Here is a 56785-nt window from a genome sequence, read left to right as displayed (position 1 = left end):
GCGCTGAGAATCAGCAGCGCCAGCACGGTGATGGTCCGGTCGGAGAGGCGGTACTGCCGGATGGCGCCCCACGCCCCGATGATGACGCCGATGATGGAGCCCAGGATCGACCCGATGGCCACCAGCCGCAGGCTGGTCCACACGCGTCGTCCCAGTTCTTCTGAAACCGGTTGCCCGGTAACGGTTTTCCCGAAATCCCCCTGCGCGGCGCCGGCTACCCAGTGGGCGTAGCGCGGCAGCAGCGGTTTGTCGAGACCCAGGTCGTGGGCCTTGGCGTCGATGACGGATTGCGGCGGCCGCGGGTTGCGCTGCAGCAGGTTGTCCAGGGGGTGGAAGGTCACCGACGTCAGCGCGAAGGTCAGGAACGTCGCCAGCGTCAACAGGATCGCGTAGTTGAACAGTCGGCGGATCAGGAACCGCGTCATGGGCTGCTCGCTGGAATCCGCATCTGGACAGGTTAGGAGATCCCGGCGCACTAGCGCGGGATTGCCGCCCGATAGCTGCGGCCGCCCTGTTCCTGAGCTGGTGACCCGACCAGTTCTGATTCGGTGGAATACCTGACGGTCGGGGCGCCTTGAAAAGCATGTCCGGCTGCGTGCCCCAATGGTGTGGCGAAATCGCGGCGGATCGCGTCTAGGTGGGAGACCCGCGGTGAGTCAAACGAGGAATTCTGAAGTCAGCAAGAAGTGGGCCATCGGCGTTATCGCCGGGAGCATGGTCGTCGGTGTCACGACCGTGGTGCTTGTTGGAGCGCAGGCGCGGTCCGTGCAATCGACGTCGGCCAACGGCACCTCGGTCAGTTCAGTCGTCAGCGCCACGACAGTCGGGCCGATCATCAGCGCCGCGCCGGCTATTACCGGACCCGCTCCGCTGTACCCGGGGCAGGACCCGGGCTGATGAAGTCTGGGCGGTGGAGATGCCTCCGCCGCAGCCAGACTCGATCGCCGCGGCGATACGGGCGAACTCCCAGAAGCGATTCAGTGCGTTGCCAGATTGGCGGCGTTGACTCGAAATATATGACCGGCCGCGCCCCGACGGCGCGGCGATAGCGCACTGGTCCCACGTACACGGGAGGCAAACCATGAGTCGACCAGAGACTTCCGGCATCACCTTGAAATGGGCGATCGGCATCATCGGCGGCAGCGCCGCGGTGGGTGCGGTTGCGGTATGTGCGGGGGTGCTGGCGGGCCCGTCCGAGACGACGAGCGCCGGCAGCACGCTCATTACGACGAGTACGACCGCACCGGTCACCTTCGCGGCACCGTCGATCACCGGCAAGGCGCCGCTGTACGCCGGGCAATCGCCGGACACCAACCCGCAGGGTTAGGCAGCTTTCATAGCTCGCGCATAGATTCGCCACAGTCGCGGCCCACACCGATGCGAATAATGGAGCTGTGACAGGTCCCAGCAGCACCGCTCGTGACAGTGAAGCCCCGCGCGTCGTCATGCACCGAGCCGACGGCAAGCCGATCAACGTTCTCGTGGTCGACGACGAACCCGTCCTCGCAGAGCTCGTCTCGATGGCACTGCGCTACGAGGGCTGGGACATCGCGACAGCCGGCGACGGCGCGACCGCGATCGCACTGGCCAAGGACAACCCACCCGACGTCGTGGTGCTGGACGTCATGCTGCCCGACATGAGCGGGCTCGACGTGTTGCGCAAGCTACGCGAGCAGATCCCGGGGTTGCCCCTGCTGTTGCTGACCGCCAAGGACTCGGTCGAGGATCGCATCGCCGGCCTCACCGCCGGCGGCGACGATTACGTCACCAAACCGTTCAGCATCGAGGAAGTGGTGCTGCGGCTGCGCGCGCTGCTGCGGCGCACCGGTGTGGCGAACGAGGCCGGGGACGCGCAGATCGTCGTCGGCGACCTGGTGCTCGACGAGGACAGCCACGAGGTCACGCGTGCCGGCGAACAGATCACGTTGACCGCCACTGAGTTCGAGCTGCTGCGGTACATGATGCGCAACTCCAAGCGGGTGCTGAGCAAGGCCCAGATTCTCGACCGGGTGTGGAGCTACGACTTCGGCGGCCGCTCCAACATCGTGGAGTTGTACGTGTCGTACCTGCGCAAGAAGATCGACAGCGGCCGCGAGCCCATGATCCACACCCTGCGTGGCGCCGGATATGTCCTCCGACCTGCCCGCTGAGGCCGGCACGCGGATCTGGCAGCCGCGCACCTGGTCGCTGCGGGTCCGGCTGCTGGTCACCCAGGTGCTGCTGCTGGCGTTGGTCATCGTCGGCGTCGGCGCGGCGACCGAGTTTGCGCTGCAGCGCTTTCTGCTGCACCAGCTGGACGACCAGGTGCTGGAGGCGGGCCGGCGCTCGGCCGCCATCTTCGAGCTGCCCCCGCCGCCCATGGCGCCGCCCTTGACCGGTGGGGTGCCCCGGCCGTCCATGGACCCACATTTCCGGATGCGCTTCGACCCCGAGGCCGGCCCCGGTCCCGGCTTCCTCAACGCGCCCGGACAGGCCGTCGGCACCATCGGTGCAGTGGTGTTCCGCGGCCAGGTCGACGCCGGCGTCATCACTTCCGAGGGCAGTCGTACCTCGGTAACGAGCGCGGCCACAGCACAATTGGCGCAGGTGCCACCGGATCGCAAGATTCGCACCATGGACATCGACGGGGTGGGGACGTACCGCGTCATCGGCCTGCATCCCCGGCATGGCGGCCCGCAGACCATCGTCACCGGCCTGCCGACCCGGCACGTCGACAACACCCTGCTGTGGGTACTCGGCATGTTCTGCGCGGTGGGTGCTCTTGCGCTGATCGGGGCGACGGTGGTCGGGGTGTGGATCATCCGCCGCCAACTCGCCCCGCTGTCAAGGGTTTCGGCCGCCGCGCGTGACGTGGCGAACCGGGAACTGGACCGCGGCGAGGTCCAGTTGCCGTCGGAGATCGTGCACGTCGATCCGGTCGCCGCGCACACCGAGGTCGGCCAGCTGGGCTCGGCGCTCAACCGCATGCTGGACCGGATCGCCGGCGCGCTCGCGGCCCGCCACGCCAGCGAGACCCGGGTGCGTCAGTTCGTGGCCGACGCCAGTCATGAACTCCGCACGCCGCTGGCCGCGATCCGCGGCTATACCGAACTGGCACAGCGCAAGAGTGAGCAGCTGCCCGACGATGTGGCCCACGCGATGAACCGTGTCGAATCCGAGACGGCCCGCATGACCCGGCTCGTCGAGGACATGCTGCTGCTGGCCCGGCTCGACGCCGGCCGGCCGCTGGAGATGGAGAACGTCGACCTGTCCCAACTGGTCGTCGACGCGGTGAGTGACGCACACGTCGCGGGTCCCGGTCACCACTGGTCGCTGGATCTGCCCGAAGAACCGGTCACGATCGAGGGGGATCCGGCGCGGTTGCACCAGGTGCTGGTGAACCTGTTGGCTAATGCCCGCACGCACACGCCCGCGGGTACGTCGGTGACCATCGCGCTGTCCGCCGGCGCGGACGCCACCGTGATCAGCGTGGCCGATGACGGCCCGGGCATTCCAAAGACGTTGCAGCCCGAGGTGTTCGAGCGGTTCGCCCGGGGTGACTCGTCGCGGTCCCGGCAGGCCGGCAGCACCGGGCTGGGACTGGCCATCGTCGCGGCCGTGGTCAAGGCGCACGGCGGCACCATCAGCGTCGACAGCCGCCCCGGAGCGACGGTGTTCACGGTGCGCCTGCCCGCGGGCCCGGCCGCTCCCGCCTCACAGCCACCACACAGCGTCGCCTCGACGTCCGCCTAACCAACGCGCCCACAATCAGACTGGTGACTTCCGCACCACGCCGCCCATTCGGCGAGCGCCTTCAGCTCGGGCTCCTGCTCGCGGGCACCGCTGTGCTGTACCTGTGGAACCTCTCGGTGAGCGGTTGGGCCAACAGCTTCTATTCAGCTGCGGCGCAGGCCGGTGCCAGCGACTGGACCGCAATGCTGTTCGGCGCCAGCGACTCCGGCAATGCCATCACCGTCGACAAGACCCCCGGTGCGCTGTGGGTGATGGACCTGTCGGTCCGGCTGTTCGGGCTCAGCTCCTGGAGCATTCTGGTGCCGCAGGCCCTGATGGGTGTGGCGGCGGTGGCGGTGCTGTATGCCGCGGTGCGCCGCGCCGCCGGGCCTGCCGCCGCGCTGCTGGCCGGTGCGGTGTTCGCGCTGACGCCGGTGGCCGCCTTGATGTTCCGGTTCAACAACCCCGACGCGCTGCTGGTCCTGCTCCTCGTGGTCGGTGCCTACTGTGTGCAGCGCGCGTGCGAGAAGGACGCGGGGCGTTGGTGGTTGGTCGCCGCCGGGGTGGCCGCCGGATTCGGGTTCCTGGCCAAGATGCTGCAGGCGTTCCTGGTGTTGCCGGCCTTCGCGGCCGCGTACCTGGTGGCCGGGCCGTCGTCGGTGCGGACCCGGCTGTGGCGGCTGCTGGGCGCCACCGCGGCGATGGTCGTCTCCGGCGGCTGGTACCTCGCGCTCGTCGAACTGTGGCCGGCCTCGTCGCGCCCCTACGTCGGTGGATCGCAACATGATTCGATCATCGAACTCGCCCTGGGCTACAACGGCGTGGGCCGGCTGAACGGGAACGAACCCGGGGGCCTCGGCAACCCGAACTTCGACGCCGGGTGGGACCGGTTGCTGGGCGCGAGCATGGGAACCTACGCGGGCTGGCTGCTGCCCGCGGCACTCATCGGTCTGGTCGCGGGTCTGGTGCTCACGCGCCGGCTGCCCCGGACCGATGCGACGCGGGCGGCGCTCATCATCTGGGGCGGGTGGTTGGTATTCACGGCCGTGGTGTTCAGCTTCGCCAACGGGATCGTGCACCAGTACTACACGGTCGCGCTGGCGCCGGCCATCGGGGCGTGCGTGGGTATCGGATCGGTTCTGTTGTGGCGCAAGCGCGCCGCCAGGCCGGCCCGGCTGACCATGGCGGGCGCCGTGGTGCTCACGGCCGCGGTGGCCGCGATGCTGCTGGGCCGCGCCGATGTGACCTGGCTGCGGACGTCGGTGCTGATTGTCGGCGCCGTCGCGGCACCGCTGTTGCTCGTGCCGCCGCGATTCGGAACCACGCGCCTGGCGGTCGCGGCGGCGGTCCTGGTCTGCCTGGCCGCGCCGACCGCGTATTCGATTGCCACCGCGAGTGTTTCGCATACCGGGGCGATGCCGTCGGTGAGCGGGCCCGGCGGCCGCAGTGCCGGCTGGGGGCCACCGCCCGGACACGGCAAGGCCCGGGGCGCTGCCGGCGGCCCCGGCCGTGCGATGGGCACGCCGCCGCAAGGCTTTCGGCCCGGCGGCGGACTCTTCGAATCGCCCGTGCCGGGAGCGGCCCTGACGACTTTGCTCGGCACCGACGCCGCGAACTACCGCTGGGCGGCCGCCGTCGTCGGCTCCGCCAATGCTGCCGGTTACCAGCTGGCCGCCCGGGTCCCGGTGATGGCGATCGGTGGCTTCAACGGCACCGATCCCGCGCCCACGCTCGCACAGTTCCAGCAGTACGTCGCCGCCGGCCGAATCCATTACTTCGTCGAAGGCGACGTCAAGATGGGCTGGGGGCCCCGCGGTCAGGACGACGACAAGCAGGAATCGCGACAGATCGCCAACTGGGTCAGCGAGCATTTCACCGCCACGACTGTCGACAACACCGTCGTCTACGACCTGACCCAGCCGCGCTGACCCTGCGGTGCGGGCGCGCGGCTCTCGTACTCGTGCGCCCAGGTCGCGGAGTCAACGGCAGTTCCAAACACATAGCTTCCGCATAGCTTCAGCCCATGGCCGGCTAAAGCTGCGGCCCAAAAATCAATGTCATGACGAACCTGGTCGAGAGCTCCGAGTTGGCAGCCGAGCAACGCTTCACGACGCGCCCCAATGCCGCCCTCGCCGCACGCGCTGCCGGCGTCCCGGTGCTGGACATCGTGGTCCCCGTCTACAACGAGCAGGTCGCACTGCCCGGCTCGATCCGCCGGTTGCACCGTCACCTGGAAGAGCACGTGCCCTACCCGGTGCAGATCACCATCGCCGACAACGCCAGCATCGACGACACCCCGCGGGTCGCCGCTGAGCTGGCCGCCGAGCTCGACAACGTCCGCGTCGTCCGGCTCGAGCTCAAGGGCCGCGGTCGGGCGCTGCACGAGGTGTGGTCGCACTCGCAGTCTCCGGTGCTCGTCTACATGGACGTCGACCTCTCCACCGACCTGGCCGCCCTCGGCCCGCTGGTGGCCCCGCTGATCTCGGGCCACTCGGACCTGGCGATCGGGACCCGGCTGGCCCGGTCGTCGCGCGTCGTGCGGGGACCGAAGCGGGAGTTCATCTCCCGCTGCTACAACCTGATCCTGCGCGGCGCGCTGTCGGCCAAGTTCTCCGACGCCCAGTGCGGCTTCAAGGCCATCCGGGCCGACGTGGCCCAGGCGCTGCTGCCGCTCGTCGAGGACACCGGCTGGTTCTTCGACACCGAGCTGCTGGTGCTCGCCGAACGCACGGGCCTGCGTATCCACGAGGTCCCCGTCGACTGGGTCGACGACCCCGACAGCCGGGTGGACATCATCGCCACCGCGGCCGCCGACCTCAGGGGCGTCGGCCGGCTGCTGCGCGGATTCGCCAACGGCAGCATCCCGGTGAATACCATTGCCGCCCAGTTGGGTTCGTCGACCATGGCGGCCGCGCCCCGCTCGCTGCTGCGGCAGGTCGTCCGGTTCGGGACCATCGGCGTCGCCTCGACCCTGGCCTACCTGCTGCTGTTCATGATGATGCACGCCGCGCTGGGCGCGCAGACGGCCAACCTGATCGCCCTGCTGCTCACCGCGATCGTCAACACCGCCGCCAACCGGCGCTTCACGTTCGGTGTCCGGGGCGGGGGAGCGGCGAGCGCGACACGTCACCAGTTCGAGGGACTGATCGTCTTCGGTATCGCCCTGGCGATCACCAGCGGTGCCCTGGCAGGACTGCACGTGTTCGCGCCGCACGCCCACCATCTCCTCGAATTGAGCGTGCTGGTGGCTGCCAACCTGGTCGCGACCGCCGTGCGATTCGTGCTGCTGCGCGGTTGGGTCTTCCACCCGCGGCGGTCAAATTAACGGTTCCACCCACGATGCACGAATTGACCGGCCTACCAACTGCTTCAGAGGAGAACCGCCCGTGATCGCCACTGCGCCTGCCAAGGCTCACCTGCCGAAGGCTCGCCGTCGCCCGGCGGTCTGGGCCCGCCCCGTGTGGGAACGGTCCGCGCTACTGACGCTCCTGGCCGCGACCGCGGTGCTGTACCTCTGGGCGCTCGGCTCGTCGGGTTGGGCCAACTCGTACTACGCCGCGGCGGCCCAGGCCGGTACCCAGAATTGGGAAGCGCTGCTGTTCGGCTCGTTCGACGCCGGCAACGCGATCACGGTCGACAAGCCGCCGGCCGCCCTGTGGCTGATGGGCCTGTCGGGCCGGCTGTTCGGATTCAGTGCATTCACCATGCTGCTGCCGCAGGCCCTCATGGGTGTGGCGTCGGTCGGCACGCTCTACGCGACAGTCCGTCGCACCAGCGGTGCGGCCGCCGGACTACTGGCCGGTCTGGTGCTGGCGGTGACTCCCGTTGCGGCGCTGATGTTCCGGTTCAACAACCCCGACGCACTGCTCGTGCTGCTGCTGATCACCGCGGCCTACTGCACGGTGCGGGCCATCCAGTCCACGGAATTCCCGGTGTCCGCCCGGTGGATGACGCTGACCGGGGTCATCGTCGGCTTCGCGTTCCTGACCAAGATGCTGCAGGCCTTCCTGCCGGTGCCGGGACTGGCGTTGGCGTTCCTGGTCGCCGCGCCGTTCAGTATCGGGCGCCGGATCAGCGCGCTGCTGATGTCCGGTGTGGCGCTGGTGGTTTCGGCCGGGTGGTACATCGCGCTGGTCAGTCTGTGGCCTGCCGACGCCCGTCCGTACATCGCCGGGTCCACCGACAACAGCCTGCTGCAGCTGGCATTGGGCTACAACGGCATCGAGCGGATCACCGGCGGTGACCGTCCCAGCGGTGGCCCCGGCGGCGGCATGCGGGACAACCTGTTCTTCGGCGGGCACGCCGGCATCACCCGACTGTTCGGCCCGTCGATGGGCGTCGAGATCTCGTGGCTGCTGCCGGTGGCGCTGCTCGGACTGGTGCTGCTGCTGTGGGCCGGCTTCCGCGCACCACGTACCGACCTCGGCCGCGCCGGTGTATTGCTCTGGGGTGGTTGGCTTCTGGTGACCGGCGTGGTGTTCAGCTTCATGGACGGCACGGTGCACCCGTACTACAACGTCGCGCTCGCGCCCGCGGTGGCCGCGCTGGCGGGTATGACGGCCGCGCACCTGTGGCAGCGCCGGGACAGATTGGCGGCCCGCCTGCTGCTCGCGTCGCTCCTCGTCGTCACGGCCGGCTGGGCGTTCGCGCTGCTCTCCCGTACCCCGGACTGGATGCCCGCCCTGCGCTGGTGCATCGCGGTGGTGGCGGTCCTCGTGGCGGTGGCCATCGTGGTCGTGGGGGCGCGCTCGGGACGACTCACCGCGGTCATCGCCGGTATCGCGATCGCCGCGGCCCTCGCCGGGTCGGCGTCGTTCACGCTGTACAACGTCGCGGCGGCCCACAGCAGCGGCCCCGGCTCGATGTCCGGCCCGCCGCGGCCCGGCGGCGACGCGTGGCCGGGTGGCGGACCAGGTGGCCCCGGTCGCGAGGGGCCCAACGCCGAACTCGAGAACCTCATCCGCGGCGCCGACAACCGCTGGGCGGCAGCGACCGTCGGGTCCTTCCAGGCCGGCGACCTCGAATTGAGCACCGGCAAGTCGTTGATGGCGATCGGCGGATTCTCCGGCGGCGACAACGCGCCGACCCTGGCGCAGTTCCGCCAGTACGTGGAGGACGGCCAGATCCACTACTTCATCGTCGGCGATCACAAGCGCGGTCCCGGACCCGGCGGCGGCCGCGAACGGGGGAGTGCCGCGGAGATCACCGCGTGGGTGACGGGGCATTTCGCCAAGCTCGACGTCGGGGGCGCGACCGTCTACGACCTGGAAGCACCGCACTGATTGTTGCCCGCCTCTATGCCTCGGATCGCAGCCACATGCTGACTGCGATCCGAGGCGTAACGTCGCCTGAACCAGGCGTCTGCGCTCAGCCGATCTTGTAGGTACCGACCGCCTTGGCCACCGGATCGCCGCCCGGGGTCACGATCTCGACTTCGCAGTGCACCAAGGACTTTCCGCGGTGGAGCACGCGCCCGACACCGATCAGGTCGGTCGACCGGGCCGGCGCCAGGTACTGGACCGACATCGAGATCGTCACCCCGCGCAGCGATTCCGGTGACTGTTCGGAGGACCACGCCGCCGCCATGACCGTGACGTCGGCCAGTGCGGCGATGGCGCCGCCGTGCACCATGTCGGCCAGCGTGGTGTTGGTCGGGTCCCACGGCATCCGTAACCGAACCTCGGGGGCGTCGAGCGTCTCGGCGACGATGCCCAGTTTGGCGACCAGTGGTGACTGCGGAATGAACTGCGCCATGACCTCGGCGCCGGTACTCGGGCTCATGACATCGAAGTCTGCGCGCGGCGGGTAGTCGGTTCAATTACCTGGCAGGTAGTGATGGTTGCGTGGCGCAAAGCCAGGGCGGCAGCGTCGCCTCACGCCACACAGCTATCCGGGCTACATTGCGGCCGTGGCCCCCGACCAAAGTCCACCGTTCCCAAAGGCATTGGCTTTCTTGGTGGCCGGCGCATATTTCATGGAGGTCCTCGACGGCACCATCATCACGCCGGCCATTCCCCTGGTGGCGACATCGCTCGGGGTCCAGCCCATTGACGTGAATACTGCGATCTCGGCCTACCTGGTCACGGTGGCGGTACTGATTCCGGTGACGGGCTGGCTGGCCGATCGCTACGGCATTCGGCGCGTGTTCATTTCGGCAATCGTGGTGTTCACTGTGGCCTCGATCGGCTGTGCGCTCAGTGGCTCCTTGCCGGTGCTGATAGCGATGCGGATCGTGCAGGGGGTGGGTGGCGCCATGATGGTGCCGGTCGGCAGGCTCGCGGTCTTGCGGGACAGTGACAAGTCTCATCTGATGCGCGCCATTGCCGTGCTGACCTGGCCCGCGATGGCGGCACCCGTGCTGGCCCCGGTGCTTGGCGGGGCGATCGTGACGCTCGGTTCCTGGCGCTGGATTTTCGTTGTCAACATCCCGATCGGCGTACTCGGAGTGCTGTTGTCGCTCAAGCTGGTTCGGGGCGGCCCGGTAACGTCGAGCCGCCCATTGGACTGGCCGGGCATGCTGGCGCTCAGTGGCGGCATCGGTGCCGCGCTCGTGGCGCTCGAGCACATCCGGGTGGCGGGCACGGACTGGTCTCTCGTCGGTGGGTGTGGCGCCGCGGCCGTCGTGCTGCTGGTCGCGGCCGTGTGGCATCTGTTGCGCACCGATTCGCCTCTGGTGGACCTCCCGGTGCTACGAACGCGGACCCTACGGATCACGGTCAGCGCCGGCTCTCTCTACCGGCTGGTGATCGTCGCGGTGCCGTTCCTGCTGACGCTGCAGTTCCAGCTGGAATTCGGCTGGAACCCGTTGATGGCCGGTGCGATGGTGGCGGCCTTGTTCGTCGGCAATCTCACGATCAAGCCGGCAACGACCCCACTGATGCGGCGTTTCGGGATTCGCACGGTGCTGCTCGTCAACGGTGTCGTGTCGGTGGCCTGCTTCGGGTTGCTGGCGACGCTGCGGCCCTCATTTCCGCTACCGGCGATCGCGGTGATCCTCTACGTCAGCGGTGCGTTGCGGTCCGTCGGCTTCACTGCCTACAACAACCTGGCGTTCTCCGACGTCGACGGCGACGACCTGACGCACGCCAACACGCTCAACGCCTCTGTGCAGGAACTCGCCGCGGGCCTCGGCGTTGCGGTGGGAGCGCTGTTGCTCAGCCGGACCGGGTCGTACCCGGCGACGTTCCTGGTCCTCGGAGTCGCGATGGCGCTGACGATCGTCGAGACCCAGCAGCTGCCGCGATCCGCCGGAGCGCACGTCAGTGGCGGCGGGAAATCGCTGACCGCCGCCGAGCGTTGCACCAGCTGATCCGGGAGATTGCAACCGTTGACACCGCAAGTCCTGGCACGTAAATTCTGACCATGGTTCTTAACTTGACCAGTTCTACCAACTTTACGGGGAAATGATGACCGTGACTCCCGACGCCGCGGAGGCGTCCAAGGTGGACCAGCGGGCCGCCAAATATGAATTGAGCCATCTGCGCGCGCTGGAGGCCGAGGCCATCCACATCATCCGCGAGGTCGCTGCGGAGTTCGAGCGGCCGGTGCTGCTGTTCTCCGGCGGCAAGGACTCGATCGTGATGCTCCACCTGGCCATCAAGGCGTTCGCACCGGGCCGGCTGCCGTTCCCCGTCATGCACGTCGACACGGGCCACAACTTCGAAGAGGTCATCGCCACCCGCGACCTCCTGGTGGAAAAGCACAACCTGCGCCTGGTCGTCGCCAGCGTGCAGGAGGACATCGACGCCGGCCGCGTCGTCGACAACGGCCCGTCGCGCAACCCGCTGCAGACCGTCTCGCTGCTGCGCGGCATCCGCGAGAACAAGTTCGACGCCGCCTTCGGTGGCGCCCGCCGCGACGAGGAGAAGGCGCGCGCCAAGGAGCGCGTCTTCAGCTTCCGCGACGAGTTCGGCCAGTGGGACCCCAAGAACCAGCGCCCCGAGCTGTGGAACCTGTACAACGGCCGGCACCGCAAGGGCGAGCACATCCGCGTCTTTCCGCTGTCGAACTGGACCGAGTACGACATCTGGGCCTACATCGGCGCCGAGGAGATCGCGCTGCCGAGCATCTACTACGCGCACGACCGCCAGGTCTTCGAGCGTGACGGCATGCTGCTGGCGGTCCACGAATACCTGAAGCCGAACGACGACGAGCCGGTCATCACCAAGAAGGTGCGGTTCCGCACCGTCGGCGACGTCACCTGCACCGGCTGCGTCGAGTCGGAGGCTTCGACTGTCGAAGAAGTCATCGCCGAGACCGCGTTGTCCCGATTGACCGAGCGCGGCGCGACCCGCGCAGATGACCGGATTTCCGAAGCCGGCATGGAAGACCGTAAGCGGGAAGGCTACTTCTGATATGGCAACGTTGCTTCGTATCGCCACTGCTGGCTCCGTCGATGACGGTAAGTCCACGCTGATCGGTCGGTTGCTCTTTGACAGCAAGGCCGTCATGGAGGACCAGCTGGCCGCCGTCGAGCGCACCTCCAAGGAACGCGGCCACGGCTACACCGACCTCGCGCTGGTCACCGACGGCCTGCGCGCCGAGCGCGAACAGGGCATCACCATCGATGTCGCGTACCGCTACTTCGCCACGGCCAAGCGGAAATTCATCATCGCCGACACCCCGGGGCACATCCAGTACACCCGGAACATGGTCACCGGCACCTCGACGGCGCAGCTGGCCATCGTGCTGGTCGACGCCCGCCATGGGCTGCTGGAGCAGTCACGCCGGCACGCGTTCCTGGCATCGCTGCTCGGCATTCAGCACATCGTGCTGGCGGTCAACAAGATGGACCTGATCGATTGGGACCGTGAGCGTTTCGAGAAGATTCGCGACGATTTCCATGAGTTCGTTGCCCGCCTGGACATCCAGGATGTCACCACCATCCCGCTGTCGGCACTGGCCGGCGACAATGTGGTGACCAAGTCGGACAAGACGCCGTGGTACGACGGTCCGTCGCTGCTGAGCCACCTCGAAGAGGTGTACATCGCCGGTGACCGCAACCTCATGGACGTCCGCTTCCCGGTGCAGTACGTCATCCGGCCACAGACCCACGAGCATGCCGACCACCGCAGCTACGCGGGCACCATCGCCAGTGGCGTCATGCGCCCCGGTGACGAAATCGTCGTTCTCCCAGCGGGAAAGACCAGCACCATCACCGCGATCGACGGACCCACCGGTCCGATCGAGGAGGCTTTCGCGCCCATGGCGGTGTCGGTCAGCCTGGCCGACGACATCGACATCTCGCGTGGCGACATGATCGCCCGGGTGCACAATCAGCCGCACACGACGCAGGAGTTCGACGCCACCGTGTGCTGGATGTCCGACGACGCGGCGCTCGAGCCGGGCCGGGACTACATCATCAAGCACACCACCCGCACCACGCGGGTCCGGGTGACGGATCTGGACTACCGGCTGGACGTCAACACCCTGCACCGTGACAAGAGTGCAACGGCGTTGAAGCTCAACGAACTTGGGCGCGTCACGCTGCGCACGCAGCAGCCGCTGCTGCTCGACGAGTACTCGCGCAACTCGGTGACGGGCTCGTTCATCCTGATCGACCCGGACACCAACGGCACCGTCGCCGCGGGCATGGTGCGCGACACCACGCCGGCGGCGAACCGCTCGGCCAGCCCGAACGCGGTGCGGCACACGAACCTCGTGACCACCGAGGACCGGTTGTCGAAGGGCAGCACGGTGTGGTTCACCGGCCTGTCCGGCTCGGGCAAGTCGTCGGTGGCCATGCTGGTGGAGCGCAAGCTGATCGAATTGGGCCGTCCCGCATACGTTCTCGACGGTGACAACCTGCGCCACGGGCTGAACTCCGACCTGGGCTTCTCCATGGCCGACCGCTCGGAGAACCTGCGTCGCCTCGCCCACATCGCCACACTGATGGCTGATTCCGGTCAGATTGTGCTGGTGCCCGCGATCAGCCCGCTGGAAGAGCACCGTGAGCTGGCGCGAAAGGTCCACATCGACCAGGGCTTCGAGTTCTTCGAGGTGTTCATGGACACCCCGCTGGCGGACTGCGAGGCCCGCGATCCCAAGGGTCTGTACGCCAAGGCCCGTGCCGGTGAGATCACGCACTTCACCGGTATCGACAGCCCATACCAGCGGCCGAAGAACCCCGACCTGAAGCTGTCGCCGGAGGATTTGGACGCCCAGGCGCAGCGCGTCGTCGACATGTTGGTGGCGCCGCGATGATCGATCACGAAGTCGCCGAGCGGCTGGCCACTCGCGCGGGTGATCTGCTGCTCGACGTGCGGGCCGAGTTCGCGACCGCCGATGCGTCCGAGCGGAAAGCCGCGGGGGACAGGCGCTCCCACGAGTTCCTGATGACGGAGCTCGCGCGGCTGCGTCCCAATGATGCGGTGCTGTCCGAGGAAGCGACGGAGGAGGAGCGCGCCAACAACGCTCGCCTGACCTCCGACCGGGTGTGGATCATCGACCCGCTCGACGGCACCCGCGAGTTCTCCGAGCTCGACCGTGACGACTGGGCCGTGCACGTGGCGTTGTGGGAATCCGGCGAACTGGTCGCCGGCGCCGTGGCGCTGCCCGCGCAGAACACCACGTTGCACACGCCGGAGGTCGCCGCGCCCCGCGCGGTCGACGGACCGCCGCGCATCGTGGTGTCCCGCACCCGCCCGCCGGCCGTCGCCCTGGCGGTGCGTGATGCCCTCGACGGAGTTCTGGTCGAAATGGGTTCGGCCGGAGCCAAAGTCGCGGCCGTGATCCAGGGCCGGGCCGACATCTACGTCCACGCCGGTGGTCAGTTCGAGTGGGACTCCGCCGCGCCGGTGGCGGTGGCCCGTGCCGCCGGGCTGCACACCTCGCGCATCGACGGCTCGCCGCTGGTCTACAACCGCGAGGACCCGAAGCTACCCGACCTGGTGGTGTGCCGGCCGGAACTCGCCGAACGGGTACTGGCGATCACCGCGACGCAGTAGCCTCCGCGAGCTTTCGCGAAAGCAACGAAATGGCTGTGGGAACTCAGGGCGGTTTCTAGCGGTTTCCGCAGCCATTTCGTTTCTCTCGGACGTTCTCGCGTTGATCGTGCGCCCTGAGGGGGCGGGAAAGTCCCTGAGTGCAATCGAAGTGGTGATCTGCTGATGGCTATTGCACTCACGGATCTCTGGCTGCTCGAAAAAGTACCTGGCTTCAGCAGTGACGGCCGAAAGTGCGGGGTGATTGAAGCCATGGATTTGCGCGGCGTTGAGTGTGAACTGAGGTCGTAGTAGTTCGAGTGGGGCGTATCCGTAGGTTCGCACTCAACGCGAGAACTGAGCTCCTATGCCGACGCGGTAACCGGCCGCGGCGCATCCGATTTGGCCGGTGCCGCGGTGCGTACCGCGACGAGGCACCCGATGGCAATCGCGAAGCAGGCGACCGTGTACCACAGGCTGCCGATCGGATCCCCATGTGCGGTAACGCCGTTGACCGCCCCGAAGTACGCCGGCAGCGCGCTGAGCCAGAGCACCGCCATGACCAGTAAGTAAGCGACGGCGTAGCCGAGCAACCACGACGGGCTCGCGTAGCGTGGTTCGGTCGGGCTGGCCACGGTGCCGCGCAGCCGGCGCCACTGGGAGACCAGTGCCCAAACCGCCACCGCACACACCGCCACCAACTCGGCCGCATAGGCGATGCCACCTGCGGTGCTGCTGCCGGTCACGCCGCCGATCACGGTTGCGGGCAGCGGCAGGATCGCGGTGCCCAGCGACGCCAGCACCCCGGCAACCACAGTGCGCCAGAGGATTTCGAAACTGGTGAAGCGGCGCCCACGATCAGCGTGCCGGCCCACGAAGAACTGCACGCACAACGCCAGCGACATCGGCCACAGCGCGGCGAAGACCACCACGCTGGGCAGCGGTACGGAGTCGAACATCGGCTGGTTCATCGGGTTGTGCACCGACCATTCCCACCACCGCAATTGTGGACCCAGGTGGTCGAAGATCTCGTAGAACGCGTGGTGGACGAAGCCCACGCACACGGCGCCGACCAGGGTGCCGTAGCGCCGGAAAACTCCTAGGCTGCGGACGATTTCGAATGCAACGGTCGCCATCATCGGGTAGATCGCCACGATGTACAGCGGGAGCCGTCCCCACAGGAAGTCCACCGTGAACACGTTGTGCGCGAACATCGTGTCGACGCGGTCGGCGATGCCGAAGGCCGCCGGGAAGTACAGCGGCGGCTCGATGATCAGCAGGTAGGCCACCGCGCCGAACCACAGTGCGATGTTGGTGGCGTCACCGTGGCGGCGCAGCCGCATGATCGCGTAGACGAGCGTCAACACCGCGCCGGTGATCACCGTCAACTCGAGGACCGGCAGGGTCCAGTTCTCCAGCTGCAGGGGATTACGGACCTCGACCAGGCCCCCGGCGGTAGTGCAGGAAAAACCAAGGCGCCCGGCAAGATCTGCGAACGTCGGGGAACACAGGTCAGACATGGGCGCTCTGCTTTCCGGCGGTGTACCAATGGGTGACGTCGTAGCCGGCGTCGTAGCGTTCGAACCATTCGGTCGCCAGCGCGGGCAGCTTCTCGTGTTCGGGGTTGTGGCCCGGTATCTGGCTGCGCACGATGCCCGACAGCGCCACCAACTGCTCGCGCACCGGCAGATCGTGGAACGCGCTCGTGAACGGTCCGAAGTCGGGGATCCGGCCCAGCTTCTTCAGGATCGAGTTCTTCCGGCGCTCGAGCGCGAACGCCGACAGTGCGTCGACCTTGCGGACCTCCAGCGGCAGATGCTTATTGAACCCGTCGCACGCCATCCGCACGCAGTCCATCACGTGCTTGAAGATCGACGGCGCCACCCGCATGCGATACCACGGATCGTCGACCAGGCCGTTGTAGATGATGAGGGCCGAGCTCCGGTGCTCGACCTCTTCGACGAAGTGCCACAAGAACAGTGACGCGACGCGATCGTCGCCCGGTGCGAACAACGTGTCGTCATGGTCGAGCATCAACTTGAAGACCGGCGTGAACGTCGCCTCCAGATCGGCGGTGTAGGCCAGCCGATATTTGAGGGGCTTGTTGGCGACGAGATCGTCGAACGCCGCGATCACCTCATCGAGGGTCTCTTTGAGCTCCGGATGGGCCTTGATGAGGCCGCGCGCATGTGCCCGGTGGGCCATCGAGTGCTGGCCCTCCTGCCGGACGAAGGCATCGGCCTCTTCGGCGATCACCGGGTCGGTCAGCAGCGGCTTGGCCTCGGCCATGGTGCTGACGATCATCTTCTCGAATGCGATTGCCAAGAAGGACACGGCATTTGCCATTGCGGAGAAAGCGGGGTTGGTCTCGTTCCAGAGGAACGGCACGGGGTGGTCCGCGAAAGCGAACCGCATCTTGCGGACCTGGAGGTTGGTCACTGGGCACCTCGATCAGTAATCATACAAACTAAGTCGTCTGTGTATGGTTACAGTGTTGGCGAACATCCGTCAATGCCCGGGGCGATGTCGGCCGTGTACCGTCCGGCGAATGGCACGCAAACGTCGCGGTTGGGGCGGGGAGCCGCCGGCCGATGACGACGAGGCGACCCGGCGCATCGTTGCCGCGGCAGTCGAGCTGCTGTCCACCACGGGCGCGGCCATCACCATTGCCGATGTCGCCGAGTCGCTCGGCGTCATCCGGCAGACGGTGTACCGGTACTTCCCGACGGCCGACGACCTGATGCGGGCGGCGGCCATCGCCTCGGTCGACGGATTTCTGGACCAGCTCAGCGAGCACGTGCGTGGGATTCACGATCCGGCCGACGCCATGACCGAAGGCGTCCTCTACACGCTCGACGCGGTGACCCGGACGCCGCACCTGGGCATCCTGATGTCGGCGCCGTACGTCAGCGCGCACAGCAGTGACATGGCCTCTGCCGAGGCGCAGGACTTCGGCATGCAGATGATCACCCGATTCGACGTCGACTGGGCCGGCTACGGCTACGACGACGCGGCGCTGCGCGAGCTGGTCGAATTCACGCTGCGCATCATGCTGTCCTACTTTCTGGCGCCGGCCGGGGACGGTCGAACTCCTGACGAGTTGCGGTCTTTCCTCCGGCGTTGGTTGGGCGCGGCGATCCTGGGCCAGCCGTCCGCCGGGGCGCGCTGAGCGATCGGTGGCGGTCTTCGCCGGTCAGGGCTAGTTTGTGTTCGTATGCACACACATCTGTCCACTCGCCGTTTGATGGCCGCTGCCGGCGGCGCCGCTCTCGTTGCGATGGGCGCCCTCACCGCGGGTTGTAGCAACAACGGCGGGCAGTCGCCGTCGACGACCACCACCACAACCACGACGACGACCACGTCGGCGTCGGTGGCGCCGACGGAGAAGAGCATCAGCCCCACCGGCGGCAACCTGTTCAGCCCGGGCGTCACCGCGCCGGGGGCGCCGAGCGTGGCACCCGGTATGCATCCTGGCATCAACGGCAACAACTGACCGTCGATGAAAATCGGCTCCGGGAAACATCTTTGAGCCACTAGGCTCATAGGATGACTCGCCCCACTCTGCGTGAATTGTCCAGCCTCCCTGTCGAACCGGTTCGCCTGGCCGACTCGGCCCTGGTGCTGATCGACTGTCAGAACACCTACACGCACGGGGTGATGGAACTCGAGGGCGTGCAGGCCGCGCTCGATGAGACCGCCACGCTGCTCGACCGTGCCCGCACAGCCGGCATCCCCGTCATCCACATCCAGCACGACGACGGGCCGGGCTCGCTGTACGACATCCGTGCCGACATCGGTGCCATCGCCGAGCAGGTGGCGCCCCGTGGCGACGAGCCGGTGATCGTCAAGCAATTCCCGAACTCGTTCGTGCAGACCGATCTCGACGAGCGGCTCAAGGCCCTCGGCGCGTCGAACCTGGTGCTCGCCGGGTTCATGACGCACATGTGCGTGAACTCCACCGCGCGCGGCGCGTTCAGCCTCGGGTACGCGCCGACGGTCGTCGCGGCTGCGACCGCGACGCGCGCCTTGGCCGGTCCCGATGGTCAGGCGGTGCCGGCTGCGGCATTGCAGGCGGCGAGCCTCGCCGGGTTGGCCGATCTGATCGCGGTGGTGGCTCCCGACGCCGCAGCTATTCCGGACTAATCCGGCCTGGAATGGCATGATTGGCTGATGCGGATGTCAGCCAAGGCGGAGTACGCCGTCCGCGCCATGGTCGAGCTGGCCGCCGCCGACGCCGGTGCACTGGTCAAGACCGACGACCTGGCCAAGGCGCAGGGCATCCCGCCGCAGTTCCTGGTCGACATCCTGACCAACCTGCGCACCGACCGTCTGGTGCGCAGCCATCGCGGCCGCGACGGTGGTTACGAGTTGGCCCGGCCGGCCGCGGACATCAGCATCGCGGATGTGCTGCGCTGCATCGACGGTCCGTTGGCCAGCGTGCGCGACATTGGCCTCGGCGACCTGCCGTACTCGGGGCCGACGGCCGCGCTCACTGATGTATGGCGCGCCCTGCGCGCCAGCATGCGTTCGGTACTCGAACAGACCAGCCTGGCCGACGTCGCCACGGGCAAACTGCCTGACCACGTCAGCGAGCTGGCAGGGGACTACCGCACGCAGGAAGCTCGCCGCGGGCATTCCTAATTGCCGCGAGCGGCCGTGTTTGTACGCCAACACGCCGCAATTGGCGTGCACTTTGCGCACCTTCGCGGGCGCCGAGCGCGCCACGCCGGACTGAGTTCTCCTCGGGCAAGTTTCTGACGGTCGTCGATCTACGCGCGACGGCCTGATAGCGTCGGACGCAGCGCTGGTCCCAACAAGCTTTCGTCCCGTAGAGCAGGCGCGGAGGCCGTTGCCTGAATCGCCGGCGGCATGACCGATTGTGCGGCTCCGCACATCTGACGCACTCCCCGCACTTTCCTCTTCAGGGCTGAAAATCATGCCCAATACCGATGCGGAACTGCTCAGGACTTGAAATCGCAAGCAACACAGAATTTTTCGACATCCACGCCAACAGAATCGAGCTGACAATGACGACATGGTCGATACCGCAAATCACTACCGGGTCCGAACGCCGGTTGCTGGAGAGTGCGCTAGACCGCAACCGCGCTGAACTGGTCAACACCGTGCGCGGACTGCCGGAAGTTGATGCCCGGCGCCGCCTCGTTGTGTCAGTGACCACCCCGATCGGGCTGCTCAAGCACGCGGCGGTCGCCGAGCGAATCTGGTTCCAGCACATCCTCGGCAGAGTGCCCGAGGGCGAATGCGGCGGAGGTACGACGGCGGGTGACACCAGCTTCATTGTCGATGGCGATGAGGCAGTGGCCGACGTGATCGCCGAATTCGAAAGTGCCAGTGAACGTTCCCGCGCAATCGCCGCCCAATTCGATCTCGACGAGATCAGAACCCACCCCCGCCTCGGCGAGGTCAACCTGCGATTCATCTACTTGCTCGCGATCGAGGACTTCGCGCGCCACGCGGGTCACGGCGACATCTTTCGCGAGCAGATCGAACGTTCTCGCGTCGTTGAGGAGTGACGCTGTCGCTGTCGCGCAATCGCGCCGCTCGTTGGCGGACCGGGTACTCAGCCGCCGGAGCCGTACGGCCGGGTGATGATCTCCAGGTAATGCCCGCTGGGGTCCTGGAAGTAGACGCTTCGGCCACCGTCGTTGTGGTTGATCTCGCCGGGATGCTGCCCGCGCGGATCGGCCCAATGTTGCAGCCCGCGTTCACGAATCCGGTCGTAGATGGCGGTGAACTCCTCCTCGGAGACCAGGAACGCGTAATGCTGCGGGACGGCCTCCGTGCCCTCCGGCATCTGGGCGTAATCCAGGCTGACGCCGTGGTTCAGTTCAACGGCGAGAAAGTGCCCGAATTCTTTCGCGGGCGGGAGACCGAAGAGCTCGGTGAAGAAGGTGGCCGCGGCCGAGCGGTCGGTCGAGTGGACGATGGTGTGGTTGAAGGTGATGGCCATATCCCTCTGTTCTACCCGTTCGTGTGCGCCGCGTCACTGCCGGTGTGAGCGCTCCCGCCTGTCATGATTGAGATATGGCGTTCGACCTGCGTGAGCTGGCTGTTCCGGTGATCGTCGCGCCGATGGCCGGTGGGCCGTCGACGCCTGAGCTGGCGGCGGCCGGTACGACCGCCGGGGGCCTGGGATTCGTGGCCGCCGGCTACCTGACGGCCCAGGCGCTCGCCGACCGCATCACCGCCGCGCGCGCACTGACCGCCGGCCCGCTCGGCGTGAATCTCTTTGCCTCGCAGCCCAGTACCGTCCAGCCAAGCGAGATCGAGCGCTACGCCGCCGAACTCGTCGGCGAAGCCACCCGCTACGGGGCCGTGCTCGGCGACCCGACGTTCAACGACGACGACTGGGCGGCCAAGCTCGATGTCGTCACCGACCTGCGGCCCGACGTCGTGTCCTTCACCTTCGGCGGGCCCACTGTCGAAGAATGCGCACGGTTGCGGCAGGCCGGCATCACGACGGTCGCGACGGTCACCACCGTGAACGAGGCCCGGCTCGCTGTGTCGTCCGGGGTCGACGCCCTCGCCGTGCAGGGCCCCGGTGCCGGCGGCCACCGCGGCACCTACGACCCGCTGGCCGCGCCCGCCACCCAGCCGCTCGCCGAGCTACTGGCCGACGTGCTCGCCGCCACGGAACTGCCCGTCGTCGCCGCCGGCGGCCTGATGACCGCCGATGACGTCGCCGCCGTGCTGGCCGCCGGTGCGGTGGCCGCACAACTGGGCACGGCGTTCCTGCTCGCCGACGAGTCGGGCTCCAGCCCGGTGCACCGCGCCGCGCTCGTCGACCCGCGGTTCACCGAAACCGTTGTCACCAAGGCATTCTCGGGACGCTACGCGCGCGGGCTGCGCAACCGGTTCATCGATGAGCACGACGCGCAGGCGCCGCTGGGCTATCCCGAGGTGCACTACCTCACCAGCCCGGTGCGCAAGGCGGCGGTGGCGGCCGGCGATCCGCACGGGACGAATGTGTGGGCGGGTACCGGTTTCCGGGAAATCCGGTCGGGGTCGGTCGCCGACATCATGGCCGGGCTCGTGTGAAGGACGTGAAAGGAGCAGGCATGCGAACCGTTGTCGCGATCGGTTTGGCGGTCGCCTGCGCCTGGCCGATCACTGTCGCTCATGCCGACCCCATCCCGGTACCACGCTGTGCCAGTGCGCAATTGACGCCGAGCCTCGGGCCGCCCGACGGTGCCGCCGGGACGACGTTCTATCCGGTGATCCTGAAGAACTCCGGTGCCGCCCCGTGCAGCATGTCGGGCTATCCGGCGGTCTCGTTCATCGCGGGCTCCGACAACCACGCGGTCGGCGTGGCCGCGAGTCAGGACGCCGAGACGGTCATCGGTGTCGTGGTGATCGAACCCGGCCAGTCCACCGCGGCGAACCTCGGCATCGTCAACGCGGGAAACTTCCCGGCCGACTGTGATGCCGTGCCGGTCAGCGGTTTACAGGTCAACCTGCCGGGCGACACCGAGCCGATCATCATCGGACACGCTGACACCGCTTGCGCCAGTCCGGCGTACCCGACGCTGCGGGTGGGACCGTTCACCGGCGCGTGACGATGGAGATGCTGCCTTCCGGTGCCCGCGCGGTGACCTGCGCAACGGCACGAGACGCATCGTCGGTCTGGGGCACCCGCACCTGTGCGTGATCACCGGCCTGGGCTCGGACCAGATACGGTCCACCCTGCGGCAGGGTGATGTCGACGTCGGAGCCCTGGCTCGTGACATCGACGGTGCGCGGGGCGGTTTCGCGGAAATCCACGGCGACGTGGCCGTCGGCGGAGTCCGCGAGGAAAGCGTCCGTGACGACGATCGGCTCGCGCGTCTGCACATCGCCGCTCTGGGTGTGGATCTCGATCCGCCGGGCGTTGCCCCCGAGGATCACCGCACCGTCGGTGTTGTGGACGGTCAGCTGATCGAGCTCGGTCAGGCTCAGCATTACGCCGACCTGTTGTTTGGTGGTGACCGAAAGCCGGTGTGCGACATCAGGCGGCAGCGTCACCATGATTTCCCCGGGCGGGCCGAAGTCGAACAGCGGGGACGGGGTGCCGGTCACGGTGAGGTTGACGGCGCCGCCGTTGCGGGTGACCTGCAAGGCCTGGTGGTCGTCCTTTGCGGTGTTGAGCAGGCGCATCCGGACCCGCGGCTCGTGGACGTTGCGGTCGCTGGTGATCCTGATGGCTGTCGGCAGATCGCCGGTGTCGATCGTCAGGGAGCTGAAGTCGGCGGGCAGGGTTTCGGTTTCGGCGGCGACGCGCACCGAGCTGATGCCCCAGGCCAATCCGCCGAGCCCGGCGGCTGCCGAAAGCGTCACCACGATGGCGGTCACCACCAGCAGCGAGCGCATCGCCGACCGGCCACCCGGGGTCAGCTCCGGCGGCGCGGCGGTGTCGATGGGCGGTACGGTATCCAGATTCGAAGTCATGGGAAAGTCCTTTTCTCTCTTCAGGATTCGAGATAGCGCAAGACGGCGAGTACCCGCCGGTTCTCGCTGTCGTCGGGGGTGAGGTCCAGCTTGGTGAAGATCGACGCGATGTGTTTTTCCGCGGAGCCGATCGAGATGTGCAGCAGTGCGGCAATGGCCGAATTGGTCTTGCCCTCCGCCATCAGCTGCATCACTTCCTGCTCACGCGGGGTGAGCACCGCGAGGGTGGAGCGGCGGTGCGTGCGCACCAGGATTTGTGACACCACCTCCGGGTCCAGGACGGTGCCGCCGGTGCCCACCGTGGTGACGGCGTCCAGGAACGCCGGGACATCGGCGACCCGATCTTTCAGCAGGTATCCGAAACCCTTTGTGTCCGAGGCGATCAGGTCGGCCGCGTACCGTTCCTCGACATAGTGCGACAGCACCAGCACCGGTGACTCGGGATTCTGGCTGCGGAGCAGGGCGGCGGCGCGGATGCCCTCGTCGGTGAACGTCGGCGGCATCCGCACATCGACGATGACGAGGTCGGGGTTGTGCTCGTTGACGGCACGCAGCAGCTCTGTGGCGTCGGGCACCCCGGCGAGCACGTCGTGGCCGGCGTCGATCAGGATGCGCTCGATACCCGCGCGCAGCAGGGCCGAATCCTCGGCGATCACAATGCGCATGGCAGTACCGCCGTCACGGTCGTCGTTCCGGTTTCGGGACTCGAGACGGCGAAGGTGCCCCGCGCCGCACGCACCCGCTCACCGAGTCCGCGCAGGCCCGTCGTGTCGTCGCCGGTGGTCTGGGCGCCACCGATACCGTCGTCGAACACCGAGATGTGCAACTGGTCGGTGGGCTCGTGGTAGCGCACCGTGACGACGGCGTGGGTCGCCTTGGCGTGCTTGGCGATGTTGGTCAGCGACTCGGCGACGACGAAGTACGCGCACGACTCGACCTCATCGGAGAAGCGTTTCGGCAGTTGCACTTCCAGCGTCACCGGCACCCCGGCGGTTTCGGTGCGCTGCACCACTGCGGACAGGGCCGCGTCCAGGCCGCGGTCGGCCAGGATCGTCGGCGCGATGCCGCGCACCACGTTTCGCAGTTCGAGGAGTGCGGCCTTGGCGTCGTCGTGTGCCTCGGCGATCAGCTTGCGGGCCTCGGGGAGGTCCGTGTCGAGTTTGGTCTGGGCCAGTCCGATCGTCATGGCCAACGACACGAGCCGGGGCTGCACACTGTCGTGCAGGTCGCGTTCGATGCGGTGCCGTTCGGTGGACGCCGACGACACCGCGCCGCGGCGGGCCTGGTGCAGCGCACTGACCTCGTGCTGCAGCGCCGCCGTGGGCGATGCCGGCAGCAGCCACCGGTCGACGGCGGCGTCCACTCGGGGCCCGAACACCAGGATGGCTGCCGCGGCGGCCAGCGCGATGACGGCCAGCAGCCAGGACAGCGGCGGGGAGATGAAGCTCAGTCCCGCAGCGGCATCGCTGTTGTGGATCGCGTTCGCCGCGGCAGGACCGATCAGTGCGAAGGCCAGCAGGGCGAACGCCAGCCCGACCGCGAAGATGTCGAAAACCATGCGCAGGTAGCTGTGTGCCAACACCTTCCAGAACCTGCCGCTGCTGACGTCCAGCCAGAGTTGGTGGGCCCAGCCCTGAAAACCGCTGTAGGGCGTCAGCTTTCGGTACGGGATGGCGATGCCGAAGCCGAATACCGCCTCGCTGCGCAGCCGTTCCACCCGGTCGGTGGCGCGGACGGCGTAGACGAACACCACACCACCGAACACCGTCCCGATCACCGAGGGGATCGACGTGACGGCGAGGATGAGCAGGGACAGCGGTATCCAGAACCAGATCATGCCGGCGAAGGCGCCGACGATCATCGACGACGTGGGGACGACACCGAGGTCTGACGGGCGCCGCACGGGCGGTGCCGTTGTCGGTTGTGTCGGCTGGGCCGACGCGGGGTCTGTAGCAGTTGCGACCATGCCTCCAACTTAGGCACCGGCCCAGTCCGGGGACACGGCGTTTTCCCGCGACATCTGTGGGGGTAAACCCCCACCGGTTCGCCCTGTACGGGGCTGTGCCGGCCTGCCCATGGACGGAGTCCGGCCGGCCAAGACGGCACCCCGCGCTGGACGCGCATGCCAGAATCGGCTGTGTGCAGATCGGGATGACGATGCCAGTGATGGAGCCCAACCTCGATGCGGCAACGCTGACGGCGTGGGCAAGAGTGATCGACGGCGGGCCGTTCTCGTCCCTGTGCTGGGGTGAGCGCATCGCGTTCGACAATCCCGATTCACTGACTCTGCTCGGCGCACTGGCCGCCTGGACCGACCGCGTACGGCTGGTCACCACGGTGATCGTCCCGCAATTGCACGATCCGGTGATGCTGGCGAAAGCACTTGCCACGGGCGACATGCTCAGCGGTGGGCGGCTGACGGTCGGTATCGGCGTCGGGGGCCGGCACGAGGACTACAACGCCGTCGGCGCCGACCCCAAGACCCAGACCATGCGCGGCATGGCCGAGCGCGTCGCGCTGATGAAACGGGTGTGGGCGGGGGAGAAGGTCACCGAATCCGTGTTGCCCGTCGGCCCCGAGCCCGTGCAGCCGGGCGGCCCGCGATTGCTCGTCGGCACCATCGGTCCGAAAACGGTACGCAGCGCGGCCAATTGGGCGGACGGCATGGCGGGCACCACGCTGGACCTCAACGTGGAGCGCGAGAGCGAACTGTTCGACGTCGCCCGGGAGGCATGGGCCGCGGCGGGAAAACCCAAGCCGCACTTGGCCACCTCATTCTGGTTCGCCCTCGGAGAGAAAGACGAGGCGCGTGACCAGGTGCACCGGCATCTGCGCCGGTACATGAACTGGATTCCCGAGGAATACGTCGACGCGATGGCGCCGACCACGGGCTGGGCCGGCACCGAAGACGAATTGCTCGACGTGCTGCAGAAATTCGATGACATCGGCACCGACGAGGTGCATCTCATTCCGACCAGTTCGGACATCGACCAGCTGCGTCGGGTGGCCGACGTGGTCAAGGACTTCACCGGAGAGGCAGCGCTATGAGTCGTGCGACGGACGTGCTGGCCGGCTTGCCCGAGGTGCGGGGGTGGCAGGAGGACCTGTACCGGGACCTGCACGAGCACCCGGAGCTGTCACACCAGGAACATCGCACCGCAAAGCTGGTGTCGGACAAGCTGACCGAGCTCGGCTACCAGGTGACCGACGGCATCGGTGGCACCGGCGTCGTGGGCATCCTGCGCAACGGCGACGGCGCGTCGGTGCTGATGCGCGCCGACATGGACGCGCTGCCCGTCGCCGAGGCCACCGGATTGCCCTACGCCAGTACGGTGCGCGGCACCGACGCCGCCGGCAAGGACGTGCCCGTCATGCACGCGTGCGGCCACGACGCCCACGTCACCTGTCTGCTCGGCGCGGCCGCGCTGCTGGCCGAGGGGCGAGATCACTGGCAGGGCACCGCGATTGCGCTGTTTCAGCCGGCCGAAGAGGTCGGTGGAGGTGCCGCCGGCATGGTCGCCGACGGGCTGGCGGACGTCGTCGGCAAGGTCGACGTGGCGCTGGGTCAGCATGTCGCTCCGGCGCCGGCCGGATACGTCGGCACCCGCAGTGGGCCGGTGATGGCCGCGGCCGACAGCATCCGCGTGACGGTGTACGGGCGGGGCGGCCACGGGTCCATGCCGAACGCCACCATCGATCCGGTCGTGCTGGCCGCGATGATCGTGATCCGGCTCCAGACCATCGTGTCGCGCGAGGTTGCGCCGACCGAGACCGTCGTGCTCACCGTCGGCAGCATCAATTCGGGCACCAAGAGCAACATCATCGGTGACCACGCCGTGCTGGAACTGAACATGCGCACCTACGACGAGGCCGTGCGCAGCGCGGTCATCGCGGCCGTCAAGCGCATCGTCGTCGCCGAGTGCCAGGCGTCGGATTCACCGAAGGAGCCGGAATTCGAGTTCTACGACCAGTTTCCGGTGACCGACAACGACGCGGCCGCCACCGAACGGGTGCATGACGCGTTCGTCGAGCAGTTCGGCGACCGCGTGCTGGCCATCCCGCAGGCTTCCGCGAGTGAGGATTTCAGCGACATCCCGCGGGCGCTCGGTGTGCCGTACACCTATTGGATGTTCGGTGGTATCGATGCCGCCGAATTCACCCGCGCCGCCGAAGCCGGCCGGATCAATCAGGACATCCCGGTGAACCACTCGCCGACCTTCGGCCCGGTGATTCAGCCGACGCTCGACACCGGGACCGAGGCGCTCGTGGTGGCCGCGCTGTCCTGGTTGTAGTCCTTTGGGCGGTAGGCGATCTCGAACAGGCACGCGGCCAGGACGCAGAGTGCGATGGCTTCGATCATCTGGATGATCAGCATCGTCCACGTGGTGTGTGCGACGGCGACGAAGAACTGCATGTTGGGGATGACGACGAACAGGCCGCCCCAGACGCCCCACCAGGCGGCCTTGCCCAGCCCGCGGCGCGGGTACAGCCGCAGGAACAAGAAACACAGCATCGTCAGCTGCAGGACGTACGTGAACCCGAGAAACGGGAACAGGTCCAGGATTTCGGCCAGCGGGCGCTGCGGATAGTCGGCCGCCGGGTAGCTGTTGCCGAACAGTGCCGGTCCCGCGGTCTTGTGGAAGACGACGTCGAGGATGAAGGTCAGGACCGACACCGGCACCGCGACCACCAAGAAGCGTCCCCACCCGAATTGCTTGCCCATGACGTCCTTCCGATCTCGAGATTCGGACCGTTCCTATCCCGGTTGGACACGCAGCGGATGCCGATGTCCCGGCAGCCGGGCGATCACGGACCGGTTGATCTGGTCGAAGTGCGTTTGACCTGCGGTGCAACGAGGTAACCTCCGCGTGGAGACTGCCTGGAGCACGAAGGGGAGTAACGGTGAAGATCAAACTTGTAGCCCCGGTCGGCATTGCCGCAATCGCGGTCGGACTGGCCGGCATGACGGCCGGCCACGCTTCGGCGGCCAACAACATCAAGCCGTACGGTCAGCAGGAGGCGCTGAACGAAATCGGCTACACGGTCAAGGGCCTCCACCCGAGTTCGGACCCCGTGCCGCACAGCGGCCAGCTGTACTCGGCGACAGTGAAAGTCGAAGGGCTCGGCGGCTGGGCCAACCCCATCACCGCGTTCTTCAACGCCCGAGCGGAGAGCGGGGTGAACTACCGGGTCATCGGCGGCGGTCTGCCGTCTGCGCCGCCCGGCGGGACCGCGACCGGGAAGGTCTACTTCGACGTCGTCGGCGACGTGCCCAACAGCGTCGTCTACAACGACGGCATGCAGGACCTCATGGTCTGGGTTCCCGGCGCACCGGTGGGTGGCACTCCAGGCGAGGCTGTGGACAACGAAGAGGGGCCGGTCGGAACCAGCGAGATCATCAGCGCGCCACCTGCCGAGAGCGCACAGCCCGCCACGGGAACCCCAACCGGAGGCAATCTGTTCACCCCTGAAGTCATCGCGCCGTCGCCGTTCGAGCTCACCCCAGCCGATGTGGCTGCACCTGGGTACAACTCCGGTGGTGGTGGCCGTCGCTGAGCCTGCCGGCGCCATGCCGCAGGTCGCCAACGCGCGGTGGCCAGGGCTGCGGTTCGTCGGTTCATGATCCGGTCCGTCGTCGGTGAGTACAGACCGCGCCGGACGGCTCAGGGCTTCTTGGGGCGGCGCGGCGTACGGAACCGTACGTGAAAGTTTGATTGGGTGCCCCCGGCAGGATTCGAACCTGCGGCCTTCTGCTCCGGAGGCAGACGCTCTATCCCCTGAGCTACGGGGGCGCTTGATGCTGGCGAGCCAGCGGCGCCGTTGGGCGATCACAGACTAGCGCATCGGTGGCCCGCCTCCCGAATCGGTGCGGTGTGCCTACCGACCAGCAGACGACCGATGACAAGCGTGAGCAGCTCAGCCCATAGGATGGACCCCCGTGACCCCCGCCGATCTGGCTGAACTGCTGAAGAACACCGCCGCCGCGGTCCTGGTCGAACACGGCCTGGACATCGCCGCGCTGCCCGAAACAGTGGCCATCGAGCGTCCGCGTAACCCCGAACACGGCGATTACGCCACCAACCTGGCGCTGCAGCTGGGCAAGAAGGTCGGCGTGAACCCGCGTGACCTGGGCGAATGGCTGGCCGAGGCGCTGATCAACGCGGACGGCATCGCTGACGCCAGCATTGCCGGTCCCGGCTTCGTGAATCTGCGCATCGAGGCGTCCGCGCAGAGCGTCGTCGTCCTCAACGTGCTGGGCGGCGGGGCCAGCTACGGCACGTCCGAGGAGCTCAAGGGCCGCCACATCAACCTCGAGTTCGTCTCGGCGAACCCGACCGGGCCCATCCATATCGGCGGCACCCGCTGGGCCGCCGTCGGTGACGCGCTGGGCCGCCTGCTGGCCACGCAGGACGCCACCGTCGTCCGCGAGTACTACTTCAACGACCACGGCGGCCAGATCGACCGTTTCGCCCGCTCGCTGGTCGCGGCCGCCAAGGGCGAGCCCGCGCCGGAGGACGGCTACGGCGGCGACTACATCAAGGACATCGCGGCCGACGTCGTGGCCAAGCGGCCCGACGCGCTGAGCCTGCCGGCCGACGAGTGTCAGGAAGTCTTCCGCGAGCTCGGCGTGGATTTGATGTTCGGCCAGATCAAGCAGTCACTGCACGACTTCGGCACCGACTTCGACGTCTACACCCACGAAGACTCGATGCACACCTCGGGCCGGGTGCAGCAGGCCATCGACAAGCTGCGCGACAATGGCTCCATCTACGAGCAGGACGGTGCAATCTGGTTGCGCACCACCGACTTCGGTGACGACAAGGACCGCGTCGTCATCAAGAGCGACGGCAACCCGGCGTACGTCGCCGGTGACATCGCGTACTACCTGGACAAGCGCCAGCGCGGGTTCGACCTGTGCATCTACATGCTCGGTGCCGACCACCACGGCTACATCGGCCGTCTGAAGGCCGTCGCCGCCGCGCTCGGTGAGGACCCCGCCACCGTCGAGGTGCTGATCGGCCAGATGGTCAACCTGCTCAAGGACGGCCAGCCGATGCGCATGAGCAAGCGCGCCGGCACGGTGATCACGCTGGAAGACCTGGTCGACGCCATCGGCGTCGACGCGGCCCGCTACGTGCTGATCCGGTCGTCGGTGAACAGCCCCATCGACATCGACCTGGGGCTGTGGGCCAGCGCGTCCAACGAAAACCCGGTCTACTACGTGCAATACGCGCACGCCCGGTTGTCGGCCCTGGCGCGTAACGCCGCCGACCTCGGCCTGCAGGTGGACCTCGGACACCTCGATCTGCTGAGCCACGACCGCGAAGCCACCCTGATGCGCACCATCGGAGAGTTCCCGCGCGTCCTCAAAACCGCTGCGGCCCTTCGTGAACCGCACCGCGTGTGCCGGTACCTGGAAGACCTGGCCGGTGACTACCACCGGTTCTACGACTCCTGCCGCGTCCTCCCGATGGGCGACGAAGAGCACAACGACCTGCACCGGGCCCGGCTCGCACTGTGCGCGGCCACGCGCCAGGTCATCGCCAACGGCCTGCACATCCTCGGCGTCAGCGCTCCGGAGCGGATGTGAGCGGGCAGCCGACCGGCAACGTGGTGCCGGAGAAGCCGCGGACGCCCGACGAGGTCAACCTGTTGGCGCCGAATGTCTGGCCGCGCAACCTCGTTCGCAACCCGGACGGTCAGGTCAGCGTCGCCGGTGTGACGGTCAGTGCGCTGGCCGAGCAGTTCGGCACGCCGTTGTTCGTCATCGATGAGGACGACTTCCGGTCGCGCTGTCGCGAGATCGCCGACGCCTTCGGCGGCGGCGAGCACGTGCACTACGCCGGAAAAGCGTTCCTGTGCGCCGAGATTGCGCGCTGGGTCGCGCAGGAGGGTCTGTGCCTCGACGTCGCCACCGGCGGCGAGCTGGCCGTGGCCCTGCACGCCGAGTTCCCCGCTGAACGAATCACGGTGCACGGCAACAACAAATCGGTTCCGGAGCTCACCGCCGCGGTCAAGGCCGGTGTCGGGCACATCGTGCTGGACTCCGAGATCGAGATCGAACGCCTGGAGGCCATCGCCGGTGCCGCTGGTGTGGTGCAGGACGTCCTGGTCCGCGTGACCCCGGGCGTCGAGGCACACACCCACGAGTTCATCTCCACCGCTCACGAGGACCAGAAGTTCGGTCTCTCGCTGGCCAGCGGCGCGGCGATGGAAGCGGTGCGCAAGGTGTTCGCCACCGACAACCTGCGGCTGGTCGGCCTGCACTGTCACGTCGGCTCGCAGATCTTCGACGTCGCCGGGTTCGAGATCGCGGCCCACCGCGTCATCGGCCTGCTGCGCGACGTCGTCGCCGAATTCGGCGTCGAGAAGACCGCGCAGATGTCGGTCATGGATCTCGGTGGGGGACTGGGCATCTCGTACCTGCCGAGCGACGATCCGCCACCCATGAAGGAACTCGCCGACAAGCTCAAGGCCATCGTGAAGGCCGAATCCGAAGCGGTCGGCCTGCCGACACCCAAACTGGTCGTGGAGCCCGGCCGCGCAATCGCCGGCCCCGGCACCATCACGCTCTACGAGGTCGGCACCGTGAAAGACGTTGCCGTGTCGGCCGACAAGTACCGGCGCTACGTCAGCGTCGACGGCGGCATGAGCGACAACATCCGGCCGTCGCTGTACGACGCCCAGTACGACGCCCGGCTGGTGTCGCGCGCCGGCGATGCCCCCGCGACGCTGGCCCGCATCGTCGGAAAGCACTGCGAGACCGGCGACATCATCGTCCGCGACACCTGGGTGTCCGAGGATTTGGTGCCCGGTGATCTGTTGGCGGTCGCCGCCACCGGCGCCTACTGCTATTCGATGTCCAGCCGGTACAACCTGCTGACCCGGCCCGCCGTCGTCGCGGTGAAGGACGGCAACGCCCGTCTGATCTTGCGCCGGGAGACCGTCGAAGACCTGTTGAGCCTGGAGGTGAGTGGTCAATGAGTGAAAAGCCAATCGGCGTAGCAGTTCTCGGACTCGGGAACGTCGGGACCGAGGTGGTCCGGATCATCAACGACAGCGCCGACGACCTGGCTGCTCGCATCGGTGCGCCCCTGGAGCTGCGCGGCGTCGGCGTCCGCAAGGTCGCCAAGGGCCGCGGTGTGCCGGTCGACATGCTGACCGACGACATCGAGGCGCTGGTTTCGCGCGACGACGTCGACATCGTCATCGAGCTCATGGGTCCCGTCGAGCCGGCCCGCAAGGCCATCATGGCGGCGCTGGAGCAGGGCAAGTCGGTGGTCACCGCCAACAAGGCGCTGATGGCGCAGTCCACCGGTGAACTCGCCCAGGCGGCCGAAAAGGCGCGCGTGGACCTGTATTTCGAGGCTGCCGTCGCCGGTGCGATCCCGGTGATCCGCCCGCTGACCCAGTCGCTCGCGGGTGACGTCGTGCTGCGGGTCGCGGGCATCGTCAACGGCACCACCAACTACATCCTGTCGGCGATGAGCGAGACCGGCGCCGATTACGCCGACGCGCTCGCCGAGGCCGGCGTGCTGGGTTACGCCGAGGCCGACCCGACCGCCGATGTCGAGGGCTATGACGCCGCGGCCAAGGCCGCCATCCTGGCGTCCATCGCGTTCCACACCCGGGTCACCGCCGACGACGTGTACCGCGAGGGCATGACCAAGGTCAGCGCCGCGGACTTCGAGTCCGCCAAGGCGCTGGGCTGCACCATCAAGCTGCTCGCCATCTGCGAGCGCCTGACCACCGGCAAAGGTAAGCAACGGGTTTCGGCCCGCGTCTATCCGGCGCTGGTGCCGCTCGAGCACCCGCTCGCTTCGGTCAGCGGCGCGTTCAACGCGGTCTTCGTGGAGGCAGAGGCCGCCGGTGAGCTGATGTTCTACGGCCGCGGCGCCGGTGGGGCACCGACCGCGTCGGCCGTCATGGGTGACGTCGTCATGGCCGCGCGCAACCGCGTTCAGGGTGGCCGTGGTCCGCGCGAATCCAAGTACGCCAAGCTGCCCATCGCGCCTATCGGTGCGATCGAGACCCGCTACTACGTCAGCATGAACGTCGCGGACATCCCGGGTGTGCTGTCTTCTGTCGCAGCCGAATTCGCCAAACGCAAGGTGAGTATCGCCGAGGTCCGCCAGGAGGGTATGGAGGACGAGTCCGGGCAGCGCAGCGGCGCCCGCATCGTCGTCGTCACCCACCGGGCCACCGACGAAGCTCTGTCGGAAACCGTTGCGGCCCTTGCCGATCACGAAGCAGTGCAGAGCATCAACAGCGTGCTGCGTATGGAAGGAACGAGTAAGTAATGACTGGGGCGAGCGAAGCGACGGGGAAGAGTCCAGTGCACAAGCCGTGGCCCGGCCTGATCGAGGCCTACCGGGATCGTCTGCCCGGCACCGAGAATTGGACGCCGGTGACCCTGCTGGAGGGTGGCACCCCGCTCATCCACGCCAAGCGGCTGAGTGAACAGACCGGCTGCACAGTGCATTTGAAGGTCGAGGGACTCAACCCGACCGGTTCGTTCAAGGACCGTGGCATGACCATGGCCGTCAGCGACGCCGTGGCCCGCGGCCAGAAGGCCGTGCTGTGCGCGTCCACCGGCAACACCTCGGCGTCGGCGGCGGCCTACGCGGCGCGCGCCGGCATCACCTGCGCGGTGCTCATCCCGCAGGGCAAGATCGCCATGGGCAAGCTGGCACAGGCAGTCATGCACGGCGCCAAGATCATTCAGGTCGACGGCAACTTCGACGACTGTCTGGAGCTGGCCCGCAAGCTGACCGCCGACTACCCGACCATCGCGCTGGTCAACTCCGTCAACCCGGTCCGCATCGAGGGCCAGAAGACGGCGGCGTTCGAGATCGTCGACGCCCTCGGCACCGCCCCTGACGTGCACTCGCTGCCCGTCGGCAACGCCGGCAACATCACTGCCTACTGGCGCGGGTACAGCGAATACCACCGGGACGGCGTCTCCGACCGGCTGCCTCGCATGCTCGGCACGCAGGCTGCCGGCGCGGCGCCGCTGGTGCTCGGCGAGCCCGTCAAGAACCCCGAGACCATCGCGACCGCGATCCGAATCGGTTCTCCGGCTTCGTGGGACGGCGCCGTCGCGGCCAAGGAACAGTCGGACGGCCGCTTCCTCGCCGCCACCGACGAAGAGATCCTGGCCGCGTACCACCTGGTCGCCAAGGCTGAAGGCGTGTTCGTCGAGCCGGCGTCGGCCGCCAGCATCGCCGGTCTGCTCAAGTCCATCGAGGACGGCTGGGTCAAGCCCGGCTCGACCGTGGTGTGCACCGTCACCGGCAACGGCCTCAAGGACCCCGACAACGCCCTCAAGGGCATGCCCGAGGTCAAGGCCATCCCCGTCGACCCGACCGCCGTGGTCGAACAGCTCGGACTGGTCTGACGCCAGTGACCGAAAACCTGCCCGCCGGCCTGCTCGCCACCGCCGTCGTCCCCGCCTCGAGCGCCAATCTCGGCCCCGGCTTCGACAGCCTGGGCCTGGCGCTGAGCCTGTACGACGAAATTCAGGCTGAGACAACCGATTCCGGCCTCACCATCGAGGTGACGGGAGAGGGGGCCGGGCAGGTTCCGGACGACGAGTCCCATCTGGTCGTGCGGGCCATCCGGCGCGGTCTGGCCGCCGGTGGCGTTTCGGTGTCCGGTCTGAACATCAAATGCCGCAATGTCATTCCGCATTCGCGGGGCCTCGGCTCGTCGGCCGCCGCGGTGGTCGGCGGTCTGGCCGTCGCCAATGGCCTTATCGCCCAATCGGGTTCGCAGCCGCTGACACTCGAGCAGCTGGTCCAGCTGTCGTCGGAGTTCGAGGGGCATCCGGACAACGCGTCGGCCGCCGTGCTGGGTGGCGCGGTGGTGTCTTACACGGAGCCCGGCCCGGTGTACGCGGCAGCGCCGCTGACGCTGCATCCGGACATCCACCTGTTCCCGGCGATCCCGCAGGTCCGGTCATCGACCGCGGAGACCCGCGCAGTGCTGCCGGAGGTGATCCCTCACAAGGACGCGACGTTCAACGTCAGCCGTGCCGCCCTCCTGGTGGTGGCGCTGACCCAGCGCCCGGATTTGCTGATGGCCGCCACCGAAGACGTGATGCACCAGCCGCAGCGCGCGGCGGCGATGCCGGCTTCCGCGGAATATCTGGCGATGCTGCGGCGTTCTGGCGTGGCAGCAGTGCTTTCCGGTGCTGGACCTGCGGTTATCGCATTCAGTACCGAACCCGAACTGCCGGCCGAAGTCCTCGAATTCGGCGCGGCCAACGGTTTCGCCGTCGAGAAGATGGCGGTGGGCCACGGGGTTCGCTGGACCGTCGGTGCCGGCGTCTAACGGAAAACACGCGCCGAGTGGCAATTCTTGCTTCATTGTCGGATGAGAGATATTCTCGCAGCGTCCAGCAATCGCAGGCTCTAGTACCTGCGCCTACGGTAGGACGACCACTCTTCTCTTTGATGTTCAACTCGTGGACTGATGGTTCGCCGCATGGCGGCAAATCCTGGTGCTTGGCTGATGCAGTGCCTCAGCCGACCCGGCATTTGACGAATGCGGTTCGGGGAAGCCGTCCGACTGCGAACCAAACCCTCGCCTGATCAGCTGCGCGAGGGCACAGAAAGGAAATCCGTGACTGATACGGACCTCTTCACCGCCGATGGCAACACTGATGCCCCGGCAACTGAAGCGCCGGCGGCCGGACGCTCCGGATCGCTGACCAGTCTTCTGCTCCCCGACCTGCGTGCGCTCGCCGCCGAGGTTGGCGTCAAGGGCACCTCCGGCATGCGCAAGAGCGAACTGATCGCCGCCATTCGGGAACACCGTGGCGAGTCCAACGGCGCCAAGACCGAGGTCAAGGCCGCCAAGGCTGAAGCCAAGAACGAGACCAAGACCGCGGAGGCCGTCAACGGCACCGACGCCCCCACCGAGGCCAAGGAAGCCCAGGCCCCGGCCGCGAACGGCGCCGGCGAAGCCGCCGCTGCCGAGGGCGCTGCCGCCGAGCAAGCCCCGCGCCGCGAGCGCCGTGGCGCGTCGCGTCGCGCCGGCTCGGCCGCCGAAGGTGAATCCGGCGACAAGCCCGCCGAAAAGGCGGACAAGAGCGAGAACGCCGACAACGCCGACGCGCCCCGCGAGGAGCGGAACCGCGAGCGGAACGCCGACAACAGCAACCAGGGCGGCAACAAGGCCGAAGGTAGCCAGGGCGGCAACCGCGACCAGGGTGGCAACCGCGACCAGGGTGGCAACCGCGACCGCGGTGGCGACAACCAGGGCGGCAACCGCAACCAGGGCGGCAACCGCGGCGATAACCAGGGCAACAACAACGACGATGACGACGACAGCCGCCAGGGCCGTCGTGGCCGTCGGTTCCGCGACCGCGATCGTCGTCGTCGTGGCGAGCGTGGCGACAACCAGGGCGGGAACGCCGAGACCGAACTGCGCGAGGACGACGTCCTGCAGCCGGTCGCCGGCATCCTGGACGTGCTGGACAACTACGCGTTCGTCCGCACCTCGGGCTACCTGGCCGGACCGAACGACGTCTACGTCTCGATGAACATGGTCCGCAAGAACGGCCTGCGTCGCGGTGACGCGGTGACCGGCGCCGTGCGGGTCCCGCGCGAGGGCGAAGGTGGCGCGCAGAGTGGAAACAACCCGCGCCAGAAGTTCAACCCGCTCGTGCGTCTGGACAGCGTCAACGGCGGCCCCGTGGAGAACGCCAAGAACCGGGCGGACTTCCAGAAGCTCACGCCTCTCTACCCGAACCAGCGGCTGCGCCTGGAGACCACTCCCGAGCGGCTGACCACGCGTGTGATCGACCTGATCATGCCGATCGGTAAGGGCCAGCGTGCGCTGATCGTGTCCCCGCCGAAGGCCGGTAAGACGACGATCATGCAGGACATCGCCAACGCGATCACCAGGAACAACCCGGAATGCCACCTGATGGTGGTGCTCGTCGACGAGCGCCCGGAAGAGGTCACCGACATGCAGCGCTCGGTGAAGGGCGAGGTCATCGCCTCGACCTTCGACCGGCCGCCGTCAGACCACACCCAGGCCGCCGAACTGGCCATCGAGCGGGCCAAGCGCCTGGTCGAGCAGGGCAAGGACGTCGTGGTGCTGCTGGACTCGATCACCCGTCTGGGCCGCGCGTACAACAACGCGTCGCCGGCGTCGGGCCGCATCCTGTCCGGTGGTGTCGACTCCACCGCGCTGTACCCGCCGAAGCGCTTCCTCGGCGCGGCGCGCAACATCGAGAACGGCGGCTCGCTGACCATCATCGCGACGGCGATGGTCGAGACCGGCTCCACCGGTGACACCGTCATCTTCGAGGAGTTCAAGGGCACGGGTAACGCCGAGCTCAAGCTCGACCGCAAGATCGCCGAGCGGCGCGTGTTCCCGGCCGTCGACGTCAACCCGTCCGGTACCCGCAAGGACGAGCTGCTGCTCAGCCCGGACGAGTTCGCGGTCGTGCACAAGCTGCGTCGGGTGCTGTCGGGTCTGGACCCGCACCAGGCCATCGACCTGCTGATGAGCCAGCTGCGCAAGACCAAGACCAACTACGAGTTCCTGGTTCAGGTCTCGAAGACGGCCCCGGGCAACATGGACGCCGACTAGGCCCAGCCCACGCAAACGCCCCCGAAATCAGCCGATTTCGGGGGCTTTTGCGTCAGGTCGTCAGATTACGGCTGGGCCTTGAGGCCCGGCATCACATAGCGCCGCACGTGCGCGAGCAGCTCCTCGGAATCGTCGGGGTCGAGCTGGTGACCGGGCATCGTGGCCAGCGACAGGATGACGCGCGCGATCCATTCGGAAGCGTCGTCGATGTCGGTGTCGGCGTGGATTTCGCCGTTGTCGCGGGCTGCGGAAAGGTACCGGGACCAGAAGCCGGCGAGGTCGGGTACCAGGCCCTGCACGCCGGCACCGGCGCAGGCGGCGAACTCGTCGGGCTCCTCGACGCGCAGCTTCATCAACAGCGCGCCGGGGTCGTCATAGGCGGTGCGGCCGTGCTGGATTCCGGTCACGATCTGGTTGTCCAGGCCTTCGATCGACGCCAGCATGGCGTGCGCGTCGCTCCAGTAGGCGTTGTTCAGCCGGACGATCGCGGCGCCCAGCAGCGTCACCTTGTCCGGGAAATGCCGGTACAGCCAGCCGCGGGAGACGCCGGCGGCCTCGGCGACCTCGGATACCGTCGTGGCGCGAATTCCCTTGGCGCGCATGCACTCTTCAGCGGCATCGATCAGTCGATCACGCACGCTTCTCGGGGATTCTGGGCTTGCCACCGGGATGTCTCCTCACATGTCAACCGGGCGAACGACGATTCTGCCAGGGTGCTGACGCTATCGCGCTACCCGTCAATCATGGTAGACACTTTCAATAATCTGTTCACTCCGGGTGGTCCTCGTGATCGCCCACCGCATCGGGAGCCCAAATGGCGGACACCCTTCAGCAGTTGCTTCGCGAACGCGCCGACCAGGACACCGTCGCCGTCAAGTACGGCGAGACGACCTGGACCTGGCGAGAGTACGTCGCCGGAGCGCAGGCGCAGGCCGCCGCGCTGATCGGCCAGGCCGACCCACTGCGGCCGCTGCACGTGGGTACCCTGCTGGGCAACACCGCCGACATGCTCAAGGCGCTCGCGGCCGCGGCCCTGGGCGGCTATGTGCTGTGCGGCATCAACACCACCCGTCGCGGTGCGGCGCTCGTCCGCGACATCGCCCGCGTCGAATGCCAGATCGTGCTCGTGGATGAGCTGGGCCGGGCGCTCCTCCAGGACGTCCGCCTGCCCGGCGTCACCATCATCGACATCACCGCGACCGAGTGGCCGCCGCAGGATCTGACCCCGCATCGTGAAGTCGGGCCCGATGACACCTTCATGATGATCTTCACCTCGGGCACCAGCGGCGAGCCCAAGGCCGTAGAGGTGGCGCACGCCATCGTGCTGTTCTCCGCGACGGCGCTCGTGCAGCGCTACGAACTGACCGCCAAAGACACCTGTTACCTGGCGATGCCGCTGTTCCACTCCAACGGCGTCTACGCCGGCTGGGGCGTTGCGCTCGCATCTGGCGCGGCGATGGCACCCGCACAGTTCTCCGCGTCGAAGTTCCTCCCGGATATCCGCCGCTACGGCGCGACCTACATGAACTACGTCGGCAAGCCGCTGGCCTACATCCTGGCCACCGTCGAGCAGCCCGACGACCACGACAATCCGCTGCGTGTGGCGTTTGGAAACGAAGCCGCCGACCGCGACATCGACGAGTTCAGCCGCCGTTTCGGCTGCAGCGTGTGGGACGGCTTCGGTTCGACCGAGCTCGCGATCATCATCACCCGCTCCGAGGGGACCCCGGCCGGCAGTGTCGGCAAGGGTTTCCCGGGCGTCGCCATCTACGACCCGGAGACCGTCCAGGAGTGCGAGGTGGCGCGCTTCGACGAAACGGGCGCCCTCGTCAACGCCGAGGCGGCCACCGGTGAATTGGTGAACACCAGCGGCAGCGGCATGTTCCGCGGCTACCACAACGACAAGGGCGCGACGGACGAACGGCTGCGGCACGGCATGTACTGGTCAGGCGACCTGGCCTACCGCGACGCCGACGGCTGGATCTACCTGGCCGGCCGCACCGCCGACTGGATGCGCGTGGACGGCGAGAACATCACCGCGGCGCCCATCGAGCGAATCCTGTTGCGGCACCCGGTGATCAGCCGTGTGGCGGTCTATCCGGTACCCGACGAGTTCGTCGGCGACCAGGTGATGGCCGCCATGGTGCTGCGTGACGGCCGGGCCCTCGACCCGAAGTCGTTCGCAGAATTCCTGGCCACGCAGCCGGACATGTCCCCGAAGTCCTGGCCGCGGTACGTGTGGCTCGCCGACGACCTGCCGACCACCGCGACCAACAAGATTCTCAAACGGGAACTGGTTGCGCTGGGCGCCGATCCGGCCGGCCGGGTGGTGTGGAAACGCGACGGCACGCAGTACACGCCACTCGCCGGAAACTGATTTCGGCGGTCGTGTCCCCGCAATGGGTCCCCGTTCGTCTCACTGCTGTTGGACGATCGAGCCAGAAGGAGACAACGATGAAATACGCAACGCTGATCTACATCAAGCCGGGCAGCCACGACACCGACATCACCGAAGAGGAACACGCGGCCCTGACGGCCGAGTACGCGGCGCTCCGCCAGGAACCGCAGTGCGTCGGTGGCGGACACCTGCAGCCCGTCGAGACCGCGACATCGGTGCGGGCCGACCTGATCACTGACGGCCCGTTCGCCGACACCAAAGAGGTGTTCGCCGGCTACTTCGTCATCGAAGCCGACAATCTCGACGAAGCCCTCAAATTCGCTCAACGGATCCCGGCCGTGCGGCTCGGCGGCGGCGTCGAGGTGCGGCCGCTTTTCGAGGTTCCGGGCGAGGCATAGGGCGAGCGAAGCGACGGGAAGGGTCCAGGCACTGATCGACGCCATCTTCAAGCAGGAGTGGGGTCGGGTCCTGGCCGCGCTCATCGGCATCCTCGGCGACTTCGAGCTCGCCGAGGATGCCGCGCAGGAGGCGTTCGCCCGCGCCGCTGAACGCTGGCCGCGCGACGGTGTGCCAGACGCACCGGTGGCCTGGCTGGTACGCACCGGTCGCAATGTGGCGATCGACCGGTTGCGCCGCGAGCAGACGCTGCGCGCCAAAACCCGGCTGCTCCAGGCGGATCAACAGGCGACGACCATGGACGAGATCGACCTCGACGACAGCACCATCGGCGACGAGCGTCTGCAGCTGATCTTCATGTGCTGCCATCCGGCGCTGGCGCGTGAGGCCCAGGTGGCGCTCACGCTGCGGGCCCTCGGCGGGCTCACTACCGCCGAGATCGGGCGGGCATTCCTGGTGTCCGAGGACACCATGAAACGTCGCCTGTCCCGCGCCAAGGCCAAGATCAAGGCGACGAACATCCCGTTCGCCCTGCCCGCTGATCCCATGCTGCCGGACCGCGTGGCGGCGGCGCTCGCGGTGATCTACCTGATCTTCAACCAGGGCTTCACCGAGCGGGACGACCTCGCCGCCGAAGCCATACGGCTCGGCCGCCTCCTTGCCGACCTCTTGGCCGACGAGCCTGAGGCCTACGGGCTCTTGGCCCTGATGTTGCTGCACGATTCGCGGCGCGCGGCCCGCGTGGTCGACGGCCAGGTGGTGCCCCTCGCCGAGCAGGACCGGTCCCGGTATGACCAGGCCAAGGTCGACGCCGGGCGCGCCGCGCTGGACCGCGCGCTGGCGCTGCGGCTGGCGGCCGGGCCGTACGTCCTGCAGGCTGCGATCGCCGCACTGCAGGCCGAGGAGAAGATCGACTGGCACGAGGTCGGCGTCCTGTACGAGCGGCTCGAAATGCTCACCGGATCGCCGGTGGTGGCGCTCAATCGCGCGGTCGCGGTCGCCGAGGCCGGTGATCCCGCCCGGGCGCTCGAGCTCATCGATGCCCTTGACCTGGGCGATTACCGCTACCTGCCGTCGACTCGGGCGGAATTGCTGCGCCGTTTGGGCCGGACCGACGAGGCGCGGAGCGCGTTCGGACGCGCGCTGGCATTGGCGACGACGGAGCCGGAACGACGATTTCTGCAGCGTCGCCTGGCCGAGCTGCGTGATGGCGCCGCCCAGGAATAGCCGGCGGCCCGGAGGCGTTTAGGACCTTGGCGGCTGACCTGGCATAATCGACCGCCGAACCCCCTCGGCTCCGGTTCACGTCCGAATTCTCGGGCGACCCGGCGCCATCGAACACAGAGGACCATGAAATGAAATCGGGTATTCACCCCGCATACGTCGAGACCACCGTGGTCTGCGGTTGCGGCAACAGCTTCCAGACTCGTAGCACCAAGGAGAGCGGCAACATCGTTGTCGAGGTGTGCTCGCAGTGCCACCCGTTCTACACGGGCAAGCAGAAGCTTCTCGACACCGGCGGCCGCGTGGCCCGCTTCGAGAAGCGGTACGGCAAGCGCACCGCCGGCTCGAAGGCCGCGTCCGAGAGCTAGCTTCGTTCACGGCGCCCGATCTGTCGCATTCGCGTCAGGTCCGGGCGCCGTTTTCGTATCCAGCACCCGGAACCCCAGAACAACCGCAGGAGTCCGAAAGTGGCAGAGACAGATACCGCGCCCCGCATCGAGGCACTGCTGGCCGAGCATGCTGATCTCGAGCGGCAGCTGGGGGACCCGAACCTGCACGCCGACGCCGGCGCGGCCCGCAAGGTCGGCCGCCGCTTCGCGCAGGTGTCGCCGATCGTCGTCACGTACCGCAAGCTCGAGGCCGCCCAGGGCGACCTCGAAGCTGCCCGCGAGCTGGCCGCCGAGGACGCCGCGTTTGCCGCCGAGGTGCCCGAGTTGGAGGCCCGCGTCGCCGAACTCGACGCCAAGCTGACCGACCTGCTGGCCCCGCGCGATCCGCACGACGCCGACGACGTCGTCCTCGAGGTGAAATCCGGGGAGGGCGGCGAAGAGTCGGCGCTGTTCGCGTCCGACCTCGCGCGCATGTACATCCGGTACGCCGAGCGCCACGGCTGGACCGTCACCGTCCTCGACGAAACCTGGTCGGACCTGGGCGGCTACAAGGACGCCACCATCACCATCGCCAGCAAGGGCGATTCCGCCGACGGCGTGTGGTCCCGCATGAAGTTCGAGGGCGGCGTGCACCGCGTGCAGCGCGTCCCCGTCACCGAATCGCAGGGCCGCGTGCACACCTCGGCCGCCGGCGTCCTCGTCTACCCGGAGCCCGAAGACGTCGAGCAGGTGCAGATCGACGAATCGGACCTGCGTATCGACGTCTACCGCTCGTCCGGCAAGGGTGGTCAGGGCGTCAACACCACCGACTCGGCGGTCCGCATCACGCACCTGCCCACCGGCATCGTCGTCACCTGCCAGAACGAACGCTCGCAGCTGCAGAACAAGGCCCGCGCCATGGTGGTGCTCGCCGCGCGCCTGCAGGCGCTGGCCGAGGAGCAGGCCGCGTCCGACGCCTCCGCGGACCGCGCCAGCCAGATCCGCACCGTCGACCGCAGCGAGCGCATCCGGACCTACAACTTCCCCGAGAACCGGATCGCCGACCATCGCATCAACTTCAAGGCCCACAACCTGGACCAGGTGCTCGACGGCGACATGGACGCGCTGCTCGACGCCCTCGCGGCCGCCGACAAGCAGGCCCGGCTCGCGCAAGAGTGATCCGCCAGGCCATCACTGAGGCGACCGCACAGCTGGCCGCCGCAGGTATCGATTCCGCCCGGGTCGACGCCGAATACCTCGCCGCGCACGCCGCCGGGATCGATCGCGCGCGGGTGATGTTCGCCGAGCCCGACCCGGCGTTCTATCCGCGGTTCCGCGTGCTGGTGGAACGTCGCGCGCAGCGAATTCCCTTGCAGCACTTGATCGGAACCGCGGCATTCGGTCCGGTGGAAGTGCACGTCGGTCCCGGGGTGTTCATCCCGCGACCCGAGACCGAGGCCCTGTTGGAGTGGGCCATGAACCAGCCGTTGCCGCCGGGTCCGGTGATCGTGGACCTGTGCACGGGATCGGGAGCACTGGCCCTGGCCTTGGCGCACACCTGGCCGCAGGCGCAGGTCGTCGCCGTCGAGAAGTCCCCGGAGGCGTTGGCCTACGCCCGGCGCAACTGTGCCGGCAGCGCCGTCGAGGTGCTCGAGGCCGACGTCACCGTTCCCAGCCTGCTGTCAGACCGGACCGGCACAGTGGACCTGCTGGTGTCCAACCCGCCCTACATCCCCGACGGCGCCGACCTCGATCCCGAAGTCATCGACCACGACCCGGCCGTCGCCCTGTTCGGCGGGCCCGACGGCATGTCTGTCATTGTGCCGATCATCGCGTTGGCGGCCCGGTTGCTGCGTCCCGGCGGCAAGTTGGGCATCGAACACGACGACACCACAGCCGATCAGGTGGTGGCCGAGTTGGACCGCGACGGTACGTTCGGTGACATCACCGCGCGGCGCGATCTGGCCGGGCGGCCCCGGTTCGTCACCGCGACCCGACGGTAAAACGGGTCATGGCAACCGACGAAACGCTTGCGTGAGGAGTCATAGATGGAGACGTTCGACTGCGGTGATGCGGCCAAGCGCGCCACCGGGATCGCCTCGGCTATCAGTGCGCTCAAGGGCGGCCGCCTGGTCGTGCTGCCCACCGACACCGTCTACGGCCTGGGCGCCGACGCCTTCAACAGCGAGGCCGTCGCGGCGCTGCTGGCCGCGAAGGGGAGGGGCCGCAACATGCCGGTCCCGGTTCTCGTCGGTTCCTGGCGCACCATCGACGGGCTCGTCTATGCCGTGCCGCCGGCGGCCCGGGACCTGATCGAGGCGTTCTGGCCCGGCGCGTTGAGCCTGGTCGTGCGGCAGGCCCCGTCGCTGTCGTGGGATCTCGGTGACACCAACGGCAGCGTCATGCTGCGCATGCCGCTGCATCCGGTGGCGATCGAGCTGCTGCGTGAGGTCGGTCCCATGGCGGTGTCCAGCGCCAACATCTCGGGCCGGCCGCCCGCGGTCAACGCCGACGAGGCGCGCGAGCAGCTGGGCGACAAGGTCGAGGTGTACCTGGACGCCGGACCGGCGACCAAGCAGGCCGCGTCCACGATCATCGACCTGACCGGCGCGACGCCGCGGGTGCTGCGGGAAGGGCCGATCTCCGTCGCGCAGGTCGCCGAGGTGCTCGGCGTCGAAGCGGAGTCCCTGACCGGCGAGGTGTCGTGACCGTAGTCGCCGACGCCGGCCGGCTACTCGCGCAGATCGATCGCGGCACCGGGGTTCCGCTCCGGGAGCTGGTGCTGGTCGGTCTCACCGCGGCGATCATCACCTACTTCGCCACGGGCTGGGTGCGGGCGCTGGCGTTCCGTTTCGGTGCTGTCGCCTACCCGCGCGAACGTGACGTCCACGTCCAGCCGGTCCCGCGGATGGGCGGCCTGGCCATGTATGTCGGTGTCGCGGCCGCGGTCTTGCTGGCGTCCCAACTGCCCGCACTGACGCGCGGTTTCGTCTATTCGTCCGGCATGCCGGCGGTCGTGGTGGCCGGCGGCCTGATCATGCTCATCGGCCTGATCGACGACCGCTGGGGCCTGGATGCCCTGACCAAGTTCGCCGGCCAGATCACCGCCGCCAGTGTCCTGGTCACCATGGGCGTCGCGTGGAGTGTGCTGTACATCCCGATCGGCGGCGTCGGCACCATCGTGCTGGACCAGGCGTCGTCGATCCTGCTGACCCTGGCGTTGACGGTGTCGATCGTCAACGCGATGAACTTCGTCGACGGCCTCGACGGCCTCGCGGCCGGGCTCGGCCTCATCACCGCGTCGGCCATCTGCATCTTCTCGGTCGGTCTGCTGCGCGACCACGGCGGTGACGTTTTGTTCTACCCGCCCGCCGTCATCTCGGTGGTGCTCGCCGGCGCGTGCCTGGGCTTCCTGCCGCACAATTTCCATCCGGCCCGCATCTTCATGGGGGACTCCGGGTCGATGCTCATCGGCCTGATGCTGGCCGCCGCGTCGACCACCGCGGCCGGCCCGATCTCCCAGAACGCTTACGGCGCGCGCGACGTTTTTGCTTTGCTGTCGCCATTCCTGTTGGTCGTTGCGGTGATGTTCGTACCGGCCCTCGACATGCTGCTGGCCATCGTGCGGCGCACCCGGGCGGGACTCAGTCCATTCAGTCCCGACAAGATGCATCTGCACCACCGGCTGCTACAGATCGGCCACTCGCACCGACGCGTCGTGCTGCTGATCTACCTATGGGTGGGCATCGTGGCACTCGGGGCCGCCAGCACCATATTCTTCGACCCCCGGTACACCGGTGCCGTGATGCTCGGGGCCATTCTGCTGGCCGCCATCTTCACCTTGATTCCGCTGCTGCGGCGGCGCGATGACCTGCCAGAAGGCGAGTACGACAAAAAGTAGTAGGTGCCCGTTTTCGGGTGCTCACCATGTGGTACGGTTCTGGCAGAACCCGAAAAACCTCGCGGGTTGCCGGCCCGGCCCATCGGTTCACACAAGCCGATCGGCGCCGAATGACGACCGACAAAGGGAGCTTCCCCTTGGGTGATTCCAGTGTGCCCGACGCGCTCGATGTGACCTTCGATACGCTCTGTGGGCACGCACACAGGATTGCCAGGTATATGGGGACGGCACTCGTGACCGCGGGATTGAGGTGAACACCATGACGACACCAGCGCAGGACGCGCCTCTGGTGTTGCCGGCAGTGGCTTTTCAGCCTATTCGTTTGTTTGCTATCTCGCTCCTCGTGACGGCCGTTGCGCTCGGCGGCGGCTACGCAGTGAGCGGCAATCTCAAGTTCGGCGCCTTCTTCGGCCTGGGCATGGCGCTCGGCCTGACCAACGCCTTGATGGTCCGTCGCGCCGTCGCCAAGGTCACCGCCAAGGACCACCCGCTGAAGATGCAGATGGCCGCCAACTCCGCGATGCGGTTGGTCGTCATCTCGGTGATCGCCCTGCTGATCACCTGGTTCTTCAAGCCGGCCGGGATCGGCGTGCTGTTCGGGGTGGCACTGTTCCAGGCGATTCTTGTCATGAGCACCGCATTGCCGGTGATGAAGAAGGTCCGCGCCGGCCAACGTAACGGTGGCGGCGCCGACCAACCAGAAGCACACGACGGATCAGAAGCAAAGGACTGACGACCCAAGTGATTCAACAATTCACCGCCGAGGCCGCCATCGAGGTCGGCCACCACGAGCAGCACGAGCTGTGGGGCTACACCTTCAACGTCGACACGATCATCGCCACCAGCGTGGCCGCGGTCATCGTCATCGCGTTGGCGTTCTTCGTGAAGTCGAAGGTGACCTCGACCGGGGTCCCCGGCGGTGTGCAGCTTTTCTTCGAGGCCATCACCATCCAGATGCGCCAGCAGATCGAGACCGCGATCGGTATGAAGGTTGCTCCGTTCGTGCTGCCGCTGGCCGTCACGATCTTCACCTTCATCCTGATCTCCAACTGGCTGTCGGTCCTGCCGGTGCAGTTCGGTGGGGAAGACGGTGGCGCCAAAGAACTGCTGGCCCCGCCGGCCTCGGACATCAACTACGTGTTGGCGCTCGCGCTGTTCGTGTTCCTCTGCTACCACGCGGCTGGCATCTGGCGTCGCGGCGTCTTCGGTCACTTCAAGAAGCTGCTGAAGGGTCACGTCGCGGTCCTGGCACCGATCAACATCGTCGAGGAGATCGCCAAGCCGGTCTCGCTGTCCCTGCGACTCTTCGGCAACATGTTCGCCGGCGGCATCCTGGTCGCGCTGATCGCGATGTTCCCGTGGTACGTGCAGTGGGCGCCGAACGCCATCTGGAAGACCTTCGACCTGTTCGTCGGCCTGATCCAGGCGTTCATCTTCGCGCTGCTGACGATCCTGTACTTCAGCCAGTCGATGGAACTCGACGAGCACCACTGAGTACCCGCAAGACCTGTAGGAACCACAAATAAGACCCTGGTAGCGCAGCTACCAGTTACCAAGGAGGAAAAAGAGAATGGCCGACGCAGCAACGAACGCCACTATCATCCAGGGCGCCCTCATCGGCGGTGGCTTGATCATGGCCGGTGGCGCCATCGGTGCCGGTATCGGTGACGGTATCGCCGGTAACGCGCTGATCTCGGGCATCGCCCGTCAGCCGGAGGCCCAGGGCCGCCTGTTCACCCCGTTCTTCATCACCGTCGGTCTGGTGGAAGCCGCGTACTTCATCAACCTGGCCTTCATGGCGCTCTTCGTGTTCGCCACCCCGGGCCTGTCGTAATCCGTCGACATGGGTGAATTGAGCGCAACCATCCTGGCCTCGGGCCAGGCAGCAGCGGAAGGCTCTGGTGGTGGAGGGGGTCAGAACTTCCTGATCCCCAACGCGACCTTCTTCGTCGTGCTGATCATCTTCCTGATCGTGCTCGGCGTGATCGGTAAGTGGGTTGTGCCACCGATCAGCAAGGTCTTGGTCGAACGCGAGGAAATGCTGGCCAAGACCGCTGCTGACAACCGGAAGTCGGCTGAGCAGGTGGCCGCCGCAGAGGCGGACTACAACGCGGCGATGGCGGGTGCTCGCACGGAGGCTTCGGCCATCCGTGACGAGGCCCGCAACGAGGGCCGCAAGGTCGTCGACCAGGCGCGTGCAGCGGCGAGTGGTGAGGTGGCCGAAACCCTCAAGGGTGCCGACCAGGCACTGTCCGCACAGCGGCAGTCCACACAGACCGAACTGCAGTCCTCGGTCGACAACCTGTCCCAGACGCTGGCGAGCCGGATCCTCGGCGTGGAGCTGGCGGCCGACGTGAAATCAGGCGGGAGCCAGTAGATGGAAATCTTCATCGGGCAGCTGATCGGCTTTGCCGTCATCGTGGCCATCATCTGGAAGTACGTGGTACCTCCGGTGAAGGGCATGATGGCCAAGCAGCAGGAGGCCGTTCGCGTCGCGCTGGCCGAAAGTGCCGAAGCCGCACAGAAACTCGCCGACGCCGACAAGATGCACGCCAAGGCTCTTGCCGACGCGAAGGCCGAGGCGAGCAAGGTGACCGAGGAGGCGCGGCACGATTCGCAGCGCATCGTCGAGCAGCTCACCGAGCAGGCCGCCATCGACGCCGAGCGGATCAAGGCGCAGGGCGGCCAGCACGTCGAGCTGATGCGTCAGGGCGTCATCCGCGAGCTCCGTCAGGGGCTGGGCGCGGAGTCTGTCGCCAAGGCCGACGAGCTGGTGCGGCGCTACGTCGCCGAGCCCACCGCGCAGGCCGGCACCGTCGACCGCTTCCTCGCCGATCTCGAGCAGATGGCCCCGTCCTCGGCCGAGGTCGGAACCCACGCCGAGGTGAAGCTGCGGGCCGCGAGCCGGGAATCACTGAGCACGCTGGTCGAGAAGTTCGACGCCACAGCGGGTGGTCTGGATGCCGCCGCGCTGACCGCGCTGGCCGATGATCTGGCCGCCGTCGCCCGGCTGCTGTTGACCGAGGTCAACCTCAGTCGGCACCTGGCCGAGCCCGCCGACAACGCGGCCCCCAAGGTCGCTCTCCTGGACGCGGTGCTGTCCGGCAAGGTCGGCGCCAATGCCCTGGAGCTGCTGCGTACCGCGGTGTCGTCGCGGTGGTCGGAGCAGTCCGATCTGGTCGATGCCGTCGAGCACGTCGCTCGCCTGGCACTGATCAAGCGGGCCGACGTCAGCGGTGACGTCGCCGAGGTCGAGGACCAGCTGTTCCGCTTCAGCCGTGTGCTGGACGCGCAGCCGCGCCTGTCGACGCTGCTCGGTGACTACGGCACTCCGGTCGACGGCCGAGTTGCCTTGCTGGACAAGGTCCTTACCGGTGCCAACGGTTCGGTCAACAGCACCGTCAAAGCGCTGCTGACGCAGACCGTGAGCCTGCTGCGCGGCGAACGTGCCGACCAGGCAGTCCTCGATCTGGCCGAGCTGGCAGTCGCCCGCCGCGGTGAGGTCGTTGCCCACGTGGAGGCCGCCGCGGCCCTGTCCGATGCCCAGCGGGCCCGACTCACGTCGGTCCTGACCCGCATCTATGGCCACCCGGTGTCCGTCCAGTTGCATGTCGATCCGAGCCTCCTCGGTGGTCTGACCATCACCGTCGGTGACGAGGTGATCGACGGATCCATCTCGTCACGACTGGCTGCCGCCTCCAACCGGCTGCCCGACTAATCTCCGAAACACCCAAGACTAGGAAGACCAAAAACCATGGCAGAGTTGACAATCTCGGCTGCTGATATCGAAGGTGCCATCGAGAACTACGTAACGACGTTCTCGGCCTCGAACGATCGCGAGGAGATCGGCACCGTCGTCGACGCCGGTGACGGCATCGCACACGTCGAGGGTCTGCCCTCGGTCATGACGCAGGAGCTCCTCGAGTTCCCCGGCGGTGTTCTGGGCGTGGCCCTGAACCTCGATGAGCACAGCGTCGGTGCGGTCATCTTGGGTGAGTTCGCGAAGATCGAAGAGGGCCAGCAGGTCAAGCGCACCGGCGAGGTGCTCTCGGTGCCGGTGGGCGACGAGTTCCTGGGCCGCGTCATCAACCCGCTCGGCGAGCCCATCGACGGTCAGGGCGAGATCAAGGCCGAGACCCGTCGTGCCCTCGAGCTCCAGGCGCCGTCGGTCGTGCAGCGCCAGAGCGTCAGCGAGCCGCTGCAGACCGGCATCAAGGCCATCGACGCCATGACCCCGATCGGCCGCGGCCAGCGCCAGCTCATCATCGGTGACCGCAAGACCGGCAAGACCGCCGTCTGCGTCGACACCATCCTGAACCAGCGCGAGGCCTGGGAGACCGGCGACCCGAAGCAGCAGGTCCGCTGCGTCTACGTCGCGATCGGCCAGAAGGGCACCACCATCGCCAGCGTGAAGCGCGCGCTGGAAGAGGGCGGCGCCATGGAGTACACGACCATCGTCGCGGCTCCGGCCTCCGACCCCGCCGGCTTCAAGTGGCTGGCCCCGTACACCGGCTCGGCCATCGGCCAGCACTGGATGTACAACGGCAAGCACGTCCTGATCGTGTTCGACGACCTGTCGAAGCAGGCCGACGCCTACCGCGCCATCTCGCTGCTGCTGCGTCGCCCGCCGGGCCGCGAAGCCTTCCCGGGTGACGTCTTCTACCTGCACTCCCGTCTGCTGGAGCGTTGCGCAAAGCTGTCCGACGAGCTCGGTGGTGGTTCGATGACAGGTCTGCCGGTCATCGAGACCAAGGCCAACGACATCTCGGCGTTCATCCCGACCAACGTCATCTCGATCACCGACGGTCAGTGCTTCCTGGAGTCCGATCTGTTCAACCAGGGTGTTCGCCCTGCCGTGAACGTCGGTGTGTCGGTGTCCCGCGTCGGTGGTGCCGCCCAGATCAAGGCCATGAAAGAGGTTGCCGGCTCGCTGCGTCTGGACCTGTCGCAGTACCGCGAGCTGGAGGCCTTCGCGGCCTTCGCCTCGGACCTGGACGCCGCGTCGAAGGCTCAGCTGGACCGCGGTGTTCGCCTGGTCGAGCTGCTCAAGCAGCCGCAGTACAGCCCGCTGGCCGTCGAGGACCAGGTCATCGAGATCTTCCTCGGCACCCAGGGCCACCTGGATTCGGTTCCGGCTGAGGACGTTTCGCGCTTCTCCGCCGAGCTGCTGGAGCACGTGAAGGCCAGCCACGCGGACATCCTCGAGGGCATCAAGTCGACCAAGAAGCTGTCCGAGGAGGCCGAGGCCAAGCTGGTCACCGTCATCAACGACTTCAAGAAGGGCTTCGCGGCCACCGACGGTAGCTCGGTCGTCGTCAAGGAGGCCGACGCCGAGGCCCTGGATCCTGCTGAGCTCGGCCAGGAGTCGGTCAAGGTCAACAAGCCGGCACCGAAGAAGGCCTAGGTAACCAATGGCAGCCACACTGCGCGAGCTACGTGGACGTATCAAATCCGCTTCGTCGATCAAGAAGATCACGAAGGCCCAGGAGCTGATCGCCACGTCGCGGATCGCCAAGGCGCAGGCCCGGGTGGATGCAGCCCGGCCCTACGCCACCGAGATCACCAACATGCTCACCGAGCTTGCGGGGGCCAGCGCGCTGGACCACCCGCTGCTCGTGGAGCGGAAGAACCCTCGCCGTGCCGGTGTGCTGGTGGTGTCTTCGGACCGCGGCCTGTGCGGCGGTTACAACGCCAACGTCCTGCGTCGGGCCGAGGAACTGTTCGCGTTGCTTCGCAGCGAGGGCAAGGAGCCGGTGCTGTACGTCGTCGGGCGAAAGGCCTTGGGCTACTACAACTTCCGCCAGCGCGCCGTCGTCGAGTCCTGGACCGGCTTCTCGGAGCGCCCGGAGTACGCCAACGCCAAGGAGATCGCCGAGACCCTGGTGACGGCCTTCATGGCCGGTGCCGACGACGAGGGTGACGAACCGGGTGCGGACGGCATCCTGGGCGTCGACGAACTGCACATCGTGTCGACCGAGTTCAAGTCGATGCTGTCGCAGACCGCCGAGGCCGTGCGGATCGCCCCGCTGGCCGTCGAGTACACGGGGGAGCCGACCGAGGTCCACACCCTGTACTCGTTCGAGCCGAGTGCGGACGTTCTGTTCGACGCGTTGCTCCCTCGCTACATAGCGACCCGTGTGTACGCGGCACTGCTTGAGGCCGCGGCCTCGGAGTCGGCTTCGCGTCGACGCGCCATGAAGTCGGCAACGGACAACGCCGACGACCTGATCAAGGCCCTGACCCTCGCCGCGAACCGCGAGCGCCAGGCCCAGATCACCCAGGAAATCAGCGAAATCGTCGGTGGCGCCAACGCGCTGGCCGACGCGAAATAGGCCCCGTAGGAAGCGAAGAGAGATATGACTTCTGCCGTAGAGACCAAGACCGCTGGTCGCGTGGTTCGCATCACCGGCCCGGTGGTGGACATCGAATTCCCGCGTGGCTCGGTGCCCGAACTGTTCAACGCCCTGCATGCCGACATCACCTTCGGTGCGCTGGCCAAGACCCTGACCCTCGAGGTTGCCCAGCACCTCGGTGACAACCTGGTGCGCTGCATCTCGATGCAGCCGACCGACGGCCTGGTACGTGGCACCGACGTTCGCGACACCGGCGCCTCCATCTCGGTGCCCGTCGGCGACGGCGTCAAGGGCCACGTGTTCAACGCCCTGGGTGACTGCCTCGACGAGCCGGGTTACGGCAAGGAGTTCGAGCACTGGTCCATCCACCGCAAGCCGCCGGCCTTCGCCGACCTGGAGCCCCGCACCGAGATGCTGGAGACCGGTCTGAAGGTCGTCGACCTGCTCACCCCGTACGTGCGTGGTGGCAAGATCGCCCTGTTCGGTGGTGCCGGTGTCGGTAAGACGGTTCTGATCCAGGAGATGATCAACCGCATCGCCCGCAACTTCGGTGGTACCTCGGTGTTCGCCGGCGTCGGTGAGCGCACCCGTGAGGGCAACGACCTCTGGGTCGAGCTCGCGGACGCGAACGTGCTCAAGGACACGGCCCTGGTGTTCGGCCAGATGGACGAGCCGCCAGGCACCCGTATGCGCGTCGCCCTGTCGGCCCTGACCATGGCCGAGTACTTCCGCGACGAGCAGAACCAGGATGTGCTGCTCTTCATCGACAACATCTTCCGGTTCACCCAGGCCGGCTCCGAGGTTTCGACCCTGCTGGGTCGTATGCCTTCGGCCGTGGGTTACCAGCCGACGCTGGCGGACGAGATGGGTGAGCTCCAGGAGCGCATCACCTCGACCCGTGGTCGTTCGATCACCTCGATGCAGGCCGTGTACGTGCCCGCCGACGACTACACCGACCCGGCCCCGGCCACCACGTTCGCCCACCTGGACGCCACCACCGAGCTTTCGCGTGCGGTGTTCTCGAAGGGCATCTTCCCGGCCGTGGACCCGCTGGCGTCGTCCTCGACGATCCTGCACCCCAGCATCGTCGGCGACGAGCACTACCGGGTTGCTCAGGAAGTCATCCGAATCCTGCAGCGCTACAAGGACCTTCAGGACATCATCGCCATCCTCGGCATCGACGAGCTGTCGGAAGAGGACAAGGTGCTGGTGTACCGCGCCCGTAAGATCGAGCGCTTCCTGAGCCAGAACATGATGGCCGCCGAGCAGTTCACCGGCCAGCCGGGTTCGACGGTGCCGCTGAAGGAGACCATCGAGGCGTTCGACCGTCTCGCCAAGGGCGACTTCGACCACCTGCCGGAGCAGGCGTTCTTCCTCATCGGTGGTCTCGACGACCTGGCGAAGAAGGCCGAAAGCCTCGGCGCCAAGCTGTGACCGCTGTAGTTACTCGAGCACGGAAGGTGGTGTGACATGGCCGAAATGGACGTCGAGATCGTCGCCGTCGAGCGCGCGCTGTGGACAGGTAAGGCCACATTCGTCTTCACTCGCACCACCGCCGGCGAGATCGGCATCCTGCCCCGGCACATCCCGTTGGTCGGCCAGCTGGTCGACGACGCGATGGTCCGGGTCGAGCGCGAGGGCGAGGATGATCTGCGGATCGCCGTGTCCGGTGGGTTCCTCTCGGTGACCGAGGAGACCGTGCGGATTCTGGTTGAAGATGCGGCGCTGGAGTCGGAGATCGATGCGCATGCGGCCAAGGCCGATGCCGCGTCGGACGACGAAGCGACTGCTGCGTGGGGCCGGGCGCGTCTGCGCGCCGTAGGCCAGCTCGACTGATACCCCGATGAGCGCGTCCATGTTGATGATGGTCGCGCTCGTCGGCGTGTTGGTGCTGGCTGTTGCCGCACTGAGTTATCGGCTGTGGAAGTTGCGTCAGGTTGGCGGTACTGCCGCCATCCTGCGCGACTACCCGGCTGCCGGCGGCCACGGGTGGCGGCATGGAGTCATGCGCTACCGCGGTGGTGAGGCCGGCTTTTATCGTTTGTCGAGCCTGCGCTGGTGGCCGGACCGGACCCTGTCCCGTCGCGGTCTGGAAGTCGTCGGGCGCCGCGCCCCCCGGGGCGACGAATTCGACATCATGACCATCGAAACGGTCATTCTTGAGCTGCGTGACAACAGTCCCGAACGGCGCAGTGGCTACGAAATCGCTTTGGACCGTGGAGCTTTGACGGCTTTCACGTCGTGGCTCGAGGCCCGGCCGTCGCCGCGGTCCCGCCGCCGCGCAGTCTGATCTCCCTTACTGGGTACGGCCGCCGCCGGGCTGCCACAGCACATCGCCCTCCGGATTCGCGACCCGAGACAGGATGAAGAGCAGATCCGACAGCCGATTCAGATATTTGGCCGGCAGGACGCTGACCGAATCACCGTGTTCATCGATCGCCTGCCAGGCCGAGCGCTCCGCACGACGGACCACGGTGCGGCCGACGTGCAGGTACGCCGACAGGGGAGTGCCGCCGGGCAGGATGAACGACGTGAGCTTCGACAGCGGCTCGTTGAATTCGTCACACCAGGCTTCGAGCCGGTCGATGTACGGCTGGGTGATCCGCAGCGGCGGGTACTCCGGATTCTCGACCACCGGAGTCGACAGATCTGCGCCGGCATCGAAGAGATCATTCTGAATTTGCAGGAGTACCAAGCGGATTCGCTCGTCCGGCGCACCCGCGGCGACGGCGACGCCGATCGCGGCGTTGGCTTCGTCACAGTCCGCGTACGCGGCCAGGCGCGCGTCGTTCTTCGACACCCGGCTGAAATCGCTGAGGCCGGTCGACCCATCGTCGCCGGTCCGGGTATAGATGCGGGTCAGGTGCACGGCCATGGGTGAAACCGTACTCGCGGTGACCTGTTCGTTGTCTGACACCGGCCCTTGCCGCTGTTTACACTTAGCCGCGTGAGCGAGCGTTTCGTGGTGGCCGGGGGTAGCCGGTTGTCCGGCGCAGTTGCCGTGGGGGGCGCGAAGAACAGCGTGCTCAAGCTGATGGCCGCGGCGTTGTTGGCCGAGGGCACGACCACGATCACCAACTGTCCGGACATCCTGGATGTGCCATTGATGGCGGAGGTGCTCCGCGGTCTCGGGGCGACCGTCGAGCTCGAAGGCGATGTTGCCCGCATCACGTCTCCCGACGAGCCGAAGTACGACGCGGACTTCGCCGCGGTCCGGCAGTTCCGCGCCTCGGTGTGTGTGCTCGGCCCGCTGGTCGGGCGTTGCAAGAAGGCGAAAGTCGCGCTGCCCGGTGGCGATGCGATCGGCTCGCGGCCGCTGGACATGCACCAATCCGGTCTGCGGCAGCTCGGTGCGCGGTGCAATATCGAGCACGGTTGCGTGGTCGCCGAGGCGGATCACCTACGTGGGGCGGAGATCCAGCTCGAGTTCCCGTCAGTGGGTGCGACCGAGAACATCCTGATGGCGGCCGTGCTCGCCGAGGGCGTGACGATCATCCACAACGCGGCACGTGAACCGGACATCGTCGATATCTGCGACATGCTCAACCAGATGGGCGCCAAGGTCAGTGGGGGAGGGACCTCGACGCTGACCATCACCGGAGTGGACAAGCTGCATCCGACCGAGCACCGGGTGATCGGTGACCGGATCGTGGCCGCGACCTGGGGAATTGCCGCGGCGATGACGCGCGGCGATGTCGCCGTGACGGGGGTGGACCCGCAACACCTGCAGCTGGTGCTGCACAAACTCCACGATGCCGGCGCGACCGTGACCCAGCACGACAACGGTTTCCGCGTCGTGCAGTACGAGCGGCCCAAGGCCGTCAACGTCGCGACGCTTCCGTATCCGGGATTCCCGACCGATCTGCAACCGATGGCCATCGGTTTGGCGTGCATCGCCGAGGGCACGTCGATGATCACCGAGAACGTGTTCGAAGCCAGGTTCCGTTTCGTCGAGGAGATGATTCGCCTGGGCGCCGACGCCCGGACCGACGGACACCATGCGGTGGTCCGCGGAATTCCGCAGTTGTCGAGTGCACCGGTGTGGGCGTCGGATATTCGCGCCGGCGCCGGCTTGGTGTTGGCGGGATTGGTCGCCGACGGCGACACCGAGGTTCACGACGTTTTCCACATTGATCGCGGGTACCCGTTGTTCGTCGAGAACCTGGTGAGTCTCGGCGCGGAGGTCGAACGGGTCAGTTGACGACATTGGCGTGTCGCGCTGACTGTTCCGACGGACTGCTCTGCGACGCGTTTCGGTCGAAAAACCGGCCGTATGCAGGCGTTTTGTAAAATCAAGATCGGCCCGCTAATGTATTCCAAGTCAGCAGCGAGCGGGGCCGAAAAAGCCCAGAGCAAGAGCTTGACAGCCCGACCAAGAGGTAGTAGGTTGGTGGGGTTGCCCGAAAACGGCGTGTTGTTTGAGAACTCAATAGTGTGTTTGGTGGTTTTTGTTTGTTGTTTTT

At 67.3% G+C, this 56785-nt stretch carries 57 protein-coding genes and 1 tRNA gene (1 of these 58 cut by a window edge); 46 read left to right on the top strand and 12 right to left on the bottom strand.

Translation table 11 applies throughout. From position 1 onward, the window contains the following. On the bottom strand, positions 1-425 hold the start of the coding sequence (locus QRN63_RS22560) for an oligopeptide ABC transporter permease OppB (RefSeq protein ID WP_285032790.1). The gene continues 550 nt to the left of window position 1, outside the view; the window shows 425 of its 975 coding nt (coding positions 1-425); the start codon lies at positions 423-425; the stop codon falls past the left edge of the window. Positions 426-651: 226 nt separating this feature from the next. Here QRN63_RS22560 and QRN63_RS22555 point away from each other — a divergent pair, with 226 nt between their 5' ends. The 7 genes from QRN63_RS22555 to QRN63_RS22525 all read left to right on the top strand — a co-directional run bounded on the left by QRN63_RS22555 (position 652) and on the right by QRN63_RS22525 (position 8993). Further along, complete coding sequence (locus QRN63_RS22555; RefSeq protein ID WP_285032789.1) at positions 652-897, top strand: hypothetical protein; 246 nt, start codon at positions 652-654, stop codon at positions 895-897. Positions 898-1081: 184 nt separating this feature from the next. Continuing rightward, the gene (locus tag QRN63_RS22550; protein WP_285032788.1) at positions 1082-1327 is read left to right on the top strand and encodes a hypothetical protein; all 246 of its coding nucleotides are present in this window, start codon (positions 1082-1084) and stop codon (positions 1325-1327) included. A gap of 118 nt (positions 1328-1445) precedes the next feature. Beyond that, positions 1446-2150 (top strand): response regulator transcription factor, encoded by a 705-nt coding sequence (locus QRN63_RS22545; protein WP_020104085.1) that lies wholly within the window; start codon positions 1446-1448, stop codon positions 2148-2150. Beyond that, positions 2128-3732, top strand: coding sequence for a sensor histidine kinase (locus tag QRN63_RS22540; protein WP_285032787.1), 1605 nt, complete (start codon positions 2128-2130; stop codon positions 3730-3732). Before QRN63_RS22545 ends, QRN63_RS22540 begins: the two co-directional genes overlap by 23 nt. A gap of 14 nt (positions 3733-3746) precedes the next feature. Further along, positions 3747-5639, top strand: coding sequence for a glycosyltransferase family 39 protein (locus QRN63_RS22535; RefSeq protein WP_285033393.1), 1893 nt, complete (start codon positions 3747-3749; stop codon positions 5637-5639). Positions 5640-5770: 131 nt separating this feature from the next. Then, on the top strand, positions 5771-7036 hold the full coding sequence (locus QRN63_RS22530; protein WP_285032786.1) for a bifunctional glycosyltransferase family 2/GtrA family protein: 1266 nt from the start codon (positions 5771-5773) through the stop codon (positions 7034-7036). A 61-nt stretch (positions 7037-7097) separates the two neighbouring features. Further along, positions 7098-8993 carry an ArnT family glycosyltransferase gene (locus QRN63_RS22525; RefSeq protein WP_502888176.1) on the top strand — a complete coding sequence of 632 codons (1896 nt, stop codon included), beginning with the start codon at positions 7098-7100 and terminating at the stop codon, positions 8991-8993. Positions 8994-9078: 85 nt separating this feature from the next. Here QRN63_RS22525 and QRN63_RS22520 read toward each other — a convergent pair whose 3' ends face one another. After that, positions 9079-9492: a PaaI family thioesterase gene (locus QRN63_RS22520; protein ID WP_267315199.1), complete on the bottom strand. Its 414-nt coding sequence runs from the start codon at positions 9490-9492 to the stop codon at positions 9079-9081. A gap of 163 nt (positions 9493-9655) precedes the next feature. Between QRN63_RS22520 and QRN63_RS22515 the strand changes: the two genes are divergently transcribed. The 4 genes from QRN63_RS22515 (at position 9656) to QRN63_RS22500 (ending at position 14657) form a co-directional block, all read left to right on the top strand. Next, the gene (locus tag QRN63_RS22515) at positions 9656-11020 is read left to right on the top strand and encodes an MFS transporter (protein WP_267316588.1); all 1365 of its coding nucleotides are present in this window, start codon (positions 9656-9658) and stop codon (positions 11018-11020) included. Positions 11021-11114: 94 nt separating this feature from the next. Further along, the gene (gene cysD / locus QRN63_RS22510) at positions 11115-12065 is read left to right on the top strand and encodes a sulfate adenylyltransferase subunit CysD (RefSeq protein ID WP_267315198.1); all 951 of its coding nucleotides are present in this window, start codon (positions 11115-11117) and stop codon (positions 12063-12065) included. A gap of 1 nt (position 12066) precedes the next feature. Next, a complete protein-coding gene (gene cysN / locus QRN63_RS22505; RefSeq protein ID WP_285032785.1) occupies positions 12067-13914 on the top strand; it encodes a sulfate adenylyltransferase subunit CysN in 1848 nt (615 codons plus the stop codon). Beyond that, positions 13911-14657, top strand: a complete 747-nt coding sequence (locus QRN63_RS22500) for a 3'(2'),5'-bisphosphate nucleotidase CysQ (protein WP_285032784.1) — start codon at positions 13911-13913, stop codon at positions 14655-14657. The genes cysN and QRN63_RS22500 overlap by 4 nt, the downstream gene beginning before the upstream one ends. 341 nt (positions 14658-14998) lie before the next feature. Here the strand turns inward: QRN63_RS22500 and QRN63_RS22495 are convergent, their stop codons facing one another. Continuing rightward, a complete protein-coding gene (locus tag QRN63_RS22495) occupies positions 14999-16153 on the bottom strand; it encodes a hypothetical protein (protein WP_285032783.1) in 1155 nt (384 codons plus the stop codon). Beyond that, entirely contained in the window at positions 16146-17072 is a 927-nt protein-coding gene (locus QRN63_RS22490) for a metal-dependent hydrolase (protein WP_285032782.1), read from the bottom strand. The genes QRN63_RS22495 and QRN63_RS22490 overlap by 8 nt, the downstream gene beginning before the upstream one ends. A 109-nt stretch (positions 17073-17181) precedes the next feature. On the opposite strand from QRN63_RS22490, the gene QRN63_RS22485 reads away from it, so the two are divergent. From QRN63_RS22485 to QRN63_RS22465, 5 genes are all read left to right on the top strand, one after another. Further along, the gene (locus QRN63_RS22485) at positions 17182-17802 is read left to right on the top strand and encodes a TetR/AcrR family transcriptional regulator (protein ID WP_285032781.1); all 621 of its coding nucleotides are present in this window, start codon (positions 17182-17184) and stop codon (positions 17800-17802) included. Between the two features lie 45 nt (positions 17803-17847). Next, complete coding sequence (locus QRN63_RS22480; RefSeq protein WP_267315191.1) at positions 17848-18126, top strand: hypothetical protein; 279 nt, start codon at positions 17848-17850, stop codon at positions 18124-18126. 53 nt (positions 18127-18179) lie between these two features. Then, the gene (locus QRN63_RS22475; RefSeq protein WP_285032780.1) at positions 18180-18776 is read left to right on the top strand and encodes a cysteine hydrolase family protein; all 597 of its coding nucleotides are present in this window, start codon (positions 18180-18182) and stop codon (positions 18774-18776) included. Positions 18777-18803: 27 nt separating this feature from the next. After that, positions 18804-19274: an Rrf2 family transcriptional regulator gene (locus QRN63_RS22470; protein ID WP_285032779.1), complete on the top strand. Its 471-nt coding sequence runs from the start codon at positions 18804-18806 to the stop codon at positions 19272-19274. Between the two features lie 308 nt (positions 19275-19582). Further along, the gene (locus QRN63_RS22465; RefSeq protein WP_350224468.1) at positions 19583-20167 is read left to right on the top strand and encodes a DinB family protein; all 585 of its coding nucleotides are present in this window, start codon (positions 19583-19585) and stop codon (positions 20165-20167) included. Between the two features lie 47 nt (positions 20168-20214). Here the strand turns inward: QRN63_RS22465 and QRN63_RS22460 are convergent, their stop codons facing one another. Beyond that, positions 20215-20604 (bottom strand): VOC family protein, encoded by a 390-nt coding sequence (locus QRN63_RS22460; protein ID WP_285032778.1) that lies wholly within the window; start codon positions 20602-20604, stop codon positions 20215-20217. Positions 20605-20678: 74 nt separating this feature from the next. Between QRN63_RS22460 and QRN63_RS22455 the strand changes: the two genes are divergently transcribed. Both QRN63_RS22455 and QRN63_RS22450 read left to right on the top strand, forming a co-directional pair. Next, the gene (locus QRN63_RS22455; protein WP_285032777.1) at positions 20679-21692 is read left to right on the top strand and encodes a nitronate monooxygenase; all 1014 of its coding nucleotides are present in this window, start codon (positions 20679-20681) and stop codon (positions 21690-21692) included. A gap of 20 nt (positions 21693-21712) precedes the next feature. Then, on the top strand, positions 21713-22210 hold the full coding sequence (locus tag QRN63_RS22450) for a DUF4232 domain-containing protein (RefSeq protein WP_267315186.1): 498 nt from the start codon (positions 21713-21715) through the stop codon (positions 22208-22210). Here the strand turns inward: QRN63_RS22450 and QRN63_RS22445 are convergent. Genes QRN63_RS22445 through QRN63_RS22435 form a run of 3 tightly spaced genes read right to left on the bottom strand, consistent with a single transcriptional unit; the run spans position 22197 to position 25044 of the window. Beyond that, positions 22197-23078 carry a DUF4097 family beta strand repeat-containing protein gene (locus QRN63_RS22445; protein ID WP_285032776.1) on the bottom strand — a complete coding sequence of 294 codons (882 nt, stop codon included), beginning with the start codon at positions 23076-23078 and terminating at the stop codon, positions 22197-22199. The genes QRN63_RS22450 and QRN63_RS22445 overlap by 14 nt on opposite strands. 20 nt (positions 23079-23098) lie before the next feature. Then, positions 23099-23743: a response regulator transcription factor gene (locus QRN63_RS22440; protein WP_267315184.1), complete on the bottom strand. Its 645-nt coding sequence runs from the start codon at positions 23741-23743 to the stop codon at positions 23099-23101. Further along, positions 23731-25044, bottom strand: a complete 1314-nt coding sequence (locus QRN63_RS22435; protein ID WP_285032775.1) for a sensor histidine kinase — start codon at positions 25042-25044, stop codon at positions 23731-23733. Before QRN63_RS22435 ends, QRN63_RS22440 begins: the two co-directional genes overlap by 13 nt. Positions 25045-25229: 185 nt before the next feature. Here QRN63_RS22435 and QRN63_RS22430 point away from each other — a divergent pair, with 185 nt between their 5' ends. Continuing rightward, on the top strand, positions 25230-26126 hold the full coding sequence (locus QRN63_RS22430) for an LLM class flavin-dependent oxidoreductase (protein WP_285032774.1): 897 nt from the start codon (positions 25230-25232) through the stop codon (positions 26124-26126). After that, complete coding sequence (locus tag QRN63_RS22425; RefSeq protein ID WP_285032773.1) at positions 26123-27370, top strand: amidohydrolase; 1248 nt, start codon at positions 26123-26125, stop codon at positions 27368-27370. The genes QRN63_RS22430 and QRN63_RS22425 overlap by 4 nt, the downstream gene beginning before the upstream one ends. On the opposite strand, the gene QRN63_RS22420 is transcribed toward QRN63_RS22425, so the two are convergent. Then, positions 27310-27801, bottom strand: a complete 492-nt coding sequence (locus QRN63_RS22420; RefSeq protein ID WP_285032772.1) for a hypothetical protein — start codon at positions 27799-27801, stop codon at positions 27310-27312. The two genes, QRN63_RS22425 and QRN63_RS22420, sit on opposite strands and share 61 nt — an antisense overlap. Before the next feature lie 179 nt (positions 27802-27980). Between QRN63_RS22420 and QRN63_RS22415 the strand changes: the two genes are divergently transcribed. Continuing rightward, positions 27981-28634 carry a DUF1942 domain-containing protein gene (locus tag QRN63_RS22415; RefSeq protein WP_285032771.1) on the top strand — a complete coding sequence of 218 codons (654 nt, stop codon included), beginning with the start codon at positions 27981-27983 and terminating at the stop codon, positions 28632-28634. A gap of 163 nt (positions 28635-28797) precedes the next feature. On the opposite strand, the gene QRN63_RS22410 is transcribed toward QRN63_RS22415, so the two are convergent. After that, positions 28798-28870 (bottom strand) — tRNA-Arg (locus tag QRN63_RS22410). 146 nt (positions 28871-29016) lie between these two features. On the opposite strand from QRN63_RS22410, the gene argS reads away from it, so the two are divergent. The 6 genes from argS to rho all read left to right on the top strand — a co-directional run bounded on the left by argS (position 29017) and on the right by rho (position 37682). Then, positions 29017-30669, top strand: coding sequence for an arginine--tRNA ligase (gene argS, locus QRN63_RS22405; protein WP_267315179.1), 1653 nt, complete (start codon positions 29017-29019; stop codon positions 30667-30669). After that, positions 30666-32063 carry a diaminopimelate decarboxylase gene (gene lysA / locus QRN63_RS22400; protein ID WP_285032770.1) on the top strand — a complete coding sequence of 466 codons (1398 nt, stop codon included), beginning with the start codon at positions 30666-30668 and terminating at the stop codon, positions 32061-32063. Before argS ends, lysA begins: the two co-directional genes overlap by 4 nt. Further along, a complete protein-coding gene (locus QRN63_RS22395; RefSeq protein ID WP_267315177.1) occupies positions 32060-33379 on the top strand; it encodes a homoserine dehydrogenase in 1320 nt (439 codons plus the stop codon). Before lysA ends, QRN63_RS22395 begins: the two co-directional genes overlap by 4 nt. Further along, positions 33379-34476, top strand: coding sequence for a threonine synthase (gene thrC, locus QRN63_RS22390; RefSeq protein ID WP_267315176.1), 1098 nt, complete (start codon positions 33379-33381; stop codon positions 34474-34476). Before QRN63_RS22395 ends, thrC begins: the two co-directional genes overlap by 1 nt. Positions 34477-34481: 5 nt before the next feature. Then, entirely contained in the window at positions 34482-35411 is a 930-nt protein-coding gene (gene thrB, locus QRN63_RS22385) for a homoserine kinase (protein WP_285032767.1), read from the top strand. 291 nt (positions 35412-35702) lie between these two features. Beyond that, positions 35703-37682 (top strand): transcription termination factor Rho, encoded by a 1980-nt coding sequence (gene rho, locus QRN63_RS22380; protein WP_285032765.1) that lies wholly within the window; start codon positions 35703-35705, stop codon positions 37680-37682. Positions 37683-37747: 65 nt separating this feature from the next. Here rho and QRN63_RS22375 read toward each other — a convergent pair whose 3' ends face one another. Next, positions 37748-38320 (bottom strand): TetR/AcrR family transcriptional regulator, encoded by a 573-nt coding sequence (locus QRN63_RS22375; protein ID WP_267315173.1) that lies wholly within the window; start codon positions 38318-38320, stop codon positions 37748-37750. A 176-nt stretch (positions 38321-38496) separates the two neighbouring features. On the opposite strand from QRN63_RS22375, the gene fadD1 reads away from it, so the two are divergent. The 18 genes from fadD1 to QRN63_RS22285 all read left to right on the top strand — a co-directional run bounded on the left by fadD1 (position 38497) and on the right by QRN63_RS22285 (position 54612). After that, positions 38497-40059, top strand: a complete 1563-nt coding sequence (gene fadD1 / locus QRN63_RS22370; protein ID WP_285032764.1) for a fatty-acid--CoA ligase FadD1 — start codon at positions 38497-38499, stop codon at positions 40057-40059. Between the two features lie 77 nt (positions 40060-40136). Continuing rightward, positions 40137-40478: a YciI family protein gene (locus tag QRN63_RS22365; protein ID WP_267315171.1), complete on the top strand. Its 342-nt coding sequence runs from the start codon at positions 40137-40139 to the stop codon at positions 40476-40478. 34 nt (positions 40479-40512) lie between these two features. After that, positions 40513-41703 carry an RNA polymerase sigma factor gene (locus tag QRN63_RS22360; RefSeq protein WP_502888184.1) on the top strand — a complete coding sequence of 397 codons (1191 nt, stop codon included), beginning with the start codon at positions 40513-40515 and terminating at the stop codon, positions 41701-41703. A 128-nt stretch (positions 41704-41831) separates the two neighbouring features. Beyond that, positions 41832-42068: a 50S ribosomal protein L31 gene (gene rpmE, locus QRN63_RS22355; protein ID WP_020104122.1), complete on the top strand. Its 237-nt coding sequence runs from the start codon at positions 41832-41834 to the stop codon at positions 42066-42068. A 99-nt stretch (positions 42069-42167) separates the two neighbouring features. Then, on the top strand, positions 42168-43247 hold the full coding sequence (prfA, locus tag QRN63_RS22350; protein ID WP_060998862.1) for a peptide chain release factor 1: 1080 nt from the start codon (positions 42168-42170) through the stop codon (positions 43245-43247). Continuing rightward, on the top strand, positions 43247-44071 hold the full coding sequence (gene prmC, locus QRN63_RS22345; protein WP_502888183.1) for a peptide chain release factor N(5)-glutamine methyltransferase: 825 nt from the start codon (positions 43247-43249) through the stop codon (positions 44069-44071). The genes prfA and prmC overlap by 1 nt, the downstream gene beginning before the upstream one ends. Positions 44072-44116: 45 nt before the next feature. Further along, entirely contained in the window at positions 44117-44776 is a 660-nt protein-coding gene (locus QRN63_RS22340) for an L-threonylcarbamoyladenylate synthase (protein WP_267315168.1), read from the top strand. Then, complete coding sequence (locus tag QRN63_RS22335; protein WP_020104126.1) at positions 44773-45969, top strand: glycosyltransferase family 4 protein; 1197 nt, start codon at positions 44773-44775, stop codon at positions 45967-45969. Before QRN63_RS22340 ends, QRN63_RS22335 begins: the two co-directional genes overlap by 4 nt. A gap of 259 nt (positions 45970-46228) precedes the next feature. Next, positions 46229-46702, top strand: coding sequence for an ATP synthase subunit I (locus tag QRN63_RS22330; RefSeq protein ID WP_285032760.1), 474 nt, complete (start codon positions 46229-46231; stop codon positions 46700-46702). An 8-nt stretch (positions 46703-46710) separates the two neighbouring features. After that, positions 46711-47463: a F0F1 ATP synthase subunit A gene (atpB, locus tag QRN63_RS22325; protein ID WP_267315166.1), complete on the top strand. Its 753-nt coding sequence runs from the start codon at positions 46711-46713 to the stop codon at positions 47461-47463. Positions 47464-47539: 76 nt separating this feature from the next. Next, positions 47540-47803: a F0F1 ATP synthase subunit C gene (locus tag QRN63_RS22320; protein WP_020104130.1), complete on the top strand. Its 264-nt coding sequence runs from the start codon at positions 47540-47542 to the stop codon at positions 47801-47803. A gap of 9 nt (positions 47804-47812) precedes the next feature. Continuing rightward, positions 47813-48346, top strand: coding sequence for a F0F1 ATP synthase subunit B (locus QRN63_RS22315; RefSeq protein WP_267315165.1), 534 nt, complete (start codon positions 47813-47815; stop codon positions 48344-48346). Further along, positions 48347-49687 carry a F0F1 ATP synthase subunit B/delta gene (locus QRN63_RS22310; protein ID WP_285032759.1) on the top strand — a complete coding sequence of 447 codons (1341 nt, stop codon included), beginning with the start codon at positions 48347-48349 and terminating at the stop codon, positions 49685-49687. A 36-nt stretch (positions 49688-49723) separates the two neighbouring features. Beyond that, a complete protein-coding gene (gene atpA / locus QRN63_RS22305; protein ID WP_267315163.1) occupies positions 49724-51373 on the top strand; it encodes a F0F1 ATP synthase subunit alpha in 1650 nt (549 codons plus the stop codon). 7 nt (positions 51374-51380) lie between these two features. Beyond that, positions 51381-52301 (top strand): F0F1 ATP synthase subunit gamma, encoded by a 921-nt coding sequence (locus tag QRN63_RS22300; RefSeq protein WP_267315162.1) that lies wholly within the window; start codon positions 51381-51383, stop codon positions 52299-52301. Positions 52302-52325: 24 nt separating this feature from the next. Beyond that, the gene (gene atpD / locus QRN63_RS22295) at positions 52326-53756 is read left to right on the top strand and encodes a F0F1 ATP synthase subunit beta (protein WP_267315161.1); all 1431 of its coding nucleotides are present in this window, start codon (positions 52326-52328) and stop codon (positions 53754-53756) included. Between the two features lie 36 nt (positions 53757-53792). After that, complete coding sequence (locus QRN63_RS22290) at positions 53793-54158, top strand: F0F1 ATP synthase subunit epsilon (RefSeq protein WP_064857757.1); 366 nt, start codon at positions 53793-53795, stop codon at positions 54156-54158. A 7-nt stretch (positions 54159-54165) separates the two neighbouring features. After that, complete coding sequence (locus QRN63_RS22285; RefSeq protein ID WP_043397045.1) at positions 54166-54612, top strand: DUF2550 domain-containing protein; 447 nt, start codon at positions 54166-54168, stop codon at positions 54610-54612. Positions 54613-54618: 6 nt separating this feature from the next. Here QRN63_RS22285 and QRN63_RS22280 read toward each other — a convergent pair whose 3' ends face one another. Further along, positions 54619-55197 carry a cob(I)yrinic acid a,c-diamide adenosyltransferase gene (locus tag QRN63_RS22280; protein ID WP_285032758.1) on the bottom strand — a complete coding sequence of 193 codons (579 nt, stop codon included), beginning with the start codon at positions 55195-55197 and terminating at the stop codon, positions 54619-54621. 72 nt (positions 55198-55269) lie between these two features. Here QRN63_RS22280 and murA point away from each other — a divergent pair, with 72 nt between their 5' ends. Beyond that, the gene (murA, locus tag QRN63_RS22275; protein ID WP_267315159.1) at positions 55270-56523 is read left to right on the top strand and encodes a UDP-N-acetylglucosamine 1-carboxyvinyltransferase; all 1254 of its coding nucleotides are present in this window, start codon (positions 55270-55272) and stop codon (positions 56521-56523) included. The last annotated feature ends 262 nt before the right edge of the window (positions 56524-56785 follow it).

Source organism: Mycolicibacterium sp. lyk4-40-TYG-92 (assembly GCF_030209435.1).
In the GTDB taxonomy this organism is placed as follows: domain Bacteria; phylum Actinomycetota; class Actinomycetes; order Mycobacteriales; family Mycobacteriaceae; genus Mycobacterium.
Note: the sequence above shows the minus strand (reverse complement) of the source record. Positions and strands in the feature narration are given on the sequence as shown.

Bases quoted from the DNA above. Each gene is read 5' to 3' on its own strand.
- QRN63_RS22550 (WP_285032788.1), top strand. From the start codon at position 1,082: ATGAGTCGACCAGAGACTTCCGGCATCACCTTGAAATGGGCGATCGGC.
- QRN63_RS22545 (WP_020104085.1), top strand. From the start codon at position 1,446: ATGCACCGAGCCGACGGCAAGCCGATCAACGTTCTCGTGGTCGACGAC.
- QRN63_RS22540 (WP_285032787.1), top strand. From the start codon at position 2,128: ATGTCCTCCGACCTGCCCGCTGAGGCCGGCACGCGGATCTGGCAGCCG.
- QRN63_RS22530 (WP_285032786.1), top strand. From the start codon at position 5,771: ATGACGAACCTGGTCGAGAGCTCCGAGTTGGCAGCCGAGCAACGCTTC.
- QRN63_RS22520 (WP_267315199.1), bottom strand. From the start codon at position 9,492: ATGAGCCCGAGTACCGGCGCCGAGGTCATGGCGCAGTTCATTCCGCAG.
- cysD (WP_267315198.1), top strand. From the start codon at position 11,115: ATGATGACCGTGACTCCCGACGCCGCGGAGGCGTCCAAGGTGGACCAG.
- cysN (WP_285032785.1), top strand. From the start codon at position 12,067: ATGGCAACGTTGCTTCGTATCGCCACTGCTGGCTCCGTCGATGACGGT.
- QRN63_RS22500 (WP_285032784.1), top strand. From the start codon at position 13,911: ATGATCGATCACGAAGTCGCCGAGCGGCTGGCCACTCGCGCGGGTGAT.
- QRN63_RS22495 (WP_285032783.1), bottom strand. From the start codon at position 16,153: ATGTCTGACCTGTGTTCCCCGACGTTCGCAGATCTTGCCGGGCGCCTT.
- QRN63_RS22485 (WP_285032781.1), top strand. From the start codon at position 17,182: ATGGCACGCAAACGTCGCGGTTGGGGCGGGGAGCCGCCGGCCGATGAC.
- QRN63_RS22480 (WP_267315191.1), top strand. From the start codon at position 17,848: ATGCACACACATCTGTCCACTCGCCGTTTGATGGCCGCTGCCGGCGGC.
- QRN63_RS22475 (WP_285032780.1), top strand. From the start codon at position 18,180: ATGACTCGCCCCACTCTGCGTGAATTGTCCAGCCTCCCTGTCGAACCG.
- QRN63_RS22470 (WP_285032779.1), top strand. From the start codon at position 18,804: ATGCGGATGTCAGCCAAGGCGGAGTACGCCGTCCGCGCCATGGTCGAG.
- QRN63_RS22465 (WP_350224468.1), top strand. From the start codon at position 19,583: ATGCGGAACTGCTCAGGACTTGAAATCGCAAGCAACACAGAATTTTTC.
- QRN63_RS22460 (WP_285032778.1), bottom strand. From the start codon at position 20,604: ATGGCCATCACCTTCAACCACACCATCGTCCACTCGACCGACCGCTCG.
- QRN63_RS22455 (WP_285032777.1), top strand. From the start codon at position 20,679: ATGGCGTTCGACCTGCGTGAGCTGGCTGTTCCGGTGATCGTCGCGCCG.
- QRN63_RS22450 (WP_267315186.1), top strand. From the start codon at position 21,713: ATGCGAACCGTTGTCGCGATCGGTTTGGCGGTCGCCTGCGCCTGGCCG.
- QRN63_RS22445 (WP_285032776.1), bottom strand. From the start codon at position 23,078: ATGACTTCGAATCTGGATACCGTACCGCCCATCGACACCGCCGCGCCG.
- QRN63_RS22440 (WP_267315184.1), bottom strand. From the start codon at position 23,743: ATGCGCATTGTGATCGCCGAGGATTCGGCCCTGCTGCGCGCGGGTATC.
- QRN63_RS22435 (WP_285032775.1), bottom strand. From the start codon at position 25,044: ATGGTCGCAACTGCTACAGACCCCGCGTCGGCCCAGCCGACACAACCG.
- QRN63_RS22430 (WP_285032774.1), top strand. From the start codon at position 25,230: ATGACGATGCCAGTGATGGAGCCCAACCTCGATGCGGCAACGCTGACG.
- QRN63_RS22425 (WP_285032773.1), top strand. From the start codon at position 26,123: ATGAGTCGTGCGACGGACGTGCTGGCCGGCTTGCCCGAGGTGCGGGGG.
- QRN63_RS22420 (WP_285032772.1), bottom strand. From the start codon at position 27,801: ATGGGCAAGCAATTCGGGTGGGGACGCTTCTTGGTGGTCGCGGTGCCG.
- QRN63_RS22395 (WP_267315177.1), top strand. From the start codon at position 32,060: ATGAGTGAAAAGCCAATCGGCGTAGCAGTTCTCGGACTCGGGAACGTC.
- thrC (WP_267315176.1), top strand. From the start codon at position 33,379: ATGACTGGGGCGAGCGAAGCGACGGGGAAGAGTCCAGTGCACAAGCCG.
- fadD1 (WP_285032764.1), top strand. From the start codon at position 38,497: ATGGCGGACACCCTTCAGCAGTTGCTTCGCGAACGCGCCGACCAGGAC.
- QRN63_RS22365 (WP_267315171.1), top strand. From the start codon at position 40,137: ATGAAATACGCAACGCTGATCTACATCAAGCCGGGCAGCCACGACACC.
- rpmE (WP_020104122.1), top strand. From the start codon at position 41,832: ATGAAATCGGGTATTCACCCCGCATACGTCGAGACCACCGTGGTCTGC.
- QRN63_RS22340 (WP_267315168.1), top strand. From the start codon at position 44,117: ATGGAGACGTTCGACTGCGGTGATGCGGCCAAGCGCGCCACCGGGATC.
- QRN63_RS22330 (WP_285032760.1), top strand. From the start codon at position 46,229: ATGACGACACCAGCGCAGGACGCGCCTCTGGTGTTGCCGGCAGTGGCT.
- QRN63_RS22320 (WP_020104130.1), top strand. From the start codon at position 47,540: ATGGCCGACGCAGCAACGAACGCCACTATCATCCAGGGCGCCCTCATC.
- QRN63_RS22315 (WP_267315165.1), top strand. From the start codon at position 47,813: ATGGGTGAATTGAGCGCAACCATCCTGGCCTCGGGCCAGGCAGCAGCG.
- QRN63_RS22310 (WP_285032759.1), top strand. From the start codon at position 48,347: ATGGAAATCTTCATCGGGCAGCTGATCGGCTTTGCCGTCATCGTGGCC.
- atpA (WP_267315163.1), top strand. From the start codon at position 49,724: ATGGCAGAGTTGACAATCTCGGCTGCTGATATCGAAGGTGCCATCGAG.
- QRN63_RS22300 (WP_267315162.1), top strand. From the start codon at position 51,381: ATGGCAGCCACACTGCGCGAGCTACGTGGACGTATCAAATCCGCTTCG.
- atpD (WP_267315161.1), top strand. From the start codon at position 52,326: ATGACTTCTGCCGTAGAGACCAAGACCGCTGGTCGCGTGGTTCGCATC.
- QRN63_RS22290 (WP_064857757.1), top strand. From the start codon at position 53,793: ATGGCCGAAATGGACGTCGAGATCGTCGCCGTCGAGCGCGCGCTGTGG.
- QRN63_RS22285 (WP_043397045.1), top strand. From the start codon at position 54,166: ATGAGCGCGTCCATGTTGATGATGGTCGCGCTCGTCGGCGTGTTGGTG.
- QRN63_RS22280 (WP_285032758.1), bottom strand. From the start codon at position 55,197: ATGGCCGTGCACCTGACCCGCATCTATACCCGGACCGGCGACGATGGG.